Source organism: Pseudomonas typographi (assembly GCF_014694385.1).
Taxonomy (GTDB): domain Bacteria; phylum Pseudomonadota; class Gammaproteobacteria; order Pseudomonadales; family Pseudomonadaceae; genus Aquipseudomonas; species Aquipseudomonas typographi.
On the sequence record NZ_JAAOCA010000030.1, the window covers coordinates 1 to 55193 of the forward strand.

56 protein-coding genes and 2 pseudogenes are annotated in these 55193 nt (G+C 58.8%); 33 read left to right on the forward strand and 25 right to left on the reverse strand.

Annotated features, from left to right (window positions below; genetic code table 11):
* Positions 1-139: 139 nt before the first annotated feature.
* Together HAQ05_RS20710 and HAQ05_RS20715 are read left to right on the forward strand one after the other, a co-directional pair.
* Entirely contained in the window at positions 140-1486 is a 1347-nt protein-coding gene (locus tag HAQ05_RS20710; protein ID WP_190424052.1) for a PepSY-associated TM helix domain-containing protein, read from the forward strand.
* Between the two features lie 82 nt (positions 1487-1568).
* Positions 1569-2273 carry an SDR family oxidoreductase gene (locus HAQ05_RS20715; protein WP_190424054.1) on the forward strand — a complete coding sequence of 235 codons (705 nt, stop codon included), beginning with the start codon at positions 1569-1571 and terminating at the stop codon, positions 2271-2273.
* 306 nt (positions 2274-2579) lie between these two features.
* Here the strand turns inward: HAQ05_RS20715 and HAQ05_RS20720 are convergent, their stop codons facing one another.
* Complete coding sequence (locus HAQ05_RS20720) at positions 2580-3329, reverse strand: SDR family oxidoreductase (protein WP_190424056.1); 750 nt, start codon at positions 3327-3329, stop codon at positions 2580-2582.
* Between the two features lie 102 nt (positions 3330-3431).
* Here HAQ05_RS20720 and HAQ05_RS20725 point away from each other — a divergent pair, with 102 nt between their 5' ends.
* Positions 3432-3857 carry a winged helix-turn-helix transcriptional regulator gene (locus HAQ05_RS20725; RefSeq protein ID WP_190424058.1) on the forward strand — a complete coding sequence of 142 codons (426 nt, stop codon included), beginning with the start codon at positions 3432-3434 and terminating at the stop codon, positions 3855-3857.
* 100 nt (positions 3858-3957) lie between these two features.
* Here the strand turns inward: HAQ05_RS20725 and HAQ05_RS20730 are convergent, their stop codons facing one another.
* Complete coding sequence (locus HAQ05_RS20730) at positions 3958-4209, reverse strand: Fic family protein (protein WP_238936556.1); 252 nt, start codon at positions 4207-4209, stop codon at positions 3958-3960.
* 662 nt (positions 4210-4871) lie between these two features.
* Between HAQ05_RS20730 and HAQ05_RS20735 the strand changes: the two genes are divergently transcribed.
* Positions 4872-5747, forward strand: a complete 876-nt coding sequence (locus HAQ05_RS20735; RefSeq protein ID WP_190424061.1) for a LysR substrate-binding domain-containing protein — start codon at positions 4872-4874, stop codon at positions 5745-5747.
* Positions 5744-6892, forward strand: coding sequence for a YbfB/YjiJ family MFS transporter (locus tag HAQ05_RS20740; protein ID WP_190424063.1), 1149 nt, complete (start codon positions 5744-5746; stop codon positions 6890-6892). The genes HAQ05_RS20735 and HAQ05_RS20740 overlap by 4 nt, the downstream gene beginning before the upstream one ends.
* Before the next feature lie 123 nt (positions 6893-7015).
* On the opposite strand, the gene HAQ05_RS20745 is transcribed toward HAQ05_RS20740, so the two are convergent.
* The gene (locus HAQ05_RS20745) at positions 7016-7987 is read right to left on the reverse strand and encodes an AraC family transcriptional regulator (protein WP_190424065.1); all 972 of its coding nucleotides are present in this window, start codon (positions 7985-7987) and stop codon (positions 7016-7018) included.
* Between the two features lie 100 nt (positions 7988-8087).
* Here HAQ05_RS20745 and HAQ05_RS20750 point away from each other — a divergent pair, with 100 nt between their 5' ends.
* Together HAQ05_RS20750 and HAQ05_RS20755 are read left to right on the forward strand one after the other, a co-directional pair.
* Positions 8088-9338, forward strand: a complete 1251-nt coding sequence (locus HAQ05_RS20750; RefSeq protein ID WP_190424067.1) for an MFS transporter — start codon at positions 8088-8090, stop codon at positions 9336-9338.
* 234 nt (positions 9339-9572) lie between these two features.
* The gene (locus tag HAQ05_RS20755) at positions 9573-10013 is read left to right on the forward strand and encodes a GNAT family N-acetyltransferase (RefSeq protein ID WP_190424069.1); all 441 of its coding nucleotides are present in this window, start codon (positions 9573-9575) and stop codon (positions 10011-10013) included.
* A gap of 57 nt (positions 10014-10070) precedes the next feature.
* On the opposite strand, the gene HAQ05_RS20760 is transcribed toward HAQ05_RS20755, so the two are convergent.
* Positions 10071-10823, reverse strand: a complete 753-nt coding sequence (locus tag HAQ05_RS20760) for an SDR family oxidoreductase (protein WP_190424071.1) — start codon at positions 10821-10823, stop codon at positions 10071-10073.
* A 79-nt stretch (positions 10824-10902) separates the two neighbouring features.
* Between HAQ05_RS20760 and HAQ05_RS20765 the strand changes: the two genes are divergently transcribed.
* The 5 genes and pseudogenes from HAQ05_RS20765 to HAQ05_RS20785 all read left to right on the forward strand — a co-directional run bounded on the left by HAQ05_RS20765 (position 10903) and on the right by HAQ05_RS20785 (position 15082).
* Entirely contained in the window at positions 10903-11850 is a 948-nt protein-coding gene (locus HAQ05_RS20765) for an AraC family transcriptional regulator (protein WP_202988102.1), read from the forward strand.
* Between the two features lie 170 nt (positions 11851-12020).
* Positions 12021-12452: a LexA family protein gene (locus tag HAQ05_RS20770; RefSeq protein WP_190424073.1), complete on the forward strand. Its 432-nt coding sequence runs from the start codon at positions 12021-12023 to the stop codon at positions 12450-12452.
* Positions 12436-13713 (forward strand): Y-family DNA polymerase, encoded by a 1278-nt coding sequence (locus tag HAQ05_RS20775; protein ID WP_190424075.1) that lies wholly within the window; start codon positions 12436-12438, stop codon positions 13711-13713. Before HAQ05_RS20770 ends, HAQ05_RS20775 begins: the two co-directional genes overlap by 17 nt.
* Positions 13712-14152: pseudogene (locus HAQ05_RS20780) on the forward strand (methyl-accepting chemotaxis protein); the annotation flags it as partial. The gene HAQ05_RS20775 and the pseudogene HAQ05_RS20780, both read left to right, overlap by 2 nt.
* Before the next feature lie 168 nt (positions 14153-14320).
* Positions 14321-15082 carry an aspartyl/asparaginyl beta-hydroxylase domain-containing protein gene (locus tag HAQ05_RS20785; RefSeq protein ID WP_190424079.1) on the forward strand — a complete coding sequence of 254 codons (762 nt, stop codon included), beginning with the start codon at positions 14321-14323 and terminating at the stop codon, positions 15080-15082.
* A 161-nt stretch (positions 15083-15243) separates the two neighbouring features.
* Here HAQ05_RS20785 and HAQ05_RS20790 read toward each other — a convergent pair whose 3' ends face one another.
* Complete coding sequence (locus HAQ05_RS20790) at positions 15244-15846, reverse strand: glutathione S-transferase (RefSeq protein ID WP_190424081.1); 603 nt, start codon at positions 15844-15846, stop codon at positions 15244-15246.
* Positions 15847-16397: 551 nt separating this feature from the next.
* On the opposite strand from HAQ05_RS20790, the gene HAQ05_RS20795 reads away from it, so the two are divergent.
* On the forward strand, positions 16398-17297 hold the full coding sequence (locus tag HAQ05_RS20795) for a LysR substrate-binding domain-containing protein (RefSeq protein ID WP_190424084.1): 900 nt from the start codon (positions 16398-16400) through the stop codon (positions 17295-17297).
* Between the two features lie 16 nt (positions 17298-17313).
* Positions 17314-18108, forward strand: a complete 795-nt coding sequence (locus HAQ05_RS20800) for an SDR family oxidoreductase (RefSeq protein WP_190424085.1) — start codon at positions 17314-17316, stop codon at positions 18106-18108.
* Here HAQ05_RS20800 and HAQ05_RS20805 read toward each other — a convergent pair.
* Positions 18093-19058 carry a LysR family transcriptional regulator gene (locus HAQ05_RS20805; RefSeq protein WP_190424087.1) on the reverse strand — a complete coding sequence of 322 codons (966 nt, stop codon included), beginning with the start codon at positions 19056-19058 and terminating at the stop codon, positions 18093-18095. The genes HAQ05_RS20800 and HAQ05_RS20805 overlap by 16 nt on opposite strands.
* A 95-nt stretch (positions 19059-19153) precedes the next feature.
* On the opposite strand from HAQ05_RS20805, the gene HAQ05_RS20810 reads away from it, so the two are divergent.
* The 4 genes from HAQ05_RS20810 to HAQ05_RS20825 all read left to right on the forward strand — a co-directional run bounded on the left by HAQ05_RS20810 (position 19154) and on the right by HAQ05_RS20825 (position 24415).
* Positions 19154-20092, forward strand: a complete 939-nt coding sequence (locus HAQ05_RS20810) for a DMT family transporter (RefSeq protein WP_190424089.1) — start codon at positions 19154-19156, stop codon at positions 20090-20092.
* 34 nt (positions 20093-20126) lie between these two features.
* Positions 20127-20351, forward strand: coding sequence for a hypothetical protein (locus HAQ05_RS20815; RefSeq protein ID WP_190424091.1), 225 nt, complete (start codon positions 20127-20129; stop codon positions 20349-20351).
* Positions 20352-21480: 1129 nt separating this feature from the next.
* A complete protein-coding gene (locus HAQ05_RS20820) occupies positions 21481-22659 on the forward strand; it encodes a hypothetical protein (RefSeq protein WP_190424093.1) in 1179 nt (392 codons plus the stop codon).
* Complete coding sequence (locus HAQ05_RS20825) at positions 22649-24415, forward strand: ATP-binding protein (protein WP_190424095.1); 1767 nt, start codon at positions 22649-22651, stop codon at positions 24413-24415. The genes HAQ05_RS20820 and HAQ05_RS20825 overlap by 11 nt, the downstream gene beginning before the upstream one ends.
* A 144-nt stretch (positions 24416-24559) precedes the next feature.
* On the opposite strand, the gene HAQ05_RS20830 is transcribed toward HAQ05_RS20825, so the two are convergent.
* The 6 genes and pseudogenes from HAQ05_RS20830 to HAQ05_RS28785 all read right to left on the reverse strand — a co-directional run.
* The gene (locus tag HAQ05_RS20830; RefSeq protein WP_190424096.1) at positions 24560-25510 is read right to left on the reverse strand and encodes an endonuclease domain-containing protein; all 951 of its coding nucleotides are present in this window, start codon (positions 25508-25510) and stop codon (positions 24560-24562) included.
* Between the two features lie 275 nt (positions 25511-25785).
* A complete protein-coding gene (locus HAQ05_RS20835; RefSeq protein WP_190424098.1) occupies positions 25786-26061 on the reverse strand; it encodes a hypothetical protein in 276 nt (91 codons plus the stop codon).
* A complete protein-coding gene (locus HAQ05_RS20840) occupies positions 26058-27038 on the reverse strand; it encodes an integrase domain-containing protein (RefSeq protein ID WP_190424100.1) in 981 nt (326 codons plus the stop codon). The genes HAQ05_RS20835 and HAQ05_RS20840 overlap by 4 nt, the downstream gene beginning before the upstream one ends.
* The gene (locus HAQ05_RS20845) at positions 27025-27375 is read right to left on the reverse strand and encodes a hypothetical protein (RefSeq protein WP_190424102.1); all 351 of its coding nucleotides are present in this window, start codon (positions 27373-27375) and stop codon (positions 27025-27027) included. Before HAQ05_RS20845 ends, HAQ05_RS20840 begins: the two co-directional genes overlap by 14 nt.
* Complete coding sequence (locus HAQ05_RS20850; protein WP_190424104.1) at positions 27359-28759, reverse strand: YfjI family protein; 1401 nt, start codon at positions 28757-28759, stop codon at positions 27359-27361. The genes HAQ05_RS20845 and HAQ05_RS20850 overlap by 17 nt, the downstream gene beginning before the upstream one ends.
* A gap of 1030 nt (positions 28760-29789) precedes the next feature.
* Positions 29790-29965: pseudogene (locus HAQ05_RS28785) on the reverse strand (integrase); the annotation flags it as partial.
* Positions 29966-30483: 518 nt separating this feature from the next.
* Between HAQ05_RS28785 and HAQ05_RS20855 the strand changes: the two are divergent.
* The 4 genes from HAQ05_RS20855 to HAQ05_RS20870 all read left to right on the forward strand — a co-directional run bounded on the left by HAQ05_RS20855 (position 30484) and on the right by HAQ05_RS20870 (position 38640).
* Positions 30484-31968, forward strand: a complete 1485-nt coding sequence (locus HAQ05_RS20855) for an N-6 DNA methylase (RefSeq protein WP_190424106.1) — start codon at positions 30484-30486, stop codon at positions 31966-31968.
* Between the two features lie 8 nt (positions 31969-31976).
* On the forward strand, positions 31977-33131 hold the full coding sequence (locus HAQ05_RS20860; protein ID WP_190424108.1) for a restriction endonuclease subunit S: 1155 nt from the start codon (positions 31977-31979) through the stop codon (positions 33129-33131).
* Positions 33132-33265: 134 nt separating this feature from the next.
* Entirely contained in the window at positions 33266-35113 is a 1848-nt protein-coding gene (locus tag HAQ05_RS20865) for a DEAD/DEAH box helicase (RefSeq protein WP_190424111.1), read from the forward strand.
* A 50-nt stretch (positions 35114-35163) separates the two neighbouring features.
* Complete coding sequence (locus tag HAQ05_RS20870) at positions 35164-38640, forward strand: DEAD/DEAH box helicase family protein (RefSeq protein ID WP_190424113.1); 3477 nt, start codon at positions 35164-35166, stop codon at positions 38638-38640.
* 164 nt (positions 38641-38804) lie between these two features.
* Here HAQ05_RS20870 and HAQ05_RS20875 read toward each other — a convergent pair whose 3' ends face one another.
* The 13 genes from HAQ05_RS20875 to HAQ05_RS20935 form a co-directional block, all read right to left on the reverse strand.
* Positions 38805-40061 (reverse strand): integrase domain-containing protein, encoded by a 1257-nt coding sequence (locus HAQ05_RS20875; RefSeq protein WP_190424115.1) that lies wholly within the window; start codon positions 40059-40061, stop codon positions 38805-38807.
* 286 nt (positions 40062-40347) lie between these two features.
* Positions 40348-41895 (reverse strand): P-loop NTPase family protein, encoded by a 1548-nt coding sequence (locus tag HAQ05_RS20880; RefSeq protein WP_190424117.1) that lies wholly within the window; start codon positions 41893-41895, stop codon positions 40348-40350.
* Between the two features lie 101 nt (positions 41896-41996).
* On the reverse strand, positions 41997-43187 hold the full coding sequence (locus HAQ05_RS20885) for a tyrosine-type recombinase/integrase (protein WP_190424119.1): 1191 nt from the start codon (positions 43185-43187) through the stop codon (positions 41997-41999).
* Between the two features lie 158 nt (positions 43188-43345).
* A complete protein-coding gene (locus tag HAQ05_RS20890; protein WP_190424121.1) occupies positions 43346-44098 on the reverse strand; it encodes a hypothetical protein in 753 nt (250 codons plus the stop codon).
* Complete coding sequence (locus HAQ05_RS20895) at positions 44082-44327, reverse strand: hypothetical protein (protein ID WP_190419139.1); 246 nt, start codon at positions 44325-44327, stop codon at positions 44082-44084. The genes HAQ05_RS20890 and HAQ05_RS20895 overlap by 17 nt, the downstream gene beginning before the upstream one ends.
* The gene (locus tag HAQ05_RS20900) at positions 44324-44749 is read right to left on the reverse strand and encodes a hypothetical protein (protein WP_190424123.1); all 426 of its coding nucleotides are present in this window, start codon (positions 44747-44749) and stop codon (positions 44324-44326) included. Before HAQ05_RS20900 ends, HAQ05_RS20895 begins: the two co-directional genes overlap by 4 nt.
* Positions 44746-44991: a hypothetical protein gene (locus HAQ05_RS20905; protein ID WP_190424125.1), complete on the reverse strand. Its 246-nt coding sequence runs from the start codon at positions 44989-44991 to the stop codon at positions 44746-44748. Before HAQ05_RS20905 ends, HAQ05_RS20900 begins: the two co-directional genes overlap by 4 nt.
* Positions 44981-45535: an HNH endonuclease signature motif containing protein gene (locus HAQ05_RS20910; protein WP_190424127.1), complete on the reverse strand. Its 555-nt coding sequence runs from the start codon at positions 45533-45535 to the stop codon at positions 44981-44983. The genes HAQ05_RS20905 and HAQ05_RS20910 overlap by 11 nt, the downstream gene beginning before the upstream one ends.
* Before the next feature lie 3 nt (positions 45536-45538).
* A complete protein-coding gene (locus HAQ05_RS20915) occupies positions 45539-45709 on the reverse strand; it encodes a hypothetical protein (RefSeq protein ID WP_190424129.1) in 171 nt (56 codons plus the stop codon).
* The gene (locus tag HAQ05_RS20920) at positions 45706-46422 is read right to left on the reverse strand and encodes a hypothetical protein (protein WP_190424131.1); all 717 of its coding nucleotides are present in this window, start codon (positions 46420-46422) and stop codon (positions 45706-45708) included. Before HAQ05_RS20920 ends, HAQ05_RS20915 begins: the two co-directional genes overlap by 4 nt.
* Positions 46419-46643: an Arc family DNA-binding protein gene (locus HAQ05_RS20925; protein WP_190424134.1), complete on the reverse strand. Its 225-nt coding sequence runs from the start codon at positions 46641-46643 to the stop codon at positions 46419-46421. The genes HAQ05_RS20920 and HAQ05_RS20925 overlap by 4 nt, the downstream gene beginning before the upstream one ends.
* 114 nt (positions 46644-46757) lie before the next feature.
* Positions 46758-47069, reverse strand: a complete 312-nt coding sequence (locus tag HAQ05_RS20930; protein ID WP_190424136.1) for a helix-turn-helix transcriptional regulator — start codon at positions 47067-47069, stop codon at positions 46758-46760.
* A gap of 123 nt (positions 47070-47192) precedes the next feature.
* Positions 47193-47813: a S24 family peptidase gene (locus HAQ05_RS20935; protein WP_420825786.1), complete on the reverse strand. Its 621-nt coding sequence runs from the start codon at positions 47811-47813 to the stop codon at positions 47193-47195.
* Between the two features lie 873 nt (positions 47814-48686).
* On the opposite strand from HAQ05_RS20935, the gene HAQ05_RS20940 reads away from it, so the two are divergent.
* The 11 genes from HAQ05_RS20940 to HAQ05_RS20990 all read left to right on the forward strand — a co-directional run bounded on the left by HAQ05_RS20940 (position 48687) and on the right by HAQ05_RS20990 (position 55076).
* Entirely contained in the window at positions 48687-48995 is a 309-nt protein-coding gene (locus HAQ05_RS20940; RefSeq protein WP_190424138.1) for a hypothetical protein, read from the forward strand.
* A gap of 91 nt (positions 48996-49086) precedes the next feature.
* Positions 49087-49326 carry a hypothetical protein gene (locus tag HAQ05_RS20945; RefSeq protein ID WP_190424140.1) on the forward strand — a complete coding sequence of 80 codons (240 nt, stop codon included), beginning with the start codon at positions 49087-49089 and terminating at the stop codon, positions 49324-49326.
* Entirely contained in the window at positions 49323-50048 is a 726-nt protein-coding gene (locus HAQ05_RS20950; RefSeq protein ID WP_190424142.1) for a Rha family transcriptional regulator, read from the forward strand. The genes HAQ05_RS20945 and HAQ05_RS20950 overlap by 4 nt, the downstream gene beginning before the upstream one ends.
* Positions 50045-50461 carry a hypothetical protein gene (locus HAQ05_RS20955; RefSeq protein WP_190424144.1) on the forward strand — a complete coding sequence of 139 codons (417 nt, stop codon included), beginning with the start codon at positions 50045-50047 and terminating at the stop codon, positions 50459-50461. Before HAQ05_RS20950 ends, HAQ05_RS20955 begins: the two co-directional genes overlap by 4 nt.
* Complete coding sequence (locus HAQ05_RS20960) at positions 50458-50679, forward strand: hypothetical protein (RefSeq protein WP_190424146.1); 222 nt, start codon at positions 50458-50460, stop codon at positions 50677-50679. The genes HAQ05_RS20955 and HAQ05_RS20960 overlap by 4 nt, the downstream gene beginning before the upstream one ends.
* Entirely contained in the window at positions 50676-50864 is a 189-nt protein-coding gene (locus HAQ05_RS20965; protein WP_190424147.1) for a hypothetical protein, read from the forward strand. The genes HAQ05_RS20960 and HAQ05_RS20965 overlap by 4 nt, the downstream gene beginning before the upstream one ends.
* Positions 50864-51967, forward strand: coding sequence for a hypothetical protein (locus HAQ05_RS20970; RefSeq protein ID WP_190424149.1), 1104 nt, complete (start codon positions 50864-50866; stop codon positions 51965-51967). The genes HAQ05_RS20965 and HAQ05_RS20970 overlap by 1 nt, the downstream gene beginning before the upstream one ends.
* On the forward strand, positions 51951-53765 hold the full coding sequence (locus HAQ05_RS20975) for a bifunctional DNA primase/helicase (protein WP_190424151.1): 1815 nt from the start codon (positions 51951-51953) through the stop codon (positions 53763-53765). The genes HAQ05_RS20970 and HAQ05_RS20975 overlap by 17 nt, the downstream gene beginning before the upstream one ends.
* Positions 53762-54241, forward strand: a complete 480-nt coding sequence (locus HAQ05_RS20980) for a hypothetical protein (RefSeq protein ID WP_190424155.1) — start codon at positions 53762-53764, stop codon at positions 54239-54241. The genes HAQ05_RS20975 and HAQ05_RS20980 overlap by 4 nt, the downstream gene beginning before the upstream one ends.
* A 32-nt stretch (positions 54242-54273) precedes the next feature.
* Entirely contained in the window at positions 54274-54537 is a 264-nt protein-coding gene (locus tag HAQ05_RS20985; RefSeq protein WP_238935082.1) for a hypothetical protein, read from the forward strand.
* On the forward strand, positions 54534-55076 hold the full coding sequence (locus HAQ05_RS20990; protein ID WP_190424157.1) for a hypothetical protein: 543 nt from the start codon (positions 54534-54536) through the stop codon (positions 55074-55076). The genes HAQ05_RS20985 and HAQ05_RS20990 overlap by 4 nt, the downstream gene beginning before the upstream one ends.
* Positions 55077-55193: the final 117 nt, after the last annotated feature.

The window sequence follows — 55193 nt, forward strand, 5'->3', positions numbered from 1 at the left end:
GCAATGCCCACCCCATGCCCCGGATCAGCCCCTGCGCCCGCCGCGCCAGGCGTTACCGGCGCTCAATCCACAAGCTCCCTGACCTCCCTCGGTTGGCCGTTCATTTACCTGACCTGTCACTTGTGAGGAAGGCCCCACCATGCCTGCTATTTCTGCGCAGCGTACCGCTTGGGCGGCGCTGCTTAAACGTTTGCATTTTTATATTGGCCTGTTCGTTGGGCCGTTTTTGTTGGTTGCCGCCCTGAGTGGGGTGCTGTACGCGCTCACCCCGCAGCTAGAGAACTGGCTGTATGCCAGCGCGCTGCACACCGACGCCCGTGGCCCGGCGCTTACCCTGGCGCGGCAGGTGCGGCTGGCCCAGGCCCGGGTCGGTGACAACCTGGCGGTGGCCGCCGTGCGCCCGGCCGTGGACGAGGGTAGCACCACCCGGGTGATGTTTAGCGCCCCCGGCTACGGCGCCTCGGAGCACCGCGCGGTATTTATCGACCCGGTGAACGGTGAAGTGCGCGGCGACATGGCCGTATACGGCACAAGCGGCGTGTTGCCGTTACGCACCTGGCTGGACCAATTCCACCGTGGTTTGCTGCTCGGTGACGTTGGCCGCTTGTACAGCGAACTGGCGGCGTCGTGGCTGTGGGTGGCGGCGTTGGGCGGTGTGTGGCTGTGGTGGCAACGGCCGGGCGCTGGCCGCCAGGGTGGGCTGCGCGGCCTGCATGCCAGCAGTGGCCTGTGGCTGCTGTTGGGCTTTTTGTTCTTCTCGGCCACAGGGCTTACGTGGTCCCAATACGCGGGGGGTAACATCGGCGTGCTGCGCGCGCAATTCGGCTGGGCGACCCCCAGTGTGAATACCCAACTCGGCCACGCCCACGGCGGCACGGCCATGGGCGGTGAACACGCCGAGCACCACATGGCCATGGATGGCGCCCCGATGGCGCTCGACCCTCAGGTGTTCGACCAGGTATTGGCTGCCGCCCGCGCGGCTGGTATCGACGCCAGCAAGGTCGAGATCCGCCCGGCCTTGGCGGCGAACACGGCCTGGGTGGTCAATGAGATAGACCGTAGCTGGCCGACCCAGGTCGATGCGGTGGCGCTCGACCCTTCCACCCTTGAAATCGTGGGCCACACTGAGTTTGCGCGGTTTCCACTGGCGGCCAAACTCACCCGCTGGGGCATCGATGCGCACATGGGCACGTTGTTCGGTCTGGCCAATCAACTGCTGTTGGTGACCACCGGCTTGGGGCTCTCGGTGATGGTGGTACTGGGCTACCTGATGTGGTGGCGCCGGCGCCCGGCACTCGGCCATGGCCCCACGCTGCTGGCCAGTTGGCGGCAACTGCCCGGGCGGGGCCGCCTGGCTGTGGTGGCGGCCGCCGGGTTGTTCGGCCTGTGCCTGCCGGTGATGGGGGCCAGCCTTGTGTTGCTGCTGGCTTTTGATGCAGGGTTGAGCCTGCGCCAGCGCGGTGTACCGGCGGCGCTGGCGCCATAGCCCGCCAGTCCCCCGTGCGAACGTCTGAACACTACACCGGGCCTGCGGGCCTGTTCATAATCTGCCCTGGGAACTCACGAGTATGGCCATCGAAAAAGTCGCAATCATCACCGCCGGTGGCAGTGGCATGGGCGCCGCTGCCGCGCAACGCCTGGCCGCCGACGGGTACCGGGTGGGCGTGCTGTCGTCATCCGGCAAGGGCCAGGTGCTGGCTGAACAGTTAGGGGGCGTTGGCGTGACCGGCTCCAACCAATCCACCGAAGACCTGGGCCAATTGGTAGAAAAGGTCATGGCCCGCTGGGGCCGCATCGATGTGTTGGTCAACAGCGCGGGGCATGGCCCACGGGCGCCACTGCTTGAGATCAGCGACGAGGACTGGCACCGAGGCATGGACACCTACCTGCTGAACGTCATCCGCCCCAGCCGGCTGGTGGCGCCGATCATGCAGGCGCAGCAAGGTGGGGCGATCATCAATATCTCCAGCGCCTGGGCGTTCGAACCCATCGATTTGTTTCCGACCTCGGCAGTGTTTCGCGCGGGGCTCGCCGCCTTTACCAAGTTGTTCGCCGACGGCTACGCCGAACACAACATTCGCATGAACAACATCCTGCCCGGCTGGATCGACAGCCTTCCAGCCACCGATGCGCGCCGTGCCAGCGTGCCGCTCAAGCGCTACGGCACTCGCGAGGAAATCGCTGCCACGGTGGCGTTTTTGGCAAGCGACGGTGCTGCCTACATCACCGGGCAGAACCTGCGGGTGGATGGCGGTTTGACGCGCTCGGTCTAGCGCGGTGGGCCAGGCGGGGGAGAGTAGCGTTTGGCTTTTCGTTCATCCCGCTGCGCTGCGCGGATGTGGTGTTTCAGGCGTTCGCACACGCATTGACGGTTGTGTTTTGTGGCGAGGCATCGCGGGCTATGGCCAGTAGCGGCAACCCAACCCGGCTGCAAAAGGTACTCTCAAAATTGCGCAGCCAACGGCTGAAGCACTACCCAGCAAGGGCGCACAAGTTGCCGGGGCGGCGGCTGGCAAACCCGGCCGAAAGGTAGCAGTTGTGCAAGCCATCGGCCTGCCACGCATAGCGTGCCTACGGGGTTACAAGCTGGCGACGCCACCATCGACCAGCAGCTCCGTTCCAACGACGAAGCGCGATTCGTCGGATGCCAAAAAAACCGCGGCCTTGGCCAGTTCCCAGGGCGTGCCCATACGGCCAATGGGCACCAGTGCACGGACCTGCGCCCGCAGGGCCTGCTGTTGCTCGGGTGTAGGTGCCAGCTTGGCCAACGCGGGGGTTTCAGTCGGGCCGGGGCTCAAACCGTTGACCCGGATGCCGCGTGCCAGCAGTTCAGCCGACAAGGTGCGGGCCAACGACAGCAAGCCGGCCTTGCTGGCCGCGTAAGCGCTGCTTTGCGCCAGCCCGATATGGGCGCTGGCCGAGCCGCAGAGTATTACCGATGCGGGGTCGGCCAGCAGCGACGACATCGCTTGGATCAGGAAAAACGGCCCTTTGAGGTTGGTCGCCATAAGCCGATCCCAGCGAGCCTCGTCCCATGCTTGCAATGGCAAGTGAGTGACGTCGCCCGCATTGATGTACAGCACGTCCAGCCGGGGCCACTGGCGGGCCAGTGCTTGCGCCAGCGCGTGTTGCTCATCGATGGCCCCCGCATCGCAGCGGATCGCCAGCGCCGCCTTGCCCAGTGCCTGCCGCGCACATTCCAAGGCGGTTTCATCGCGGCCGGTGACGGCCACGGTGGCGCCTTCGGCCATGAATTGGCGCGCGGTTTCCAGGCCGATACCGCTGGTGCCGCCGGTGATGAGGGCAAACTTATCGCGTAGCCGGTTCATGGTGTGCTTTCCGTGATTATTCATCGAAAAGCCAGTATTCCTCCCAGTAGTATCCTTTGTATAGTAGGCACCTGTTGGATACTAACTAGGCTAATGGAGCTTATGGCACCGCCACTGTCCCCCTCGCACACACCACCTCCCGTACCCGCCGATACGGGCGAACGCTGCCCGATGGTGAGCTTCGTTAACCTGGTGTCGGGTAAGTGGGCCATTCCCATCCTGTACCGCTTGATCGTCATTGGCGCGCCTGTGCGTTTCAGCGAACTGCAACGGGCGGTGGCCCCTATCACGCAGAAAGAGCTGACGCGGCAGTTGCGCTTGTTCGAGCGGCGAGGGTTGGTTCGGCGCAAGGTATACGCTGAGGTACCGCCGCGGGTGGAATACCAAGTGACCGAATTGGGCCGCTCGTTACGGCCGACCCTCGATTCACTGGCCGGCTGGATGCGCAGCCATGGCCAGGGGCTGGCCCAGGGTTACCCCGGTGCCGATCTGGCCGGTGAACGCAGTGCCCCAAAGGGCGGCGACTAGTGGAGCGCCCCGGCGGTAGGCAGCGCTATTTTGACGACGCTGCCGGCTTCGGCTTTTAGCCCGCGCAAAAGCACAACCGAAACCAGCAACCGGATTAACTTCACCGGCCCAGCACCCCCCAGGTTTCGGCGCCGGTGCGGTATAGCCCACGATAAATGCCTACACCGCCACGGCGAAACTCACCTGCGTCATCCAGCCACCCAGACATGAGCATGCCGTGGGCTTGCAATAGATGCACGCGGGAACCGGGCCGCCACCCTGCCATCGTTTCGTAGGCAGCAAAGGCATTACGTACTTCCTGAATCTCGCGGGGCAGTCCGAGGGCACGCTTGCCACCAAGCACGGCGGTCACTTGCTCAAGGCTCAGGGTGTTGTTTTCGATGGCCAGCGAGGCCTGGATGGTGCAAATGCGATTGCCACGGTGCAGGTGGGGGTGAGCTCCGATTCTCGAAGCGCTAGAGCCGCCCCACCTGCTCGCTGACTTCCGAGACCAACGAGAGTATGTGGGGTGTAGGGTTCACGGGGGCTGATAACGACTCAAGGGCTTCTCTGTCTGGATCGGCAAATCCGGGCGGTAGTGCGGGCGAGCACGTACTGAGGCTCCGGCGCTGGGTGATGGTACACCGATCTACTTGTACGGTTACCGGTTCAGGGAACCCTTGCCGGCCCGTAATTAGGGGCAATGAGCAGGGACGCATGATTTAGGTTGGCCCACCGTCGCTGAGTCCGTGAGCAATGCCAGCTACCGCAATGCCGGGCGCCCCGACAGCGGCCTGCATCCCTATTAAGGCGCCCTTATATGCCCCGACGGATGGATCACCCATGGGGGATGTTCCGCCGAAAAGCGTTCTCACTTGCGAGGTATGGGGCGCCGCCGGTAGTGCTCGCGCCCGCACTGGGTCAGGCGCGGCTGGAAGGCATTCACGGCGTTTGGTTTTCCGACGTCCTTGACGAGTCATTTGTATTCTGTTTTAAGTAATATAAATATCAGTACATTCCTTATTTGAGAATATAATGGACTCGGAATCGCTCAAGATCTTCTGCTCGGTGGCGGCCGAGTTGAGCATTACCCATGCGGCAACGCGGCTCGGGCGGGCGCCCTCCAACGTCACCACCCGCATCCAGCAACTGGAAGCCGATATCGGCACCGAGCTGTTCGTGCGCACAGGCAAACGCATGGCGTTGTCCACGGCGGGTGAGCGCTTCCTTGATTACGCGCGCCGGCTGCTGGCGCTGGAGAGCGAGGCCAGGCACGTGGTGACGGGAGGGCGCGAGGGCGGCACGCTACGCGTCGGCAGCATGGAAAGCACCGCCGCCAGCCGCTTGCCATCGCTGCTGGCCGGTTACCACGCGCGCTATCCAACGACGCGGCTGGAACTCATCACCGGCCCATCGCGGCCACTGCTTGAGCAAGTTCGAACCGGCAGGCTGGACTGTGCCTTCGTCGCACTGCCGCCGTCATTCGCAGGGGCCAGCGCGCTGGGTGAACTAGGGCTGGCGGCGGCGCCGGCCTGGCGCGAAGACCTGCGGCTGTTGCTGCCTGCCAGCGAATCGGCTGTGTGCCGTGCCGCCGACGTGCGTACGCGCTCCTTGGCCGCGTTTCCCCTGGGGTGCGTCTATCGCAGTATCGCCGAGGATGTGTTGGGGGTTGCCGGCTCGACCGAATGGAAGGTGCAGGAAATGGCGTCCTACCATGCCATGATCGCCTGTGTCGCGGCGGGCAGTTGCGTGACGTTGCTGCCCGCGAGCGTACTCAAGCTGCAGAGCGTGCCCACTGCCATGAAGGCGCTGCCCGCAGGGCGTGCCGATACCCTGCTGGTGTGGCGTGAAGGATACGACGTGCCTGCGTTTCGCCACTTGCTGGATCAACTGGGCGAGGCCGGCAAATGACCGCCTTTATTCGATCAGCGGATTTGCGGAATCTGCGCTCTGCTGCTGAAGCTGCATTGGTCATGGCCGTGGGCATGGGTTTCGGCCGCTTTGCCTTCACCGCCGTGTTTCCACATATGCTGCAAGACGGTGTGCTCAGCTTACGCGCAGGCAGCTTTGCCGCCTCGGCCAACTACGCCGGCTATCTTCTCGGTGCGCTCCTCGCGGTTCGGGCGCAGGCGCGCAATGCGCATCGCCTGTGCCTATGGTCGGTCATCGGCACGGCCATCTGCCTGGCGGTGTTGGCACTGCCGGTGCCTATTTGGGCCATCGTCGCGGTGCGCGGCTTGGCCGGGGCGTTCAGCGCGCTGTCGATGGTGGCCGCATCGCTGTGGCTGTTGCAGCACCGAGGGCATTTGCGGGGCGCACCGCTGTTGTATGCCGGCGTTGGCATCGGCATCGCCTTGTCGGCCGAACTGCTGGTGCTGGGGGCGCATGCCGGCTTGCGCAGCGCCGGCATGTGGTTAATGTTGGGCCTGGTGGCCCTGGCCATCGGCCTGGCGGCAGCACCTGGCCTGATCGCCAGCGCCAGCGAAACCCAGGGCGTTGCCACCCCGCCCGGGCCTTCGACGGCGCCATCGGTGTCGGCGTGGCCACTGGTCACGATCTACGGGTTGGCGGGCCTGGGATACATTGTGACGGCAACCTACCTGCCGCTGCTGGTTCACGCCGTGTTGCCCGATCTGAACCCAGCCCACGTCTGGGCGCTGTTCGGCCTGGGCGCCGTGCCTTCTTGCTTCTTATGGCACCGCATCCACGAACGGTTGGGCACCCGCAGTGCGCTGCAGTTGAACCTCGTTCTTCAAGCCCTGGGGGTGGCACTGCCTGCCTTAACCCCGTCGGCTGCCAGCTATGTGCTGAGCGCTTTGCTCGTTGGCGGGACGTTCATGGGCACTGTCACCATCGCCATGCCCGCCGCACAGCGCATCGCACGCCAGGCGGGAACGAACTTGCTGGCGACGATGACCCTTGTCTACGGCGTCGGCCAAATCGCAGGCCCCGTGCTGGCCGAGACGCTGCGGGGGCACAGCCACACCTTCGCCAGTTCCCTGCTGGCAGCCAGCGCCGCATTGTTGCTGGCTGCGCTGGTAAGCCTTCGCCTTTAGCGCTGATCGAAGCACCGTGTCGGCTGAAGAAAAACCGGAGCAACATCAAAGCCGTCGAGGCTCCGTACGCCGCTACATCACATTGGACGCGATCCAGCGAAGCGGTCGATGCGAGCAAGCGCCTCACCCACTGGCCAGCGGGGGCAGGTGCCTGCTAGCGCCGGGCGGCACCCCCATGATGCGCTTGAAGGCGCGGCTGAAGGCGGACTGGGAGGTGTAGCCGAGGCGCTGCGCCACGGCCTCGATAGGCTGCTTGTCCTGGGTCAGCCACTGGCTGGCGAGGCGCATCCGCAGCTCGGTGGCGTAGCGTAGTGGCGGCGTGCCGATGGTGGCTTGGAAGCGTTCGGCGAACACCGAGCGGGAGGTATGGCATTGCGCCGCCAACTCCGCCACGGTCCAGTCGCGGCCTGGATGGCGGTGCAGCGCCAGAATGGCGCGGGCGAGCCGAGGGTCGCGCAGCGCGGCCACCAGGCCAGATGCGTTATCACAGCCGCATTCGACCCAGCCACGCACGATCATCGACGCCACCACATCCGCGAGCCGTGCAAGGATGCCGGCGAAGCCGATGCGCCCGGAACAGATTTCGAGCTTCATGGCGGCGAGGATCGGCAGAAGCCCTGGATAGCGCTCGCCTGTGGCATCCACCACCATCAGGCCAGGCATCAGCCGGCCAAGGCCCTGCATGCCGCCAAGGTCAAACGCCATGCACCCGTAAAAAAGGATAGTGCTCGGGGTGATGCCGCTGGTGGGGCATGCATTGACCGCGCACACGGTGTCGCCTAGCGGGGCCGCTTCGAAACTGCCGATGTCCTGGGCCGGGAGGTCCGGGCTGGACACAAGCTGGTGAGCTCCGCCCTGGGGTATGAACACAGCATTGCCAGCCGTGAGTGGGTGCAGGGTGCCGTCGTCGGTGCGCAGGATGGCAGCGCCGACGGCGAGAAAATGGAAGTAGGCATGCCCGGGCTTGGCCCCGAAACTCAGGCCGAAGGAGGGGCCGGTTTCAATGCGGCGGTACTGAACGCCACGCAGGCGCATGCCGGTCAGCAGTTCGCTGATGAGGTCGGACGATAGGGCGAATGGATCTGGGGCAGCCATTTTCGGGGTTTCAATCAAATATTGGAGATTTTCTATCATAGATCATCCCGTTTTTCACGCCTAGAATCCGGTTTTGATGGTTTTCTAAGGGTGTTTTGCGATGAGTGACTGTGTTTGTGATGCGGTAGGCGACCCCAGCCAGGGCAACGCACCCGCGATAGCGCCGGCGTCGCCGGCCTGGATGGCGGTGTTCTCGCTGGCGATGGGGGTGTTCGGGTTGTTAACGGCAGAGTACCTCCCGGCCAGCCTGCTGACGCCGATGGCTGCCGGATTGGGGGTATCGGAGGCGCTGGCGGGCCAAGCGGTGACCGTCACCGCAGTGGTGGCGCTGTTTGCCGGCTTATTGGTACCGAGCCTGACACGCGGGATCGACCGGCGGGTGGTATTACTGGGCTTTTCCCTGTTGATGATCGCCTCCAATGTACTGGTGGCCTTATCGTCCAACTTGGCGGTGCTGCTGGCGATGCGGGTACTGCTCGGCATCGCCCTGGGTGGCTTCTGGAGCATGGCGGCGGCGGTGGCGATGCGCCTTGTACCTGCAGCGCTGCTTCCTCGCGCGCTGTCGATTATCTTCAGCGGCATTGCGGTGGGCACCGTCGTCGCAGTGCCGTTGGGTAGTTACCTGGGCGGGTTGTATGGCTGGCGCAGTGCTTTCGTGGCCGCTGCCGCCGTAGGGGTGGTGACGCTGGCCTTCCAGTGGTTCACGCTGCCGCCTATGGCAGCACGCAGAACGGCACGGCTCAGAACAGTGCTGGACCTGCTGTTGCGCCCTGGCATTGCCGTGGGAATGCTAGGCTGCGTACTCGCACACACGGGCCACTTCGCGCTGTTCACCTATATCCGCCCGTTCCTGGAAAGCACCGCGGGCGTTGGGGCAGACGGGCTGGCGCTGATGTTGTTGGGGTTCGGGGTGGCGAACTTCGCCGGCACCCTGCTGGCCGGTTGGCTGATGGAACGCAGTTTGCGCGGGACACTGGCATTGATGCCTGGCTTGGTCGGCGTGGCGGCGTTTGCGTTGGTGCTGCTGCCTGCCTCTGTCACGGGGCAGGCGTTGTTGGTGGCGATCTGGGGGATGGCTTTCGGCGGCGTGCCGGTGGCCTGGTCGAACTGGGTAGCGCGTTCGGTGCCCGATCAGGCGGAAAGCGCAGGCGGTATGGTCGTAGCCTCGGTGCAATCGTCCATCGCCGCCGGGGCCGCTGCGGGGGGCGCGATGTTCGCCTTCAGCGGCATAGCAGGTGTGTTTATCGTTGGTGGAACGCTGATGCTGCTCGCGGCGCTGCTGATCGCGCTGCGGGTCAAGGTCGAAGCCCCGCGGCACGGCGCAGGGGCTAGTCCTACGCTACATCTTTAACAGTGGACCATAAGGCAGCACCCACCGCTTCCACCCTTTTGAAAAAACGGGCATTGGGCACCGCGAGCCACACCATGGCCAGTTGGCGTTATGTAGGGATCGCTGGGCGAAGGCACAGGTAAGCGGTAGCAGCCCTATAATCAAAGCCGGCTGACGATGCAGGTTCCTCTCTCGGCGCCGTATCAACGGGGATTTACCGTAAACGAGATAACCGGGTACTCAAGCAGAGGCATTATGGACAGCAATAGCAGTGCCGGCGCTATCGCGTTATCGTTGGAAAAAGGGCGCTTGGATATTACCTTCATTCACACGTTCCTGAGCACCTCGAGTTGGGCGGCTGGCATTTCCCGGGGCCGTGTCGAGACCAGTATTGCCAACAGCCTGTGCGCGGGCGCCTACGATGGGCAGCAACAGGTTGGCTTCGCTCGATTAGTGACTGATTTTGCCACCTTTGGTTATCTCTGCGATGTATTCGTCGGCGCTCGGTACCGTGGGTTGGGGCTGGGGCGCCGGCTGTCCGAAACGTTATTGGGCGTACCGGAGGCCCAGTCACTGAGGCGCATATTACTGGCGACCACAACCGCCCCTTGGCTGTACGAAAAGCTTGGCTTCACGCCTGTTAACCAACCCAATTACCTGTGGCAAGTGCACCGCCCCGATATCTATTCACGCTAAGGCGGCGAGAGTGCCCGTGCGGTGGGAGCCAGCGCACGGGCCACTCAATGAGCCCGGTTATGCCTCGCTGAGTGCCACGGCATCGGCGCCTGCGGGAATGCGCATCGGCGCCAGGGGGTCTGTGACTGCCCGCCACACCGCTTCGGCGACATCCTGCGCCTGGGTGATCGGTGTCGAGGTGCTGCGCACGGCCTCGAAAACACGCTGGGTGAACTGCGCATAAGCCTCCGGCAGGCTGTCGCCCGTCAGCAGGTGGGCGTTTTCGCCAAAGCGCGTGGAGGGCGCGCGCCCCGGCAGCACCACCCGCACGCGGATGCCAAAGGGGGCCAATTCCAGCGCGAGTGACTCGGTGAACGCATTCACCGCGGCTTTGCTTCCCGTGTACACCGCCAGCAGCGGCAGGGATTTAAGCGTCACGCTCGACGTTACATTCACCACTACGCCCGCGCGCCGTTGGCGGAATTGCGGCAGTACGGCCTGCGTCATGGCAATAGTGCCAAGGGTGTTCGTCTCGAATACCTTGCGCACCTCAGTTAATTCGACCCCTTCCAGGGGCGCCAGCATGCCAACGCCGGCATTGTTGACCAGCGCATCGATGGGCCCTGCGGCATCGATGCAGCGGCGGATGCTCTCGGCGTCTGTCACGTCCAGCGGCAGCAGCCGCAGGCGCTCCGAGCGGGGTAGCAGGCTCTCGTCAGGCGTGCGCATGGTAGCGACGACGCGCCAGCCTTTGTCCAGAAAATATCGAGCAGTCTCAAGCCCGAAGCCGGACGAACAGCCGGTAATCAGGGCAGTGGGGGTGGTCGCCATCGGCAACCTCCAGTGGATGATTGACGCCCTCACGATAGAACGCGCCAGCCGGACTTGATACGTTTGAACGTCTGTTTTCTTGTCGAGATCGTCCAGCATGGTCGACCCACTGGCGGAGGTGGTGGCGCTGCTACAGCCCACGGCGCCTTTCTCCAAACTTGTGATCGCGTCGGCCCCTTGGGCAGTGCGCCGGGCCGAGACGGGCCGGCCGTATTACTTCGTGGTGCTCGAAGGCCGTTGCCATTTGATGATCGACGGTGCTTGCGCTCACCACACCCTCACCCTGAAGCCGGGAGACTTCGTGTTGATCCCGGCTGCGCGCGGCTTCGCCACCTCGAGCTTGGACCGGCAGCCACCTTACGAAGAAGAAACCCTCACCACGGCCATCACCCCGATGCCTGGCGGTGCGCGCATCGGCGACCCAGACGGCGCCGTGGATGTACGCATGCTCGTTGGCCATTGCGTATTCGGCTCGCCAGACGCAGCGCTGTTGGTGTCGTTGCTGCCGCAGTGGGTGCATGTCAGCAACGAGCCGCGCCTGGCCACGCTGGTGCAACTGGTGGGCGATGAATCGCGCAGCGATCGGCCAGCACGGGAGATGGTGATGGCGCGCCTGCTTGAAGTGCTGCTGATCGAGGCCCTGCGCTCGACGAGCAACACGGCGGGCTCCCCAGGGCTGGTGCGCGGCTTGGCCGACCCCAAGCTGTCATTGGCGCTGCGGCGCATGCACGAGCAGCCGGCAAAGGCCTGGTCGGTCGCCCAACTGGCTGGCGAGGCAGCCATGTCACGCTCGACGTTCTTCGAGCGGTTCGGCGGCACGGTCGGTATGGCGCCGATGGAGTACTTGCTCGCGTGGCGCATGGCGATTGCCAAACAACTGCTGCGCACCGGTGAGCTTGCCATCGCCGAAATCGCCTCGCGCGTCGGCTACAGCTCGGTGAGCACCTTCGGCGTCGCCTTCACCCGGCACGTTGGCGTTGCGCCGGGGCGATACGCTACGGCCAAGGCCCATGGAGAGTTGCCCTGAAGTGTGTGTTCGGGCGGCGACCTCAGCCGTAACGTTATACTGGCGACCGGCACCCTTGTACAAACCCTATACGCACCTATGCCATCTATCGTTTTTGTCCCCCCGGCCCGTTGACCCCACGCGGGCACAACAGGTTAACTGTATATCAATACAGTTATGCAGTTGCCTTCATGATCACCATCCTTGGCCCCCTTTCACTTAGCTCGGCGCGCTTGCCGGTCTATTCGTTCCGCGTGCCGGCAGGTTTTCCGTCACCGGCCACCGATCACTTGGAGCACGCCATCTCCCTGGATGAGCTACTGAACCTGCGGGCGCCGCATATCTACCTGGTGCGCATCGAGGGCGAAAGCATGGTCGGCGCCGGCATCTTCGACGGCGACTTGGTGGTGGTGGACAGGGCGATCGAGCCGGCCCACGGCCACATTGTGATCGCTGCTATCAACGGCGAACCGCTGTGCAAGCGCCTGCACCGGCGTGGCCAGGAAGTAGCACTGCTTTCGGAGAACCGTCGCTTCCCGCCGAGGTACATCCTCGATGGCGACGAATTGCAGATTTGGGGCGTAGTGACGTTCAGCGTGCGCAGCCATGACCCAAAAGCCTGAGGCTGTTTTCGCCTTGATCGACTGCAACAGCTTCTACGCCAGTTGCGAGCGTGTATTCCGGCCGGACCTCGCACGCACGCCCATCGTGGTGCTGAGCAACAACGACGGTTGCGTGATCGCCCGCTCGGCCGAGGCCAAACCCTTTGTGAAGATGGCCCAGCCGTACTTCCAGGTGCGCGATACATTGCGCCGGCACGGCATCTTGGCGTTCTCGTCGAACTATGCGCTGTACGGTGAGATGAGCGAGCGGGTGATGACCGTGATCGAGGGCATGGTGCCGCGTTTGGAGGTGTACAGCATCGATGAAGCCTTCGCCGAACTGACAGGCATGGCGGGCAGCCTCGATCAGCTCGGCCGCGCCATCCGCGCCCGGGTCAGGCAATGGACCGGCATACCGGTGGGGGTCGGCATCGCCGGCACCAAAACGTTGGCCAAGCTGGCCAACCACGCTGCGAAAACCTGGCAAACGCAAACCGGTGGCGTGGTCGACTTGCGGGCCCAGGCTTCCCGCGAGTGGGTGCTCAAGCACTGCGACGTGGGTGAGGTGTGGGGCATCGGCCGGCGCATGAAGGCGCACCTTGAGCCGCTGGGCATCAAAACCGCTTGGGACCTGGCCAATGCCGACGCGCGCAACCTGGGCCTGCAGTTCAGCGTGGTGTTGGAGAAAACCATCCGCGAACTGATGGGTACATCATGCCTGGCATTAGAAGAGGTGGACCCGCCGCGCCAGGAGATTTGCTGCAGCCGCATGTTCGGCGACCGCCTCAGCGAGCTGGCGCCCCTCCGTGAGGCGGTGGCCAGCTACACCTTTCGCGCCGCCGAGAAGCTGCGCAGCCAGCGTTCGCTGTGCAAGAAAATGCGCGTGGCCATCCGCACCGGCCTGTTCAACCCCGACGAGGCCCAATATGCCAAGGGCGTCATGGTGAACCTACCGTACCCAACCGACGACACCCGGCTGATGACCCGGGCGGCCTGCGACGCGCTGGAGCGCTTGTACCGCCCGGGTTATCGCTACAGCAAGGCCGAGGTGATGCTGTTGGACCTGTGCCAGCGCGGCGAGTACACCGACGACCTGTTCGCGGTATCGCAGCCCGCGGCGGCTGAGCGGGTCATGGGGGTGTTGGATGCGATCAACGAGAGATGGGGAAGGGGAACGCTGCGCTCGGCGGCGGTGCCAGCAGCCCCAGCGTGGGCAATGCGGCGGGGGTTGATGAGCCAGAGCTATACGACACGGTTAGACCAATTGATGCGGGTACGGTGAAGCCGCACGGGCCGCAGAGCAGGGCCGGGGTTTCGCGGTGGTCGCCGATGAGGTGCGCAGTTTGGCGATTCGCTCCCACGCGTTGACGGCCGATATCCACCGCATGCTCAGCCGGTTGCAGGCGCAGGTCAGTAATGCCGTCGACACCATCCGTGGCAGCCACGCCAGCGCCAGTACCGCGGTGGAAGAGGTCACGCGTACCGCGGATATATTTTCAATGATCACCCGCAGCATGGATCAGATCATTGAGCACAACATCCAAATAGCCTCTGCCGCCGAGCAGCAATCCCGTGTGGAAGGTGTGGAGCGCAACACGCGGGAGATTAAATCCCTCAGTGGACACAATGCGACCGAGGCAACGAGCACCGTTCGGGTCAGTGATGACCCGGTGCAGATGGCCGAAGCCCTGCATCGTTTGCTTGCCCGCTTCAAGGTGTAGCGCGGGCAGGCCCCCGAAGGTAAAGGCTAACCGGCGGTAACCCGGTAGCTCTTTCTTTTCATATTGTTACACTTTCAGTAACTGCTTGTTGCGCGGACCTGGGGCTTTCACCCCTATTCACATCCTGTAGTGTGCTCCAGGCTCTTGCTACTGCCCCGGACAGGTTAAATGGATAAATGCTCTGCTGCGCCACCTAAACCCAAGCGTAAACATCGCCCTAGCGTAGCGGCGGGTTTGTGGGTGATCAAACGGCTGGAAAACTTCATCCGCCGCCATTCGACGGTTGGCACCACGCCTTTTTTCGATCCACAAAAAATCCCGGGGATTCAGGTACTGCAAGAGCAATGGCCTACCCTGCTGCAGGAGCTAAATGCGGTTCTGAAACGTTCGAGCAGCATCCCCAACTTCCAGGATATTTCCAAAGACCAGCAGCGCCTTACCCAGGACGATCGCTGGAAAACGTACTTTCTTTATGGCTACGGTTACAAGATGGACGGCAACTGTGCGGCCTGCCCCGAAACCACGCGTATCGTGGAGTCGATCCCAGGCATGACCACAGCGTTTTTCTCCATTCTCAGCCCTGGCAAGCATATTCCGCCCCACCGCGGGCCCTACAACGGGTTACTCAGGGTGCACCTGGGGTTGATCATTCCTGAACCCCAGGAACAGTGCCGTATTCAAGTCGGGGAAGAAACCAGGCATTGGCAACTGGGCGAGTGTTTGGTGTTCGACGATACCTACCGCCATCAGGTATGGAACGATACCGATGGGATGCGGGTGGTGCTGTTTCTGGATATCGAGCGCCCGCTGGACCGGCCAGGCAGGTTACTGAATCGGGTGGTGCTGAAGCTTATTCAACTGTCGCCGTTTATCCAGGATGCACGCAAAAACCACCGCGCCTGGGAACAAAGGGCCTTTGACGACCAGTAACCCCCGTTGCTGGCGCAACCGCCCGTAAAACAACCGGTAAGGCCAGTTAAGCCCCGCGCGCCTTCGGCAGCAGGGCGCCCCAAGGCACCTACGTCGTCAGTGGCCCAACAGCGATGGCGGTTGCCTGACGCTGAAAAGCAACGTGGCGCTCAATGGTTGCGTCACTCGATAGGGTATCGCTTGAAGGCTGGGTGCTCTTCGAGGCGCTTGGTGTGGTGTTGCAGCTGGGGAAACGCATCGGCATTAACCACTGACGCGACCGTGAACTGGCTGAAGGACCAGGCCACTGCGGCCGTCACGGCCCCCTGGGTCAAGGCTTCGCGGGGGGAGTGGGCCAAGCGCTGTTCCAAGACCGAGTAGGCCGCCAGCAGTTGCCCAGTCACCCGGTCGAGCCAAGGTTCGTGGAGCTTCTGCGCAGGGCGCAGGTTGTGCTCGTAGACGATCTGTACGGTTTTGTCACAGGCCGCCAGGGCCAGCCCAATCAGTTGCAGGTCCTGGGCGCGCGCGGTGGCCTGCTGTGGCAGCAATTTTTTGTCGGCTGGCGCCAACGCTTCGAAGTAATCGAGGATCAGGCTTGAGTCCATCAACACGGTCGAATCGTCCAGCACCAGGCTTGGCGCCTTGACCACCGGGTTGATCCTGGCAAATTGCTCGTAGGTGCTGAACACCGAGAGCGGTTGATGCTCAAAACCGACGCCGTACAGATCCAGGGAAATTGCTACTCGGCGCACGTAGGGCGAGTCCAGCATGCCTACCAGTTTCATGAAGCCTCCATTTACGTCAGGGTAAATTTCAACATGCAGTGCGGTTGCTTGAGGTACTTGCACAAATAAACAGCAGCTTAGGGGCAGTGGCGCCGGCCTTTGTTTTGGGGGCCACGAACAGCTCTATTTCTCCCTCGCCCGCCAACAGGATCAGGCTCGGTGCAAGTTGAGTGAAATACCCATGTTCGGGGCAAACATCGGCACCTCGGCACATAATCCAGTGGCGTCCCTCAACCCCTCAACGCGACGACATAGGGCTGCTATTCCAGCCAAAAAGAGAGTAGTGATTCTTGGTCACCAACCCTTTCCGCGAATCTCGATCTAGGGCCGTTTGCGCAGCAATGCCTGGGGGACCTGGGCGATGCAGCGGGTCCAGCCACTGTGTTCCATGATCGGGTTTTCATCGAGACAGCTCCGCGGTTCGTTGGGCGGCGGCGGTGGAACGAAAACACGGCGGCGGCTCGCAGGATTGTTAAATTGAGGTTAATTTATAACGAGTTAAATCTTTAAGATATTGATAATTTTTACCATGACAGGTTAGCGTAACTTACATGAGCGCATTCCCTCCGTTGGCTTGCCAACGCAGTTTCGAAGCCACCTCCAGGTTGGGAAGTGTCACTTTGGCTGCCAAGGAACTGCACGTCACACATTCGGCCATCAGCCAGCAGATCAAGGCACTGGAGGATATTGTCGGCTTGACCCTTTTCGTGCGTGAAGGCCGTGGCTTGCGGGTGAGTGAGGATGGGCGGCTGTACGCGCTGCAGATCCGCAAAGCCCTGGGGGATATTGCCGAGGCCACGCGATTGATCCAGGCACAACCCAAGATGGGTGAGTTGGTGGTGGCGGTATTGCCCTCGTTCGGCCGTTCCTGGCTGTTACCACGGCTACCGGGTTTTCAACAGCTTTACCCAGGTACCAGTATTCGCCTGCAAGCCAGCCTGAATATTTCTAACCTGCACCAGGAGTCGGTGGATATCGGCATCCGCATGGGCAAAGGCGATTGGGAAGGGGTAGAGCAGAAGCTGTTGTTCCATGATGAAGTGGTGGTGGTCGCCGCCCCTCATTTCAATGGCGGGCGCCTGCCGCAAACCCCCCGGCAGATCGTCGAAAGCAAGATCATCTACAACACCGAGTCCTGGCTGCCCTGGTGCCAGGCGGCCGGCATTGAGATGGGTAGCGAGCGCAAGGGCTTGTGTAGCAATGACTCGAACCTGGTATTGGAAGCGGTGCGCCTGGGGCAGGGCATCACGCTGGAACGCCGCAGCCTGGTGCACGACGCCATCGCGCGCGCAGAGCTGGTCCAGTTGAGCGACGTCAGCGCACCCTATGCCTATCCCTATTGGCTGGTGTGGCCACCACGGGAAAGCTCGGAAACCAAGCAGCGCGAGTTCTCTCATTGGCTGCACGGGGAGGTGGAACGCTACCTTGGGCAACTGGAAAAAAACGCCTGAAGGAGGTATAGCCATCATGGATTTGGCGCTTCAACAACGCCTGGTGGTGGTCGCAGGGGGTAGCTCGGGTATTGGCCTGGCCTGCGCCAAGGCATTCGCCGCTGAAGGTGCGCGGGTGGCGATCATTTCGAGGTCGCAGGGGCGCCTGCAGCAGGCGCGTCTGGAATGTGAAGCGGCGGGGCTCACGTTGCATTGCTTCGCCAGCGACCTGGCACAGGCCGACCAGGCGCAGTCGACCATCGAAGCGATCATCGCGCAGCATGGCGCCATCAACGTATTGGTCAACACCGCAGGGGCCGCCGCGAGGCATCCAGTGAACCAGCTCACACCGGCGCATTATCTGGAAGCGCTCAACGCCAAGTTCTGCCCCTATATCAACACCCAGCATGCGGTGCTCGCTCACTTTCTCGGCCAGGCGCATCCGACATTGCGGGCGGTGGTCAATATCGTCGGCATCGGCGGCAAGGTCGCAATGCCGGAACATATCACCGGCGGCGCGGCCAATGCAGCGTTGATTCTGGCGTCACTCGGCCTGGCACAGGCCTATGGCCGAGAAGGCATCCGCATCAATGTGATCAACCCCGGATTTACCCTGACGCCCCGCACCCAGGCCACTCTGGCGCGGATGGCCCAGCGCAGCGGGCAAAGCCTCGAACAGGTAATGGCCCAGCAGCAGGCGCTGATACCGATAGGCAGGTTCGCCCGCGCCGAAGAGGTGGCCGACCTGGCGCTGTTTCTCGCCAGCGACAAAGCCTCCTACCTGTCGGGGGCGGTCATTGATATGGACGGTGGCGCCTACCCCGGTGTGTGAGTCGCAGTGGGGAAAACCGGCGGCTGTCCGGCCGCCCATAACAAACCGTTGATCAATTGTTGCTGGGCACGTGACTGATGCGCCGATTGTGTCCAGACAAGCCGGTATTCGTAGGGCGAGGTGAGCCGACGGCGGCTGCCGAAGACCGGCACTAGGCGCCCGTCCGCCAATTCGTCATGCAGCAGTGCAGAGCTGCCGATGATCACCCCGCCATTGTGCGTCACTTCATGCATGGCGTAGCCCACCCCGCTGAACGACAACGCTGGCGTTGTATGCGTGTGACACCCGGCCACCGCGGCGAACCAGTCGTCCCACGTTGCATTGCCCAAGCGGTCCTGGTGATACCAAGGTGATTGGACCAACCGCGCGCCCACCAGCTCCAGCGGTTCGCGAACAGTGCCCAGGCTGCTCAGGTAGGCTGGGCTGCAGACCGGAAAAAACATGTCCTCCAACAGCAGCGCCGAGTGGGCTAAGGGGCGCTCGCGAGGGTTGTAGCGAATCGCCAGGTCGGCATCGCCATGGTCAAGGTCGCGCACTTCTGAGCTAGGGTCGATCGTCAGCGCGATGGCGCCGGCGGCACTGGCGGTGATTCCCGGCAGGCGCTTGCTCAGCCAGTGGCTGGTGATGGAAATCGTACAGGTTAGTACGATGCTGGCGCCCGCCTGCGGGCGCACGGCCTGGGTGGCCATAAGTAACATCGAGAAGGCTTTCGACACGTCCCGCGCCAGGCGTTGCCCCGTTTCATTGAGTGTTACGCCGTTGGCGGTGCGATGAAACAGGCTCACGCCCAAGTCGTCTTCCAACTGGCGGATCTGCCGGCTCACCGCCCCTACGGTCACGCACAATGCTTGCGCGGCTTCGGTGAGCGTGCGGCAACGAGAGGCTGCCTCAAACGCACGCAAGGCGCTCAGAGACGGCAGCCGACGGGGGTTTTCCAGGTTGAGTTTCATGCAAGCACCTTAGCAAAACATCGATTACTTGCCAGAGGCGATGCGCATAGCCTTGGCCCCACGCTCTTCAACGTTGTGGTTCAAGGTCAATGGCGATGCTCGACGAACGCAAATCCCTCGATGTCTTTTCCGTGTCCACGATGATGGTCTTGTGCCTGTTGTGGGGAGGGCAGCAAGTCTTGATCAAGCTCGCGGCACCGCGGCTCGACCCACTGATGCAACTGACCATTCGATACGCTATTTCCGCGCTGATACTGGGCGGCTACCTGTGGTACCGCCAGGGCGCCGCGCTGTTCGGCGACAAGACTGCCGGTGCGGGTGTGTTGGTGGGCATCCTGGTGGCGCTGGAGTCGATTTTCATTGCCGAAGGCCTGCGCTATAGCAGCGCCAGCCATATCACTTTATTCCTGTATACCGGCCCCCTGTTTGCCAGTTTCGGCCTGCACTTTCTGCGTGAAGAAGAGCGCCTGAGCGCCAGCCAATGGTGTTTTGTGGTGCTGGCCTTTCTGGGCATTGTCATCACCTTCATAGGCCGCGGCGAGGGCGGCCAGGGCAATACCTTGCTGGGGGATGGGCTTGGGCTGCTGTCCGGGGCGGCATGGGGCGCAACCACCATCGCGGTGCGTACATCGGCGCTGGCCAATGCACGGCCGGAAAAAACCCTGTTCTACCAGGTAAGCATCGCGACACTGCTGATTTTCCCGGTGACCTTTATCATGGGCCACTCGACGTTTGAAATGGATCGCGCGGTGGTTGCGAACCTGACGTTCCAAACCCTGGTCCTGGTTCTGGGAACGTTCCTGGGCTGGTACTGGCTGCTGACCCGATACCTGGCGTCACGCCTGTCTGTGCTGCAACTGTTGACCCCAGTGGCCGGCGTGGCTCTTAGCGTGGTGGTGCTCAATGACGTGATGGACCGGTGGTTTGTAGGCGGGGCCGTGCTGGTACTGATCGGGATCCTCGGCGTGAGCGTGCTGGAGGTGCTGACCCTGCGCCGCGCCGGGGGGGCGTCCCGGCCGGTGTCCGGGAGGTGATGCTGCTGTTTACTACTCCGATGGTCAAGTCGCTATGGATAGAACTGGCTGCAAGGCGCTTTCTCAAGTGCTGCCCACCCGCATCGGCATTGTCGGCTTTGGCCACTTGGGCGTGGCCATTGCCCAGCGGGGGCTTACCGCCAGGGTGTCCAGGCGCAACCTATTGCTCAGCCACCGGGACTCCGGCGCTGCGCAGGCTAGGGTCACGCAGGCTGGGCTGCAAGACCGGCATAGCAGGTCGTCGATGAGTTCCAACTGATCGTGCTCACCGTAAATGCCCCTGGGTTACCGGGCGCTGGGCGGGTTGTCGCTCAAAACGCCACCCTCCTGGTTTCGTTTATTGCCGGTTTACCGCTCAAATACATCCGGGCGTTGTTCGAACCGCCGCCTCAAGTTATACGCGTGGTGGTCAGCGCACCCGATAGGATCGCCGGTGCATGCACCTAGATGCCCGTTACGAAGCACCGTCGGTGTTGGTTGACGCGTTGCTGCGCCAACTGGGAGAGCAACAATGAAACGTACGGTAGAGAAAAGTGAATTGGTGACCGCATCGCACCGGCGCGACGGTGAGAAGGAAGAACTGCGGGTCTTTTACGATGGGGGGCAGAGCGCTATGTGGGCACTGCGTTCGGCGAGGAATACGCCGGCCATTGGGGGCTGCGCAAAGTAACTGGATGTGGTTGCCCATATGATGGTCACGCCAAGCCGGCCGCATAGGGCGCGGATTCTCGATGCCGGGTGCGTACCGGATTGGTGGGCGAGCAACTGGTATCGGCTACGGCGATATTGATGGGGTTGAACTATCCTACGTGTCGGGCGCCTGTCGGTGGACGGCGAGGTGCGCGTAGTAAGGCGTATTGAGCGAGGCAACTACACCAATGTCGACACTGCGGATTACTGGGTGATTGAAAAACTTCCTGAAGGGGCAGGTAGCTCTGGTATTCAGCGAGCGGTTTCCCTGGGGGCGGCCGGCTTGCTCACGGGCATGACCGCCTAACCCTAGGGGATTAGCCAGCGCGTGGTAATGCTGGGTTTTTTGCGCGCGCCGGGGTAAGTTGAATTAACTCATTAAGCTATTGATTTATAACATTAATGACGGATTAATTTTTTATTTAGAATGCCAGTTGGAATACCGTGCGAAATTGCAGTCCACTTGACCACTCGTTTGCGTTCTATCTGCCTAATGGTTGCATCAGAGTTGACCTAAACGCGTCCTAACCACGATTGGTAGAGAGCTGCTTATAGTCACCGGAGGCGACATCCAGAAATGTGCCATTCCGATTGCGACCAGCCATCCGTGATCTGGTACCGGGGTGGCGTATCTGGTGCGGAGTGACACGTAATGTGAATGCTGATAGCTTCGTGATCTAAAATCAGTAGAGGTCAACATGGGACGTTCGGCAGATTATACTATTCAGGGATTTTTATATCAGTTTAATCATACGCTGTCTGAGCTGCTGAAGGCAGCGGACGACGCTGTTATCACTGTCGAGGGAATTGTTGAGGATATTGAAGTAGCGACTTATGATGGCCTCAAGGCGATACAGTGTAAGTATCATGAGACTAAAAAAAACTACACGCCAAGTATACTCTATGATCCACTTCTTCAGATGATGAAGCACTTCAAATCCAACCCGATGGCGAAAATAGAATATCACTTATTTGTTCATTTTCCCGGTGATCAGGTGGTTGAAGTAACTTCTGTTCACCTGAATGGTGCGCTTGGCTCTCAAAACAAGGACTTGCAAGTCTTAATTGCTGATGTTGCTGGCGTCGATGTTGATGGTTTTTTAAAAGCCTTCTCTGTTACTGTTACGCCTAAATATGAAGATCTTGCGAAGGAAAACTCTGATCAACTCGAGGCTCTTGGCTTCAGTAAAGCTGAGGTCGAAACTTTGTTTTATCCGAATGCTATTCAGATTATCGCGGATTTAAGTATAAAACATGACGCGAATTTAAGAAAAATAGCCAGAAGAGACTTTTTGGATACGTTGCGAAGGATTAGAACTACAGCCGTGTCTCAATGGACTCTTGCACTGAAAACACGGCACAAAATCCTAGATACACGACGTAAGCAGCTTAAACAGAATTTAGGTGCAAATGTTCGATTGCGACATCTGTTGGTATTTCCTAAGTTTCTGCAATGCTTTGATGATCAAATTGTTTTATTTATTAAGTCGTATGTAGACAAGTTTCACTTTAAGTTGGTGCATACGCAAACTCCCCTTTTTGCACTGGATGTATCCGAAGATCAACTGGATGATATCGCAGAGCGCCTGATGGGCAAAGATGTCGTACCAAATCTAGGGCGGCCTGTTAGGGCGTTCTCTGAAGTCAATTTCTTTCGTGAACCGATAGTTCAAAGGGATAAGAAAGAGTTTGTCCTCAGGCTTATTTGTTTGAGGGGTTATCAAGGTCTTGCTCTTAAAACAAAACCAGATGATTTGTTTGTGCTCGGAGATGGTGAGCTCATGGATCTAGATGTGAAGGACGTAAACGTTGAAGTTTTAGGTGCTGAACATTTTGAAGAGATGAAATACATCATGGGGATCAGTAATGCCTATTAAGATCGGAGCTGTTCTGTCGTGTGCACCTGAAGCCGTAATAGTTGCGGTGGATGGCCTGGAAATATTCGAGAAACATAAAGAAGGACTTCAGGTTGGGCGTTTTTTGAAAATTGCCCAAGGTAATCATGATTTCACAATTGCAACTATCCGCAATATTAAGGGCTCTAATAATGTTGGCTTAGATGGAAAGCCGATATGGAGCTTTCAGATTGAGTGTCAAGCAATTGGGACTTTGATTGATGATAAGACATTTGATCGCAGTAGCCTCCTTCTGCCAGTTCCTACTGAACACGCATTTATTGCGGAAGAAGATACATTAGACAAGATATTCACTGCGGACGGTGAGCATGACTTTCCGCTGGGGAAGTTGTCGATGAATAAGTCCATTGATTTCATGATTAATGGAAACAGATTTTTTAGCAAGCATATTGCCGTTGTTGGTTCAACTGGCTCTGGTAAGTCATGCGCTGTGGCGAGTATATTGCAGAGTGTTGTGGGGATATCTCAGCGTGGCAATAAAAATAAAGGGGCTCAAAATAACTCGCACGTCGTTATATTTGATATACATGACGAGTATGCTGCGGCGTTTACTCTAGATAAGGATGAGTCTTTTAATTTGAGTAGGCTTGATATTGATTCGTTGCAGCTTCCGTATTGGCTAATGAATTCGGAAGAGTTGGAGAGTATGTTTATCGAGAGTAATGAGTCCAACTCTCACAATCAGGTTAGTCAGTTTAAATATGCTGTGGTGTTGAATAAGGAGAAGTATAATCCTGATCTTCCAGAAGTTACATATGATACGCCGGTTTATTTTTCGATAAGGGAGGTGTACTTTTTTATTGAGAATCTTAATAGAGAGGTTATAGGGCGACTGCCCGGGGAAGATAAGCCCAAGCTATCGACCGGAGAGTTGGTTCTTGATCGAAAGATTTACTTTGACAAAGTCCAAGACTTTATTGTCAATTCTACTGCGGTTGCGACCAAAGCAACCAGTGGACCCTTTAATGGAGAATTCAATAGGTTCGCTTCCCGGCTGGAGGCGAAACTTTCCGATAAACGTCTTAGATTCCTTCTAAATGCGAAGAGGGCAGGCGGCGAGGCACATGTAACTGAAGATTTTGAAGTGCTGATGAAGCAGTTTGTCGGCTACCTTGACAAGTCAAATGTTACTATTGTTGATTTAAGCGGAGTTCCCTTCGAGGTCCTGAGCATAACGGTAAGCCTTATTTCTCGCTTGATCTTCGATTTTTGCTTCCATTATTCGAAGTTACAGCATGCAGAAGGTAAGTTGAATGATATTCCTGTAATGCTAGTTTGTGAGGAGGCGCATAATTACGTTCCGCGCGATAATCATGCCGCTTATCGTGCCTCTCGCAAATCAATTGAACGAATCGCAAAGGAAGGGAGGAAATACGGTCTTAGTCTTATGGTCGTTAGTCAAAGGCCTTCCGAAGTCTCTGAGACGATATTCGCTCAATGCAATAATTTTGTGTCCTTACGGTTGACTAACGACGCGGATCAGAACTACGTCCGTCGCCTCTTTCCTGATAATACCAATGCTATTACTGAGATTCTACCTAACCTAGCGCCAGGTGAGTGCGTGGTAGTGGGGGACGCCGTGTTACTACCGGCTGTAATTAAGATGCCACTACCTGTCCCTGAGCCGCACTCGCAAAGCGTAAAAGTTCATAACGAGTGGAGAACGCAATGGCGTGATGTAGTCTTCGCGCAAGTCATCGAGCGCTGGAGAAAGTAGAAGGGTAAGCGGCGGGCCAAGTCACTTAGCCATTCCCCCTATGGGGGCGATGGTGTCCACTCAAATTTGGTGGACACCATCGTTCTTACCGTCAGGATCATCATCCGATAGAGCCTTGCGAGGATTAGCCTCTACGAATAGCGCCTAAAGCTCGTAGAGCTCTAGCCCCAATGCTGATCCAATGGCATACCAGATGTCCTGCCATAGGACGTAAACCAACTCGCTGCCAATGAATGAGGTCTCATTATTTCCCAGACGCAGAAGCTTGCCATTGGCGAGATACTTGTGGTTGGACGAGCCTATCGCCCTGTCACTGAGTTCTTTCGGCAGAACGGCACGAAGGGGGGCGACGTAAACTGGATCGTCAGCGACCAACATGAATTCATCGAAAAGGTGCGCATAGGCTTCCATGTGCTCGCCCAGGTCAAGCGTGTACCATTCACTAGCGACGGTATTGAACCTGACCTCCCCTGATTCGTATTCCATCACCAACGCGTTCAAGCGATCGATTTCCTCGCCCATGCCCTCTGGGCAAAATACAAACACGGTAATGAACGACTTTTCGTGCAGCCAAGCAATCGCGTGAGGAATGATCATTTCGAGCGACTTAGGCATCAGAGACTTTTCGGGGTAAAGGTCCCGATAAAATCGTAGCGCCAGGTGCATTTGATGCATCAGAAATGAATAGTCGACGTACATGACTCGATATTTTGCAGGAGCTAGCTGCATGCGTTCCCGATATATCTGTCTGACCTCCGCGACGCACGTTTGAACATCTCGATTGATTTCACGCCCGGTGTAACGGATGACTGTATAACCGGCGCGGGACAGGTACCGTTGCCGGATCGCATCCTTTTCGAGTTGCTCCTTTGTCGAATGGTAATCGTGGCCATCAAGCTCAATGATTAGTCGAGCATCCGCCAGCATGAAATCTACCCTAAACCGATGGTGTTTCTCAGCATCCCCGAACCAATGCTCACTCTCGATGGCATCTGCTAGATCACCGATCGCTTTCTCGAATTCGAGCTCGATGAAAGACTGCTTCCGGTCGTGATACCACGATGGCGCTGAAGTAGGATGACCTGGGTGCTTCATGCGTTTGCTCCGTTCACGCGCATCATTTGGCGGCCCGCGGCTGTATGTCACCTGAGGTGTGTTTGGGTTAACTCTGTACCACCGGCCGGGATCATTGAGTCGGCCCATGCGTTCAGACGGGCATACTATAGTGGGGCGGCTGTGAGCCCAAACTCACCATTTGACCTTGCCGGGCGTACAAGACAATCTCTGATGGCCTTGTACCATTTAAAGCGCGCTTACGCTAAGAAAGCGCGTGCTGGATAATTGACGTACTGGCTACGACTACTCGAGCGTCAGATCAACAATTCTCGGTCGTTCCCTAATCGTTTCCAGACCAATAGGGCGGTGAGCCGATAGTAATACCGTGTGGCGTCGGAGTGACTCTTCAGGTGCTGTGAGAAAAACCAGCGCACATGCTTGAGCTGCCAGGTCCAGGGGTTGTCTCGCTGCCATCGCTGTTGGATGGCCTCTTGCATGATCCGGGCTTGGCGTAGGTGTCGTTGCTGCGTGACCTTTGAGCCATTCAGTTCGCCGCACAGGAACAGCGTCATATCGAACGGCTTGCTCACGCCCGACCTCCAATGTAGGCCGAAACCACATCGATCCGGTTATGCCCGAGCTCAAGGCTGATCTGTTGCCGCGCCTGTTGATCAAGGTCGCGGTCAATGTGATAGCAGTGACCACCATTGACCGGCGCGGCGTGGCCCGTGAGCTGTTCGTAACGCTCGCAGGCGTAGGCTGCTCGCAGTTCATGAAAACCCTTCAGCCCTTGTTCATGCATCACTTCGCGGGCGGGGAGCACGGTCTGCTGCAGGAACGCGGCGTAGCTTTCGTCTCGGGCCAGCAAGTTGCGGCTGCGGGGCGGCGACGCATGACGAGCCAACTGCAGCGCGGCCTTCACCTCTTCATTGGCCACAACCCATCGCGGCGCTGATGCCCCTGAGCGGCCGCCTTTGGTGCCGTCCTGGATGTTGATGCGGCCGAAGTGTTCGGCTTCGCGGTGCAAGCGTGGCAGGTCAGCCAGGATCGCTTCGCGCAGGCGCATGCCGGTTGCCCGGGTCAACAGAACAATCGCGGCCACCCGTTGGTGTTGTTGTTCGCCCAGCGCCTCGAGTACTCGCCGCACCTGTTGGTGGTCTTGGCCATCCGGGGCGCGGGTGCGTACGGTCGAGCGCTTCTGTCCCAACGCCTGGCTCGGGCTGGCGATCCTCACGTCCTGATCACCGCGCAGCGCAGCGAGGGTGCGGTTGACGCTGCTCAGGCGGTTCTGCGCGGTAGCGATGCAGAGTTCACCTTGCTGGATCTGCTGGCGCAGATACGCGGCGTAGTCTTGTAGCGTCCGTCGATCGATCTGGCGCGCATCGTTGTAACCGGGGCCGTCCTCTGATCGACACCAACGCACGAACGCATGCCAGCGATCGCTATGCGCTTTGACCGTGGCGAAGTGGCCGCCGGCAAACAAATCCTTGAGCGCTTGTCGGCCGGCATAGCTCAGCTGGCGGCCATAGCCAAAGTTGCGACCCTCACGCCGACTAATCAAGGTCATCGTCATCACCGTTTTCGTTGGTTTGCAGAAAAAGCAGCAAGGCTTTCCAGTGAGGGCTGAGCCTGTCCACCTGCCGCCAGTGCGTCGGGCGGATCAGGAGGGTGTTCTCGTGGTGTTGCAGCACTGCCCCTTCCTCACGCAGTTGCTCGATCAGCAGGGCGAGGTGGGTAGGCTCCAGGGGTGGTGTGGCGACAGCGGCGACAGCGGCGACAACCCGCGTCGTTTCTGGCCTGGCGCGTGGCGACAGGGTGGCGACAGAAGCGGCGACACGTCGCGATTCTGGCGGCGATTGATGTTGCGCCTGGTAGTGGCGCACGGCGTCATTGAGGCGAAACATGGCGCACCTCGAAAGTTTTTCCGTCGCGGCTGCTCAGCCAGCGATGAGTGATCAGCACGACCAATAAAGAGGCGGTATGGTCAGCGCTCTTGCGGGCAAAACGAGGACCGTTGCGATTAACGTCGCGGATGGTGAAGTGGGTCCAGCCTTTCTGCACCAGCCAGCGCAGCAGCCGATCGGCTTCCCCGCGTCGGCTATTGACCGGCTCCTGTTCGGTCAGGCGCTGAATCTCGGCCAGGTAGTAATCCATCAGCGTGGAGGCGCGCTGGATATGTGCTTCGTCCAACGCACTGGCCTCTTCAACCATGGCCAACACGCCCGCGATACGCAGTACATTCGCCGCGGCCTTGCTCGCGACAGGCTGGACGCCAGCCAGCTCGCCGAACTCGCCAGACTGGCACTCGATGGTGTCGTGAATATCGATCCAGGCACGACGGGCGCGGGGAGTCAGCTCCAGCGTGGCGGGATTGAGTGATCTATCCTTGTGAAGCGACCAGGGCTTTTGCAGCAGGGCGGTGATCCGCTGTTGGTAGCGCTGGATTTTGGCATCTCGGGTCAGGTCGATCGCCTTGTAGAGCCGTTGGCCGGCCAGGCGCTCGGGCCAGCTGATCAGGCAACGGCCGAGGATGCCTTGGCCATTGATCACCGGGTCTTTGAAAAGCTGGTTGGCCAGGTAGGGCTGCAGCATCAGATGCAGACTGAGGCGGCGATCATAGGCACGCAGGCTTTCTCCGGCCATGGAGCGGGCCCGGTCGATCGGGCTGCCATCCCACAGCAGCGACAAGGTGGTGATTGCCTTGAGCAGATTCTCTTTGCTCATGGTGCTGCTACCCAAGAATTGGCCACCTTCATCATTGAACAAACCCATGCTGGGCAAACCATGGCACAGGCTTTTGACCAGGGCCTCAATGGTGGGCTCGGCAATGATCAGTCTCGGTGGTACCGGCTCGGACATCTCGCTGCCTTCCGCCCCGGAGGTTGTTTTTGAGGTTTTGGGTTTGGCCATGATGCTGGTAGCGGCGCGATAGGCTTTGAGCTTTTCCTCATACAGGGTCCACTGCTGTCGTTCCCATTCGCGCGCCGCCTTCAGTGCCAGGTGATCCACCGCGCTTTTGCGATCGCCCGAGGACGCCACCGTCAGTAGGTAGAGGGACAGCGGATAGGTTCGACCGTCGAGTTGGGCATTGGCATGACCCTGGCTCACCAGGGCAGCGCTGGCCAGCACCGATTGAGCGGCCATGGCGCAGGGCACGCCGATCACCTCGGCCAGTCGTTCGACCGCAGGGCCCAACAGATCCCCGAGTGCTTCGACCGGGTAGGGCAGTGGCGCCTGCTGGTATTCCAGCAAGGGTTGTGGTGGCTCGAATGCTTCGCACAGTTGCATCGCACTTCTCCTGAAATTATCGACTTCCTCCTCACTCATCCCGCCACGGTTGTTGAGTGTTACCAGGGATCAAGGCCCCTGCGACCTGTGAGGTTTGTCCACTAACGCGGGACTGACGGCTCTTTACGGCCGGGAGCTTGGGCATCTCATGATCTGGCCTCCTGAACACCGATAGCGGTGGGCGGGTGGAGGCTGCACTGGCTGACGAGACCGGTGCCGCGAGATCCTGAGTCAGGTGAAGGCAGTGATGTGATGACCGGGGCATGCCTGACTGTCAGTCAGGTGCAGTCCATTTCATGGGCTGCGGCACCATCATCGGCATCGCTGTGGTGAGTGAGCATTCGGTGTTTGTCACGCCGATTGTCACGAGGGGGAAAGCCGCAAAGGCCCGTGCGAGCAGGGCTGCAGCAGTGTGATAGGCGCCCGTCTCTTTAGGGGGCAAAGAGACGGGCAACAGGTTGGCGCAAGAATTGGCCAAGCGGATAAGTTGCTGCAGGGCAGCTGGGTAGGGGGATGAGTTGCCGCAGTGGGCACTCTGGTCGAAGTAGGCATCCATCACATGGGTAGTGACCGTGCGAGCCGCCGGACGCTAATCGCACTTGGGGTGAACCACCACGATGTGGCGTAGCCTCAAAGGTTCTGGCTACCTGGGTGCTGTCGAGGACAGCGCTTGTAAGGCTCTGGTGTAACGCTCGTTCTGCTCGCGGTCAACAGCATTTTGGGGGCTACTCTTGCGCCAATCGGTGGTGCTGGAAGACCTTGGAACCCGGTGGTTCTCCATGGCCGGGTGGTCGTTCGTCGGGTTTTAATGTGAGCCCACGCGAGCGGGAATGCGGAGCCTTCCCGCTCGCGTGGGCTTGGCCGAAAAAGCCCCAAGAGCGAGACTTGTAACGGCGACAGTCGCCATCTCTGTCGCCATGCTGCAGGCCAGGTATTACGCGGGTTGTCGCCGGTGTCGCCGCTGTCGCCAAATCAACCATCACTCCATCTGTGAAGTCATTTTCGATTACCGGCGGCGCCCGGTGAGCGCTCACCGTATCGGCACGACATTGCAGTTCCTGGTGCCGTTGATGGCAGCTATCGACAGGCTGCCAGTGGCCGCTTTCTGGATGTGCTCACTCCACCAATCCATCATCTGATGCCGGCGTCGATGTAGTCCGCTCTGTTGTAGGCTCTTCGGGCTACGTCTTTGTCGACATGCGCCATGTCTGATCAAGACCCGCGCCCCAGGTTGGGCTAGCATGGCCAGTATCCTGAAGCGGGCCGGCATGCCTGAATCGTCGACACGTCCATAGAGCTTGATGGGCAGTCAGTCGATGGGTTCAGGGTGGTATCCCGTGAAAGGCTTGAGGTCATTCTGCGTGATGTTAAGCATCTTCTCCGGCTGATAGCCCAGGCGGACGAGGATAATCAGGGCCCATTGTTCGCAGATGTGTTTTCTGCCGAACGCTTCGTAGCAGTTGGCGAGTCCGAGGAGCTTTGGCAAAGCATCTGTTAGCCGCAGCACACGGCTATGGCCCAGCTGTGCTCAGCCACCTTGAGCCACTAGCAAATATCTAGCGCACATGTTGCTGGCCAAAGTGCAGCATACCTGACGGCCTCACCCGCTAACCGTTACACTGCGTACACCTTGCCAGGCCGGCGCTTTCCCGGTTTGGTCTATTGCCCGAAGCATCGCTTGCGCCGGGCAGTAATCCATTATTCAATTCAGGCAGTTATAGACAGTGATCACAGGCGCTATCAAATCCCAAGTTGACCAGATCTGGAATGCGTTCTGGAGCGGCGGTATTTCCAATCCCATGGAAGTCATCGAACAGATGACCTACCTACTGTTTATCAAACGCCTCGACGAGCTGCAGACGGTTAAAGAGCGTAAGGCCGCGCGCACCGGGCAGCCAATCGATAAGCCGATTTTCAGCCCCTACCAGGCGCACTTGCGCTGGGCAGCATTCAAGGCGCTGGGTGATCCGGCCAGTCTGTACACGTTGATTGCCGACGAGGTGTTCCCTTTTATCAAGTCGTTGGGCGGTGAGGGCGGGGAGTCCACCTACGCCGGGCACATGAAGGATGCGCGCTTCACCATTCCCAACCCGGCGCTGCTGGTCAAGGTGGTGGATATGCTCGACGCCATCCCTATGGAAGACCGCGACACCAAGGGCGATCTCTACGAATATATGCTCGGAAAAATCGCCAGTGCTGGGCAGAACGGTCAGTTCCGCACGCCCCGGCACATCATTAAATTGATGGTCGAGATGATGGCCCCCAAGCCGTCAGACACCATTTGTGACCCGGCCTGCGGCACTGCTGGTTTTCTGGTGACGGCTGCCGAATACCTCAACACCCACCATAGCCACGAGCTATACCAGGACGCGGCCAGCGCCAAACGCTTTAACCACGACACCTTCCACGGCTTCGACTTCGACAGCACCATGCTCCGCGTCGGGTCGATGAACATGCTGCTGCACGGCGTGGAAAACCCGGCGATTGAAAACCGCGACTCGCTCAGCGAGGGCCATGCTGGCGTCGAAGGCCAGTTCAGTCTGATTTTGGCCAACCCGCCGTTTGCCGGCAGCTTGGATTACGAGGCCTGCGCCAAAGACTTACAGCAAGTCGTTAAAACCAAAAAGACCGAGCTGTTGTTTCTCGCCCTGTTCCTGCGCCTGATGAAGGCCGGTGGCCGTGCGGCGGTGATCGTCCCGGACGGCGTATTGTTCGGCTCCAGCAAGGCACACAAGGCGCTACGGCAGATGCTGGTGGAAGACCACAAGCTGGACGGCATCGTCTCTATGCCCTCCGGCGTGTTCCGCCCCTATGCCGGGGTGTCCACCGCCATTCTGCTATTCACCAAAACCAACTCCGGCGGCACCAACCACGTCTGGTTCTACAACATGCAGGCTGACGGCTTCTCGCTGGACGACAAGCGCAACGAGCTGGATGCGAGCAAGCACGAACTTAACAACCTGCCCGACATCCTTGACCGCTGGCAAAAGCGTAATACCACCGTAGGCCTCGACCGCACTGCGCAAAGCTTTTTGGTGCCCAAGGCGGAGATCGTCGGCAACGACTATGACTTGTCGATCAACCGCTACAAGGAAGTGGTCTACGAGGAAGTTCAGCACGAAGCGCCGCAGAAAATTCTGGCCGAGTTGAAGGTGCTTGAGGCGGAAATTATGCGGGGGATGGATGAGCTGGAGGGGATGCTGAAGTGACGACTGAAATGGTCGAACTCGACGAACTAATGGTCAGACGAAATGGCTCTGTCAATCCAGCAAAATTCGTTGATGAAGAGTTTGAACTGCACAGCATTCCGGCCTTTGATGCTGGGCGGCCGGATTTTGTAAATGGAAGCCAGATAGGTTCCTCCAAGCAAGTTGTGCAGCCGAACGACGTTATGATCTCGAAGATTATTCCGCATATCAGGCGAGCATCGGTTGTCGGGGCATCATCGGGAAGAAGGCAGATTGCCTCCGGTGAGTGGATCGTTTTTCGTAGCGAGCGCGTCTTCCCGAATTATCTTCGTCAAGTGCTTGTGTCGGACGACTTCAACGCCAAATTTATGAACACTGTAGCGGGTGTTGGTGGCTCTTTGTTGCGAGCGCGTCCCGCAGAAGTCGCGAAGATCAAAATTCCGCTCCCGCCACTCCCCGAACAGCGCCGTATCGCGGCGATTTTGGACAAGGCCGACGCGCTGCGCGCCAAGCGCCGCGAAGCCATCGCTAAGCTCGATCAACTGCTGCAATCCGTATTTCTGGAAATGTTCGGTGACCCGGTGACGAATCCGAATAAATTTATTGTTAAGCCGCTCGGCGATGTCGCGACTCAAGTTACCGATGGTGCACATCACACCCCTGAAAGAACGACGCATGGAATCCCACTGCTTTCAGCTCGTAATGTGCTGATGGGGTCTTTGAAGTTTACTAATACGGACTTTGTAGGTCAGGAGGAGTACGAGCGATTGCGTAAGCGTTGCGAGCCAAAAAAGGGCGATATTCTGATTTCTTGCTCCGGCTCGATTGGGCGTGTTTCAGTAGTCAGAACTGATCTTCCATTTGTGCTTGTACGTAGCGCAGCATTGGTCAAACTGGATCCTGCATTGGTAACACCGACTTTTATGGAGCATCAACTCAGGACGCCTTACTTGCAGGGCCAAATGCTGATGAGTGCCAAATCATCCAGCCAGGCCAATTTGTTTCAAGCGCCAATTCGTGCATTGAGGGTATTGGTTCCGCCAATAGCTCTCCAAAATCAGTTCGAGAAAGTCGCCAACAATGTAGCGAAACGCCATGCTGAATTACTAGAAGCGGAAAAACTAACGGATTCATTGTTTTTTTCCATACAAGGTCAGGCGTTCAGCGGAAAATTATTCCCTTGAGCAACTATTAGTCCGGGTGGATCACGTGTTATCGATCCACCGGGCGTCGTCATGGTGAATGAACAGAGTGTCAGCCACCCTGCGAACTAAGTCATAACCAGCGCACCAGCACGCCAAGGAACAGGCAACCTCATATGGCTCAATTCTTCCCCGCCCGCACCACCTGCCGCTTCGACACCTCTGGCGAACGCCGCTTGGCCGAGCGCTTGGAGAAGAAGCTCGAAGACGACTATCTGTGCTGGTTCAATATCCCGGTGGGGCCAAAAGCCTTGCAACCGGATTTTGTGCTGATGCATCCGCTGCGTGGGGTGCTGGTGCTGGAGGTCAAGGATTGGAAGCTGGACACCATCCAGAGCATGGATCGCGGCCAGGCGAAGATCTTTGCCGATGGCCTGCTGAAAGCCCAGAAGAACCCGATGATGCAAGCGCGGGCCTACGCCATGGAAGTGGTCATGATGTTGCAGAAGGACCCTGCGCTAAAGCAGCCCGCCGGTTCGCCACGTGCCGGCAACTTGATCATGCCCTATGGCTGGGGCGTGGTAATGACCGCGATTACCCGCAAACAGTTCGAGGGCACCGATCTGGCCGAGGTGCTCAACCCGCAACAGGTGCTGTTCCAGGATGAAATGACCGAGACGTTGGACGCCGAAGCCTTCCAGCAACGGCTGTGGGATATGTTCCACCATGTCTTCCCCTGCCAGTTGAGCCTGCCGCAGATCGACCGCGTGCGTTATCACCTGTACCCCGTGGTGCGGGTCAATGCGCTGCCGGGGCAGTTCGGGTTGTTCGCCGAACAGGACGCTCCATTGCCAAGCCTGATCAAAGTCATGGACTTGCAGCAGGAGCAACTGGCGCGTTCGCTGGGCGAGGGCCATAGGGTCATTCACTGCGCGGCTGGCAGCGGCAAGACCATGATTCTGGGCTATCGCTGTGCGCACCTGGCGCAGGTGTCGAGCAAGCCCGTGCTGGTGCTGTGCTACAACAAATCCTTGGCCGGCCGCCTGCAACAAGTGCTGGCCGAGCGTGGCCTGAGCGAAAAGGTGGTGGTGCGCAATTTCCACGCCTGGTGCTCGGACATGCTCACGGCCTTTAACGTCGACCTCCCGGACCAAAAGCTGTCGATCAACGCCAAGATGGCGCAGATGGTGGAGAACACCATTGATGGCGTCGACCGTGGGCAAATCCCCCGTGCGCAATACGCGGCGGTGCTGATCGACGAGGGCCATGACTTCCAGCCTGCGTGGTTCAAACTGGTGGTGCAGATGATCGACCCGGAGAGCAATTCGCTGCTGGTGCTGTACGACGATGCGCAGTCGATCTATCGCGGCAAGGGCGGTAAAAGCTCGCTGGATTTCAGCTTCGCCAGCGTCGGCGTACAGGCCCAGGGCCGTACCACCATTCTGCGTTTGAATTACCGCAATACCGTGGAGGTGCTTTCGGTGGCGCGGGCCTTTGCCATCGAGCTGCTGACCGCCCGCGATGCCGCCGAGGATGGCGTGCCCATCGTTGCGCCGCAAAGCGCTGGTCGCCGTGGCGCGTTCCCAGAGCTGCTGCGTTGTGAGTCGGATTGGCAGGAACACAACTGCATCGTTGAGCGCATCCGCGACGAGCAAGGCCAGGGCCGCGCGCTGGACGACATGGCGGTGATCTATCGCAGTACCGCCCAAGCCCAGCGCATTGAGCGGGCTTTGAGCGAGGCCGGCATCGCCTTCGCCTCTGGCCAATCAGCCAAGGGCAGAAGCACGTTGTATGGCAGCGAGGATGCAGTCAAGATCGTCAGCATGCACTCGAGCAAGGGCTTGGAATTCGGCTTGGTGCTGATCCCCAACCTGGGGGAAATGCCGAAGAAGGGCGAAGACGAAGCCGACGAGGCTCGCTTGCTGTACGTGGCCATGACCCGCGCGATTGATCGGCTGGTAATGACCTATCGCGAGCCCTCCAGCTTTACCCGCAGGATTCAGGATTCAGGATTCAATCGGTAACGTGCGTCAGCACCTGGATGAAATGGACTCTCAGAAGGCAGTCGGTTGATATGAGCAACTTTGAATTTCTTATCCCCGAATTCAAAACCCTGTTTGAGCCGGCCAAGGGCGCGGAACAACTGGTGTATTCCGACCCGCGTGCCTGCTGCATGCGTACTCGGCATGCGCTGGAGCAGGCGGTGCATTGGCTGTACGAGCATGACCGCGACCTGCGCATGCCTTACGACAACGGCCTGAATCTGCTGCTGACTCAGGTGGAATTTGTACGCCTGCTGCCGCCACAGATCCATCAGAAGGCGCGCTTGATTCAGAAGTTTGGCAATCAGGCGGTGCATGCCAATCAGCCGATTGGCTACAGCGATGCGATGAAGCTTGTTCGCGAGCTGTTTCATTTGCTGTTCTGGGTGGCGCGTACTTACACCCGCGCCAGTGACCCGAAAAGCATTGATGCCGCGTTCGACGAAAAACGTGTGCCGCAGTTGGTCAGCGTTAGCGAGGCAGCAGCCTTTACTCGTGCGGAACTGAAAAAGCAGGAAGTCACATTCCAGCAACAGATTGCAGTTCAGCACGGCACCCTTGAAGCCCGCGAAGCGGCGATTGCCGAGCAAGCCGCAAGCCTAAGTGAGCGCGAATCGCTGTTGGCGCGACTGGATGCTGAATTGGTTGCCACCCGTGCGGCGCTGGCCCAAGCCAAAGAGACCAATATCGCAGTACCGGATAACCATGATTACGACGAGGCCGACACTCGCCGTTTGTTTATCGATGTGCTGCTGCGCGAGGCCGGTTGGGAATTGGGCAAAAACGCTGACGCCGAAGTACCGGTAAGTGGCATGCCCAACGGGCAAGGCGAGGGTTTTGTCGATTATGTGCTGTGGGGCGCCAACGGCAAACCGTTGGCGGTGGTAGAAGCCAAGCGCAGCCTGAAAGACCCGGACGTGGGACAGCAGCAAGCCAAGTTGTACGCCGATTGCCTGGAAATCGAGAAGGGCGGGCGTCCGCTGATTTTTTACAGCAACGGTAACCACACCTGGCTGTGGGACGACCGCCGTGCGCCGCCACGCGAAGTTCAGGGTTTTTACACCCGCGATGAGCTGGAGTTGGCGATTCAGCGGCGTAGCCTGCAAACCGACTTGCGCGAACTGCCGATCAATAGCGAGATTGTTGAGCGGGCGTATCAACACCGGGCGATTCGAGCGATGACCGAATCACTGAGTCAGGGCCGCCGCGCCGGTTTGCTAACCATGGCCACCGGCACTGGCAAGACGCGGATGTCGATTGCCCTGATCGAGCTGTTGATGCGCGGCAACTGGGTCAAACGTGTGCTGTTTCTGGCTGACCGGGTAGCCCTAGTAAAACAAGCCGCAAATGCCTTCAAGGAGTTCCTGCCGGACTCCAGTCCTGTCAATCTTGTTACCGACAAAAATGGCCAAGGTCGGGTGTATCTGTGCACCTATCCGACCATGATGGGGTTGATCGACCAGATGGAGGGCGACCGTCGCAAGTACGGCGTTGGCCATTTCGACCTGATCGTGATCGACGAGGCGCACCGCAGTGTTTACCAGAAGTACGGCGCGATTTTCCGTTACTTCGACAGTTATCTAGTGGGCCTGACCGCTACCCCGCGTGACGAAGTGGATCGCGATACCTATCACCTGTTCGGTCTGGAAACCGGTGTGCCGACCGATGCCTACGGCCTGAGTGAAGCGGTGGATGATGGTTATCTGGTGCCGCCTAAGGCTTATTCGGTGCCGATCAAGTTTGTTCGCGAAGGCATCCGTTACGACCAGCTCAGCGATGATGAGAAAGAGCACTGGGAGTCGCTGGATTGGGGCGATTACAGTGCCGAAGGTGATGCACCTACTGAGGTGCTAGCGTCTGAGGTCAACAAGCAGCTATTCAACGAGCCAACCGTTGACCTGATGCTAAAGCACTTGATGCAAAATGGCCTGACAGTGGAGGGTGGCGACAAGCTCGGCAAGACCATTATTTTTGCAGTGAACCAAAAGCACGCCGATTTTATCGCCCGGCGCTTCAATCATCATTACCCGCACTTTAAGGGTGAGTTTGCCCGGGTTATCACCCATGCGGTGAGTTATGCGCAGACCCTGATCGATGACTTCAGCAGCAAGCTGAACAAGCAGCCGCAGATCGCCATTTCTGTGGATATGCTCGATACCGGCATCGACGTGCCACAGGTGCTGAATTTAGTGTTCTTCAAGGCCGTTCGCTCAAAGGTGAAGTTCTTGCAGATGATCGGCCGCGGCACGCGCCTATGCCCGGACCTGTTTGCGCCGGGTGTGCACAAGCGCGAGTTCGCCATCTTCGATTTCTGCGCCAACTTCGAATACTTCAACGAAAACCCTAAAGGCGCTTTGGGCGGTACGGCCGAACCGCTAGGCAAGCGGTTGTTCAAAGCGCGGCTGGATCTGCTGTCGTTGTTAGCGCCGAAGGACGTTCGCGAGCCTGGTGATCTGGCGGAAACCAGAGGCCGGTACGATGCCTTTGTCGAGCTGCGCACGGAGTTGACCGACGAGCTGCACGACGAAGTCGCGGCGATGAATAAGGACAACTTCATCGTGCGTACCGAACTTGAGCACGTAACCCGCTTTGCCGAGCGTGAAGTTTGGAATGCGCTGGATGATGCGGCGCTGGGTGATCTGCGCAGTCACGTCGCCGGCTTGCCGAGTGAGCGCGCTCCTGAGCACATCACCGCCAAGTTGTTCGATCTCCTGTGCCTGAATTTACAGCTGGCGTTAGTGCGCTCGACCAGCGACTTCGTGACGTATCGCGATAAGGTGGTCGAGCTGGCCAGCCAGCTAGAAGTGATGGACAGCATTCCGGCAGTGCATGCTGAGCTGGCGTTGCTTCAGGACGTGCAAACCGACGAGTACTGGCAGGACATCCGCTTGCCGATGCTTGAGCAACTGCGGCGCAAGATGCGCGAGCTGATCAAGTTTATCGAACGCCGCCCGAGCAACCCCGTTTATAGCGTGCTGAGCGACGAAATTGGCGAAGCGACGGTGGTCAACCTGAAGGATTTCAACACTGGCATCAATCTGGAGCAGTACAAGAAAAAGGTCGAAGCCTATATCCGTGGCAACGAGAATCACGTGGCAATCGCCAAGCTCAAATTCAACCGGCCGCTGACACCGAGCGACCTGAGCGAGCTGGAGCATTTTGTCTACGAGTCGGAACCGGTTCAGAGTCGCGAGCAATTCGAACAGTGCTATGGCGCTGACCAGCCGCTGACTCTGTTGATCCGCTCATTGGTAGGCTTGGACCGTAACGCCGCAAAAGAGGCTTTCGGTCAATTCCTCGACGAGAACCGCTACAGCAGTCAGCAGATTCGTTTTGTTGAAATGATTATTGAGCGTCTCACTCGGCAGGGCGTAATGGAGCCGGGCCAACTCTACGAGCCGCCGTTTACCGCACTGCATCATGAGGGATTAGACGGTGCGTTTGGCGACGCTGATGCCAACGCGATCATTTCGGTGATCACCGCAATCAAACGCAGTGCGGCCGCTTGATGGCGACTGACTCAATAATGGGCACTGCCTGGTTTGCACTGGCGTCGGGGCCTGTAGCATTTGACTAAGCGAGTGGCGACAGTCGCCATTTCTGTCGCCATGCTGCACGCCACGGATCACGCAGGTTGTCGCCGGTGTCGCCGCTGTCGCCAACAGGTGAGCGCTCACCGTATCGGCACGACGTTGTGCTCCCTGGTTTGATTGATCGCAGATGCCGACAGGTCGCCAGTGGCCGCTTTCTGGATGTGCTCACTCCACCAAGCCATCATCGGACGTCGGCGCTCGATGTAGTCAGCTCGGTTGTAAGCGCTTCGGACTTCGTCCTTGTCGACATGCGCCAGCGCGACTTCGATCAGCTCCGGATCCCACCCATGCTCGTTCAGGATGGTGCTGGCCATGGAGCGCATGCCGTGGCTGACCAAGCGGTCCTGGAAGCCCATGCGTTTCAACGCCATGTTGGCAGTCTGACTGTTGGCGTGGGTGCGCGGGTTTCTATCTGCCGGGAACACGTATTCCCTGTGGCCGCTGAGGGGCTTGAGCGCCTCCAGTAACGCGAGTGCCTGTTCGGTCAGCGGGATGGTGTGGGGACGACGCTTTTTCATGCGCTCCGGCGGGATGGTCCAGATGCGTTTGTCAAAGTCGATGTCTACCCATCGGGTGGTAGCCGCCTCGGCAGGACGGGTCATCGTGTGCAGTTGCCATTCGATCAGACAGCGAGTGATCCGCTTGATGCTGGCATTCGCGATTTCCAGAATGAGCTCCGGAAGCTCATCAGGTGCAAGCGCAGCCATGTTCTCTTTCTTCGGCTTCTTGAATACCGCCCGGATACCGCTGAGGGGATTCGCGAAGATCATTCCGGAGTTGACCCCGTAGGTCATGATCTCGTTGAGCCGTTGGCTCAGCCGTTTCACTGTTTCCAGGCTGCCTTTGGCTTCGATTGGGCGAAGGAGCTTGATCACCATCGGTGCGCTGACTTCCGAGATCGGTGTCGATTTCATGCTCGGAAAAACGTGCAGTGTGAGTGAGCGCCAGATGTCTTCAGCATACGCCGGCGTGACCGAGTCCTTCTTCAGCTCGAACCAGGCGGTGGCCACATTCTCGAACGTGTGTTCGGTCTCCGCTCGTTTGGCCGCCTCCAGCTCATTGCGCTGAGCTTTGGGGTCGATGCCCTGCGCGAGTAGCTCTCTGGCCTCAACCGCTTTCTTCCGGGCTTGCGCCAGAGAAACCTCGGGATAGGAGCCGAGCGCCATGTTGATTCGATTCTTGGTAACGGGATGCCGGTAGTTGAAGTTCCACTGCATCGAGCGATTGACCCGGACGCGGAGCTGAAGCCCGTCACCATCGGTGAGGACGTAGTCCTTGTCTTTGGGTTTGACAGCCTTGAGCTGACGGTCCGAGAGGCGGGCGGTTTGAGCGCACATGAGAAGTACTCCATGTCAACTTTTGGTATTCCCAAGATTAGCGCTGGGTAGCCGGGAATACCAATGGGAATACCAATGTGGCTGGAACTCAAAAACCCTCTGCGGAGCCCAGTAGCTCTTAAACCCTTGATTTCACTGGATTTCAGGCACAAAAAAAGACGTCCGTGGACGTCTTTTGATGTTGAAGTGGTGGAGCCGGGGGGATTTGAACCCCCGTCTTATGCCCAGCTTACGCGGCTTGTGGCGCGAAGGCTGTCATAAAGCTGTCATTTTTGGTTGCGCCTCATTATTGATCTTCAAACTCTTCCCCGTCCTCTTCCAGTAGGGACTGTTCTAGATTGGCAGGTAGACTTCCCAAAAGACCATCGAGCTTGATAGGTTCCAAAATAGGTGCTGACCGCATTCTCTCTTTAGCTCCTGGATCTGAGACGTCTATTTCATTAAATCTTTTTTCTAGCTTTCTGAAGTGCGCGTATGATCCGATGTCTACTGCAAATGCTTGATACGTCCCTGGGACTGACTTGTGTGTCAGCGCCGTACCGCAGTTGTGAATTATTCTGTAATCCAACAGGCGATATATCAAGGCGCGCCAAGTGTCATTTTGCTGTAAGATGCGCTCTTCAATTACGAAAATATTGCTTTTTTTATCAAGGCAGAATGTGCGTATTAAATAGATGCCTTTAATTAGGTCGTCTTGCTCGTCTGCTTTAGAATCCTGCTTCAGTTCTTCAATTTTTCGTTCGAAGTTGTTTCTCGATAAAAGCCTTACTTCGTCTTTCCCGATTTTTTTTGTGCCGTCAACATCTACGTCGTTTAATAACTCAAGGAATAAAGAGAGAACATCACGAGGTACACCTCCGCCGGCCATAACCAACCGGGCAAACCCTTCGCCCTTAAATAACCCCTCTATATCTTGAGGTTTCAATCCAGCTTGCTCGCCAAATTGTACGAGAATTGCCCTGTTTTGGTCTTCGGTTTTTTTAAAGTTACTAAATGTATAATCAATATCGATAGGCTGATAGTCGTGCCGCTCTTGTGCACCGATTGGCTGACCCTCTCTGTCTACGTACAGAGTGGATGAGTGTCGCAAAGTGGCTATTTTGAAGTAAATAGGAAGATCTTTGCACAGCCTATGGACATAATCTACCACAAACGCTTGATCTGTCCTCTTGAGGTGATACAGGTCATCAATTTGTAGTAGTAGTCCCTTCACAACCCTAGACTGTTTGAAGATATCTCGAAGATACTCTTTTAGTCGTGGCAGCCATCGGTCTAGCTCTTGAAGTTTTTCAGTGTGAATGCTGAAAGATCGCTCTGTCTCTTCCCGTTCCTTCGCCTCGTTCTTGCCACCTAGTTTAACATGGTCGATATCAAAGCCAGCCTCTAAGGTAGCAGTGCCTTCTGAGCTATTTTTCCTCTTTATTTGTTCGTCTTGAATGTCGGCGGAAACTTGAAGTTCGCGCAGTTTTTCAAGTATTTCGGAAACGATTTTCTTGAGTTCTCTCTTTTTTCCGAACCATCCCGTAAGGTTTCGATCTAGTTCTCGGAATATAGATGCAAGAATTTCGATAAGGACATTTGGAAATGAATGTCTTTTAAAATCTTCACAATTAAGATATACGCTTTTAAGATCAGGTTTCAGCGTCCGGGACGAATGATGCAGAAGAAGCGTCTTACCGCATCCTCGACGAGCAAATATCGCATGGTTCTGCCTCGATTTAGCATCTTGCAGTGCAGTACCCACACTGACGTAGTCAAGAGGTGCATTGCCCAATTGAACGCGGAGATTTTCTGAAATCACCTCACGAAGTCCATCCATGTCTGCTCGTTTCATGCGTAAATCCTTCCTTGTTTGAGAGGGCAATCTACCTCTCTCTACCATTGGGTTCCACAGTTTTTTGAGAAGGTCCGTCAAGATCAGGCTGGAGAAGACTTTCATCGTGAAGCCTCAGATTTAGACGGTCGAGCATCGATGCAGCTGCCGGAAGCAAAGGCACCTTCGGCTTTACTACCTGCATCTACGTTCGAAAGGGGCATCCACCTACCATACACACGAGCAATCATGGTCCAGTCGGTATGCCCCATTTGCTTCGCAACCCACATCGGATGCTCGCCAGCAGAGAGCATCATCGATGCATAGGTGTGCCTAGTCTGGTATGGCCTGCGATATCGAACACCGGCCTTCTTCATTGCAGGCATCCACATCGTCTTCCTGATCGGCTGATCGCCAGCCCAACGCACCAGGGTGCGCGGGTTCTGGAATATCTCGCCACCGGCCAAGAACGTGTGCCCCTTCTGGGCTTTCAATGCCTCAAGGGCAGGGCGCAACAGTTTGACGCTCCGTCGGCCGGCGGACGTCTTGGGCACCTCGGCGATGCCACCTGCTGCCTGGGTCATCGCTTTCGTGATCATCACCTCGCCGCGGAGCCAGTCCACGTCGCCCCAATCCAGCGCTACTAGCTCGCTTGTGCGCAGTCCCGTCCACAACGCGAACTGCACCAAATTGCGAGCCTGGCCCTGCAGCGAAGCGAGGATCGCGGTCTGTTCTTCCGGCGCGAACGGGTCGACGTCGTCATCCTTTGGCGGCGCCTCCTTACGGGAGTAGGTCCAGCCAGCCAGCGGATTGAGCTCGATCAGCTCCTCATCACATGCGTCGTTCAGCGCCGAGCGCAGGCAGCTCTGGATATTGCTCAAGGTCTTGTTGCCGACCTGCAGCGCATCCAGCCAGTCGCGGATGATCTTTCGCTTGAGATCGACCAGCATGTGATGGCCGAGGGCAGGGATCAGGCGCAGCTCGACGATCTTGCGGTACCCATCAAAGCTGCTGCTCGCGAGGTGTTTCTTCTTGGCCGCGAGCCACCTGGTCAGGAAGCCGTTCACCGTTTCGCGGCTCGCTTCGGGCGCAAACTTCGCCGCCCTGGGCGAGCCCGGGAAGGTCACTGCGTAGTCGAATGTGCCGATCGAGATCGCGTGCTCAATCGCAGCCTTGTGCTGTTCGGCCTTCTTCAGATTAGTGGCGGTGGGCTTGAGTGTGATGCGCTCGCGGCACCGGACGCCCCGATACATGAACGTGATTTCGATGCTCGAATCGGAGACCGCCCGAACTCCCCGCCCATCTCTACCCATCTCTCATACCCCTGCACATCAATGATCGTCCGGCCATCCGGCGCCCTGTTCCATACTTCGCCGAGCCGCCAGATTCCGTCGCGGATCTTGGAGCGGATAGCATCTTCCGAGTAGCCAGATTCGGCTGCGAACTTCTTCACGGTCATGTAGCGCATGGCCTACTCCTGACGGGTCAGGTTTGGGTGAATGCTCGAAACCGTCACACCGGTGCGAGATGGCGCGCTGTGCCGCCGCCCCTGCCGGCTGGCCACCACCTTAGCTTCGGCGCCGTCATGCACGGTCAACGCCGGGGTGGCGCGTACCATGGTGCCGTCCGGGTGCTGGTGATAGGTCGGCACGCCGTAGAACGGCCCGCCGGGCGCGAATGGGTCGGGGAGCGCGTTGGGCTCATCCAGCATCAGTTGCTGGAATTTGCGCATGAAGAGGTTGAACAGTGGGCCATCCTTCCAATCAGCGGGATGACGGCCCGACTGCCTGCTGGCGCTTTCCTCAAGGCCGGAAACGAAGGCAATCGCCGATATCGCCCTGGATTTGTCCTCGGCGTACTCGAGCACTTCCGCCCGGTGTACAGGGTTCACCTCCAATAGGTCGCATATCCCATCGAAACCATAAAGGGCTGTGATGTCGCGGTCGACCGAATACAGCCAGTCGGCCAGGTCGACCATGCTGCTGCCATAGTCGTCACGCAGCTCTTCGCGCATTTCTTTGAGGTGCGCCACTCGCTTCTCGGTGAATGGCAACCCAGCTTTTGCCTTCCTCAGGGCGGCGTTAAGCAGGCTGCTGCCCCACTCTGTTTCGGCCACGTACACCCTGGCCATCCGCCGAGCAATGATCAGTTGGCTTCGTGGGCTCAAGTGGGGAAGCGCAGCGATCTCTTGCAACCGTTCGGCATGCTTAGGCTTCATCTGCATGTGGGCGTGCCTCCAGAGAATGGTCCACGATCACCTCGATCTTCCAGAAGTGCTTGTAGCCAGTCGAGGTATCTTCCGAGCTGTGATAGCCACGGATACGCACGCCTGGCTCGTCCAAGTTCAACCCGTGCAGTTGGGCCAGCAGGCCGCACAAGGCGCGCGTGACATCCGCTTCGGACACCGTGGCGGTGTAGGTCGTGATGTTGGTGTGGGCAGTGTGCGTTTTCATGGCGTCACCCCTGGCGCCGCCGGATGCGGCACGATGTCGTAAATCACCTGCTTTACGTGCGCCAAGTATTCGCGGGCCACATCATCGGCGTAGCCGGTGGCTTCATCGACCATGCGCTCGATATCGCTGCGCGCCAGGCGGTGCCCGGTCAAGCGCAGCCATTCCTGAATGAGCCCGGCCTCGATGGACTCGCGCACGCAGATCCAAAACCAGGGGTCGGCAAAGTGGGCTTTGTCGTCGCTCATGGCCGTACGCTCGAGCTCGACGTTCAGGTCGGCCATGAGGGGCAGCGGAGCAAGCGGATCATCAATTGCTTTGCCGATCACGGCGCTGTCGGTTGCCGTGAGCTGGCCAGCACGCCAGCGCACGATCAAGCTAAGCGGCAGCACGACCATGCCGCTGGGTTGCGTGTCACGGGTCATGGTCGCGCACCCTTCTTCTCGATCGCCGGCTTCGATTCGATGAAGGCGCTACCCTCAGATAGGCCGCCTACGTGGCGCATGTATTCGACCTCAACACGCGCACTATCGACGATAACCTTGGCCACGTTGCTTACCGCATCGGCCTTTTTGACGGCCTTTTCGAGATCTTCACCTTCGGCGTCAGCCAGGTTTTCCAACGCCACGAACAGGTGGTCGCGCAGATCCGACAGCTTATTTTTCATTGCCGCGTTTCCTCTTGATAGTTTTGCGGATCTCGTTCTGCAGGTGCAGCACGTCCAGGACTTCCTCGGGCAGGCCCCGGTATCTGGAATGGGTACGTAGGTGAATTTCGCCCAGAGTTCGTAGGCAGAGGTTGTCAGGCGATACGTTTCGAGGATTCCCATCTCTGGCGGAAACCTGCATGCCTTCCGGGACCGGTCCGTGGGCTATCTCCCACGTGTGGATGTGCAACGGTTTCCAAACGTCTGGCTGAGCAATCTTGATCAGCGTGTACCTGCCTTTTCGATGAGTAGCGCCAATAGGGCGGTCGCATCTGCCGGGCATCCGACCTAGACGCGCACACGTATCAGCGAACGCAGCCCGAGATTGCTCGGATCGAACGGCGGGATCCTTTTTCAACCCGAAAGCGCAGGCCCTGCAGCCAATTGCCGCGTCAGAACGGCCGGGCAATAGGGCGAGGATTTCCAGCTTGGTGCTGCTCGAATAATGCTCACGGAGCACTTTGTCCTCGACTTCCGTCCATTTCTTCACAATCCGCTTGGCCATGATCTAGGCCTCAAGGCTGGCCAGCGCGATGTCACGCTGGATTTGAAAGTGATTGCGCAGCACCACCCCGGGGTTGAGGTCGCAGGCCTGGGCCAGGGCCACCACGTCGGCGAAGGTGGTTTCGGGGCGCTGTAAGGCTTGCCACAGCAGCAACAGGCGCTGAGCGAGGGTCATGACCGCACCTCAGCCAGTGCCGCCACCAACTCATCGGTGCGCCCGTAAAACCGGCCTGAATCTTCGTTCACGAACCGCTCGACGACCTGGGCCACCTTGTCGCTGTCGGTCAGTCCGGTGAAGGTGCGCGCCACGATTTGCAAATCGTCAAAATGTGGCGCGTGAATGAAGGCCTCCGGCTTGATGACCAGCGACTTCACCGGCCGGATGCCCTTGCTGCCCGATACCCAGTTCGAATCCGGCACGCACCAGGGCATCATCGTCATGCACCAGGCGGTGGCGGCGTGGTTCTTCTGGGTACTGGACCAGTAGTCGTGCGAACACTGGAACCCCTGGGGCTTGCGCGCGGGCCCTTCGAACCAATCCGGCAGTTGCAGCAGGTTCGTGCGCATCAGCTGCAGTTCTTCAATCGACGGGATGTACCATCCCCAGGTGCCGCGGACGTTCATGCTCAACACCTTCTTGGCGATGGTGCTGCCTTCGTTGGCCATGGCCAGGGTGTTGGCCAGCCCGTCGTAACGGCAGGTGGCGCCATGGATGCGCGGGCGTGGGCCGTCGTGGTCCCACCAGCGCGCCTCGCATTCGAAGTCCTGGCCAGCGTCGATCAGCGCATGTTCGGCACCATTGAAGTACAGCCGGCCGGCAAAGAACCCACCAGCGAGCGGATGGCCGATGGCAGGCAGGGCAGCGGGGGAGATTTCGCGGCGCTTCATGGCTGGCCAGCCTTGGCGCTTTCCAGCGCCGCCTCCAGAGCATCCAGCAACGCAGCCTTGCGCTGACGGCCGTTCAGGTACTCCTTGATCGCTTCGACCATGACGGAATTCATCGAGCGCCCCGAATCCAAGGCTTGTTGTTCCACCATCTGGCGGACGTTGTCAGGAAACCGCACGACAAATTTGTCAGCTAAACGGCTGTTGTATCCGCTGTTCTGCATGGCTTTCTCCAGGCAAGCCGATCCCCGGCCGCGATTTATGGCTTTCGCAAAATGGTTGTGGGTGTCACTGGGCTGGGCACCACCAGATGCCCACCGCACTGACGCCCTGGCGCGTCAGGCGATCAAGATGCCTTGAGTGGTTTTGGTTTCGTCGTGAGGTTCTGGGGTGGGGAACGTGCCGGTGGAGAAACCGATCAGGCCCAACCGAATAGCTTCTGCGACCAGAGCAGAGCGCTTGAACACGCCCAGTTTGAACATGGCCGACTCAATGCGGCCCTTGATGGATCGAGGTGATAGGCCATCCATTTTTGCAATCTCCTTGTCGGTATGACCAGACGCCACAGCAAGCACACAGGAGAGCTCACGTTCGGCAAGTCCCTTACCGAGGAAGCCAACCCAGGGGCCTGAGATAATCATCTGGTTCATTTTGCGTACCATTGGTTCGTGGTTTTCGCAAAGAATGGACCGGGGGATCTTTCGTGTCAAGTACCAATGGTACGCTTTTTGGGCGAAAAAAAACGCCCGTGGGCGCTTTTCGTAGAATCCATCTCAGTGAAAAGTGGCAGACCAGAAGACCCGGCCCAGTATCACTATCTCAGAATCACGCATCTGCTCGGCGCTGTATTCCTCGTCAGGATGCTCTTCTCGATTGAAGCTTCTAAGCCTAATCCCGCCTCCAGGCAATCGATAAAGGGTCTTCACGCGTAGCTGTCCTGCGTGAGCTAAAGCGTAAATTTTCCCATCGATCACGGTCGTCGCCCCCTTGTTGATAGCAACTGTGCTTCCGTCCGGTAGGACTGGCTCCATTGAATTTCCGTGCACAGGTACGCAAACGGCCTGGTCAAATTGAACCGAATGCTTTCTGAGAGTCATTTTCCCAAAACGAAGCTTAGCCCGACTGCTCTCTCTGATCACTGTCCTTCCACTCCCTGCTGACAGCTCTACTTCGCGCAGGAATGGAATCTCCACCTCATCATCATCAACAGGCGTGTCATCGTCCCACTCGCTTATCGGGATGATATCAGGTTGGAAAGGTACTAATGGCAATTCAGTATCATTATCTGAAGCAGGTTTTCGACGACGCATTATCCTGGGTCTTGCCCCTCTGTCGACCGGATCACTTAGCTCAGAATCACTTCTAGGCGCATCAACACCACTCACGCGCTCCAGATCTCGGTCACCTGCACCATTGAAGCCGGCGTCGTCTAAATCTCCTCCAAGCCCGTAATCGCTAGCAATCACCTCCCTATCAATCGGGGTGCGATCGGCATAAAAAGCATCATTGAATTTATCATCCTCAATCTCCCACAGAAGCCACGACGCTTTGACCTTGAGGAGCTTGGCCAGGCTGAGAAGCCTCTGATTTGTGGGATGAGCAGTGCCGTCAAGCCACTTTGCGACGGCTTTGGGGGTGACGTCCATATCGCGAGCTAATTTCGCAACTGCGCCGTATCCGTCGTAACCAGAGGTCTGCATTAACGCGCGTAGACGATCTGAGAACGAAGCGTATGAAGTCTTCTTGGTAACCATGAGTCCATTTTGCCTTCACTTGACGGTACTGTCAGTTCCTTCTTAAAGTGTACCTATGGTCCTTACTGGTACTGATTATGAACCCTATCAAAAGGGCTGTCTCAGCCGTTGGCGGCGTCGCAGCTGCGGCCCGCTTGTGTGGTGTCTCAAGCCGCGCGATCAATAAGTGGGTAGCGGCCGGGCGATTACCGCGCACAGAACATACTGGTGAAACCTGTTACGCCGAACAACTGGCCGCCGGTAGCTCTGGCTCAATTTCCGCTGAGTGGATTCGCAACCAATCAGCTCGCGCTTATCACGCTCTGAATGAAGGCCATCTTACAGCGATGCGCACCATCGGTTCAGCGCCGGAAAGCCGTGTGGATATGTACAGTGGTTAGTCCGCACAATGGTGCTGAATAGCCATTAGCTTTTTTGGATATCCAGAAAAGCAAAACCCGCCTGGCAGCGGGTTCTAGGTCCTCCACCTGGCAGTGGAGTTTGCTACATCATCTTTCGAAATGAGGTGACGCTATGTCACGCCCTGAAAATACCAAAACGCAGCCCTCGCTGCAACTACCAACGCTTGGACGTCTTGAGTTCGGCGGCATCAGTACGGAGAGCCTTTACATTGAAGCGGGCCTTGATCTCAGGGTTGGCCTTTACTTGGCAGCCGATATCTCTGATGGGGTTGAGCAACTGTGCGACCGCTTGGGTGATGCGATCAACAACGGCGAAGTCGCGTATTTGGCTGAGGTCCGCGCACTCGGCCTGCTTAGCTCGATGTCTTCTGCGCTTTCCCGTGGCGCTTGGTTCGCTCTGCGTGGGGAGGACGAAGAATGACGCTGGAATCTCTCAAGGCTGCCGATGCGCTTCGTTCAGTCCCGAAGCCCCGCGAACCACAGCCGACAATCGTCGGCCTGGGGGAATAGCGATGGCTCTTCAAACCATTTTCGCAGACCGCCTCGAAGATTCCGTCCTAACCATAAACGGGTTGGCTGAAGTGCTGCGAGACCAGATCGCCCAGCGGGGTAGCGACCCAGCCCCGCAGTTGAGCGACGTGGGCATCGACGCCATTCTCGGCGCCATCGTGATCATCAGCCGAGCCGCCCACGACGATCTTTGCGAATTGATGAACGATCACTTCCCGGGCGCGACTGGAGGTGATCAATGAACCTGATCGCCAATACCGCCACTATGACCTCGCTCGAAATCGCCGATCTGGTGGGCAAGCGGCACGACAACGTGAAGCGCACCATCGAAACACTGATTCAGCGCCGTGTGATTACTTCTCCTCAAATTGAGGAAAAGCCCACCGGTGGGCGCCCTACGGCGGAATACGTGTTCACCGGCGACACCGGCAAGCGCGACAGCCTTGTGGTAGTCGCGCAGCTCAGCCCCGAGTTCACCGGCGCGCTGGTGGATCGCTGGCAGACACTCGAATCCCGAGTCGGCCGCCCTCAATCCATGGCCGAGCAATTGCTGGCCAGCGCCCAGGTGCTGGTGGGCATTGAGCAGGAGCAGCTCCGGCAGCAGCTGGCGCTCGAGCGCGTGGAGAGCCGGATGGAGGTGGTCGAGGAACTGCGCTTCCTCTCCGCCAGGCCGTCTGGCTTCGAATCCATCACCCACGTCCGCGAGCGCATCAACAAGCGCCACGGCCTGCCTGGCTGGCTTATCGACCTGGTTATGCGCGATCTGCCGCGCAGCCCGTTGCCGTTCGCCATGGTGAAGTCCGACCACGCCGAAGAGCGCGCCCAGCCATATGCCATCTGGCCCACGGCCGGTGTGACCCGCCTGTTCGATGAATTTGTGCGCGAGTGCACGCGGGTGACGGCCGAGCGCGCTACCCACCCCGAGATAGCCCAACGATTCAAGATCCGCCCGGAGGCTGTATGAGCCGCAAACCAACCAAAAAACAACTCGAGGCCCTGATCATCGACCTGTCGATTCAGCACGCCCAGGCCAATCTGGTCGTGAAGCGCCGGCGTAACGAGCTGAACGATGAATACCAGCGTTACTTCCGCGTCCATGGCGACCCCGAAGCCGGCTTTCGGGGCATCCGGCCGGATGATCCACTTTATGCCGGCGTCATTGAGTACACCAACGATGCCCATGAACGGCTCTGCAAGGCCAAGCAACGGCGCTACAGCGCCAAGCGCCGGCTGGATTTGGCAATACGCCGGTTGATGATCCTCACCGGCGCCAGCTTCGCCGTGCCTGGCTTCGAGCCATCCAAGCCTGTGCCGCCCAGACCAGCGCGTATCCGGCTGGTCCCGCGCGTCAATGCCCTTGGGAGGACGTTGCAATGACCGACCAAAAAGACAAAAAGCCAACACTGCGCAAGCTCACCTGCCTGCCGTACTCGCTTGCCGAAGTAGATGGCCTTATCGCCATCAGCCAGCCAGGGGCCAACGGCGAAGAAGACGACGTGATCTTCATCAGCCTCGATCAGGTGGATGTGTTCGAAGCGCACCTGAGCATCTTCGCTGGCGAGATGCGGGCGGCCGCGCAGGGAGTTCAGTCATGAAGATCCAGGCCACTTACGAAACCGAGGTGTACGTCGGTGGGGAAGGTCACATCGTCATAAAGCAGCAGGACCCCTGCGCCGCTTATGGCGTAGACGATCAAGTAGTGCTGCTTTCCAGCGGACAGGCAAAGCTAATCGCCGCTGAATTGATCCGTCTGGCCGCAGAGTTGGAGGGTGATAATTAATGGCTCGTGCACGCAACATCAAGCCAGGCCTGTTCACCAATGAGCTGCTGGTCGAGCTGCCCGCGTTCGACCGACTGCTGTTCATCGGCCTTTGGTGCCTGGCAGATCGTGATGGCCGGCTTGAGGATCGCCCCAAGCGGATCAAGCTGGCTCTTTTCCCGTATGACACCTATGACGTGAGTGAGGGCCTTGGGCGCCTTGCCGCCGCTGGGTTCATCGACCGCTATGAGGCAGAAGGCTTCACGGTGGTCGAGATCGTGAATTTCCTCAAACACCAGAAGCCACATGGCTCAGAAAAGGACGGGTGCTTGCCCGATAAAGACGGCTATTTAAACGTTAACGACCGCAAAAAAGGCGTAGTGATACCAGGTACTCAACGCAAGATACACGTTAAATGCGGCAGAAATAACGTTAAATCGACCTCGGATAACGTTGACCCAACGTTAGATAACGGTCCGATAACGGTAGATCCACCGTTAGATAACGCCCTGATTCTCCGATTCTCTGATTCTCCGAATCCTGATTCTCCGAATAAAGATCAAGAGCAAAAAGCTCTCGTCGCTTCTGCCGAAGCAACGGACGGGGATGACGACGATGATTCCGGGGAAAACGATCCGTCCGAACAAGCGAGTGCCGGAAAGCCTGACCCGTACACCGCGGAGTTCGAATCGTTCTGGCAGGAGTACCCCAAGCGCAACACGAACAGCCCGAAGAAGGCGGCCTGGCGAGTGTGGAAAGCTCGCGTTCGGGAAGGTATCGATCCCTCGGACCTGATCACCGCAGCACGGAACTACCACACCGAGCAGCGCGCCCTGGGCAAGGTGGGCAGTTCCTACGTGAAGCACCCGGCGACATTCCTGGGGCCCGATGAGTGGTGGCGGGAATACCTGCGGCCTGCTGGCCAGGCTTCCACGCCTGATCAATCCGACCCTACCGTCGTGGATGGCGTGAAATACCCGCGGCAGGTGCCGAAAGGCTACCAGTGCACGGACCAAGAGTTCTGGGGTTTCGACGTGTTCGCGAACTACGTGTATCACCGCGCGACTCACGACCATGACTACACGCCGAAGAAGCGGGGAGGTAGCGATGCCAACTCCGTCTGAGATCGCGAAACGGTTGGCCGATCGTGCACCGGAGGTGGCTCACCACCTGCTGCCGGGCGGCAAGCGTGAAGGCCACGAGTGGCGTGCTGGTGATACGTCAGGCGAGAAGGGCAAGAGCCTGGGGGTGCGCCTCACGGGGGACAAGGCCGGGATGTGGTGCGATTTCAACACGGGCGAATCCGGCGACCTGCTGGACCTGTGGCGTGAAGCCCGCCGGTGCGACATGCGGACCGCGCTGGCCGAAGCCAAGTCGTATCTGGGCGTGACCGAGCCCGCGCTGAAGAGCCCGGGGGAAGGTCGCAAGCAGTACCAGCGCCCTGAGAAACCCAAGTGCGCGACGCCCAAACAGGACTCGCCGGTGATGGCCTACCTGAAGTCCCGCGGGCTCACCGAGTCGACGATCAAGGCGTTCAAGATCGCCGAGGACGGTCGAAACATCGTGTTCCCGTACCTGCGGGACGGGGCGCTGATCCACTGGAAGACCATGGGCGTCGATCGGCCAGGGGGCAAAAAGCAGATTCGCACAAGCGCCGATTCAGAACCGTCCCTGTTTGGCTGGCAGGCGATTTCGGAGGGGGACCGGGAGGTCACCATTACCGAGGGTGAGATCGACGCCATGACGGCGTTTCAGAGCGGCAGAGCGGCATTGTCGGTGCCCTTCGGTGGCGGATCTGGCGGAAAACAGCGTTGGATTGAGTATGAATTCGAAAATCTTCAGCGTTTCGACACGATATTCCTGTGCCTCGATTCTGACGAACCCGGACAGCAGGCCACCGAAGAAATCGTCAAGCGGCTGGGGCGGGAACGGTGCCGGTTGGTTGATCTGGGCTGCAAGGACTTCAACGAGGCGGTGAACGCCCTGTACTACAGCCGTGATGACATAGACGACTGCTACGCCAAGGCCAAGAACTTCGACCCCGAGCGGTTGAAGTCGGCGGCCCGGTACATAACCGAGGTGGAGGCCGAGTTCTTCGACCGCAACCCCGAGTTGATCGGCATGGAACTGCCGTGGGAATTCGCCCGCGACAAGATCCGCTTCCGACCGTCCGAGGTAAGCATCTGGACTGGTTGGTCTGGTCACGGCAAGAGCCAGTTGCTGAATTACCTGGCGTTCCACGGCGTGAACCGCAAGGGCAACGAGGACAAGTTCGTCATCGCCTCGATGGAGATGCCAGCCCGCCGGACGCTGCAACGGATGGTACGCCAGGCTTCGGGCATGAGTTCGCCATCCCGCGGCTACGTACGAGCGATCCTCGATCACCTGGACGGCAAGATTTGGATCTACGACCAGGTGGGCAGCGCGAGGACTGGCGAAATGCTGGAGGCCTTCAGGTACGCCGCGCGTCGGTATGGTGTGAACCACTTCATCGTCGACAGTCTGGCCAAGCTGGGCATGGCCGAAGACGACTACAACGGCCAGAAACAGGCCATGGAAGCCTTGACCGAGTTTGCCCACGAGATGGACGTGCATGTGCACCTGGTGGCCCACCCGCGCAAGGCCGAAGACGAGTCGAAACCCCCTGGAAAGCTGGACGTGCGCGGTGGTGCCGTGCTCACCGACTTGGCAGACAACGTGATCACCGTGTGGCGGAACAAGCGCAAGGAGAACACCCCAGGAGACCAGGTCTCCGACGACGACCCCGACGTGAAGATGGTCATCAGCAAGCAGCGCCTCAACGGCAATGAGGGCGTGATCAAACTCTGGTTCAACAAGGGTTGTTACCAATATTTTTCCAACAGCGCCCACCGGCCCCGTTGCTGGGTGGAGTACGAAGGTCAACGGGAGCAAGCGGCATGAAGATTTTCGACCGGATACGCCGGCGCGTACCAGCCACACCGCGCTACCCCGAGGCAGAGCGCATTGCGGCTTCCCTCCGCGATCACCCCGGCGATTGGGCCTGGGCTCATAAGGGGTACACGATCACGCATGTGCCCAGCGGCTTCAAGTTGTGGGTGGCCAATGGGCAAGGCCACCTGGCGGAATGCACCGAGGGCAAGGACATCAACTTCAGCAAGCCCGAGCAGGCCATCATCTGGCCGGCCGTCGAGGGCTGGCTGGCGCGGAGCAAGGTCGGGTTCAGCGGCCGGCCAGCGAAGCCACGAATCACTCGGTTCGAGGGCTGCTATTTCTGCGAGTCAGCGCAGCACCCTTGGCGCGGATTCGGGCATACCCCTGAAAACGCTTACTGGTCCTGGCTGGCTGCGATATCGGTGCAGGCCCGAAAGCGACTGCCCAAGGATTTAGTTTTGACGGTTTGGAGTGCGAAGCCATGAGCAAGGTTAGATCTGCTGTACCACGAAAGGACATGCTACCGCATGAGCGTCAATTCCTGAAGCGTGCGGGTGAGGGCTTGATCGGTGAGCCCGCCGGCGGCGCTCAGGCCATGGCCGCGTTGCTGGATATGGTCGCCAGTTGGCACGGCTTCCGCGGTGATATTGAGTTCGGTGAGTATTGCAAGCGCTGGGTCACAGAGGGCAATTGCAAGAACAGGGCGGCTGAGGAGCTGCTGCGTTCCATGCTCGGTCTTGACGACAACCCACCACCCCGGCGCATTCGGAGGGCCGCATGACCATCTACAAGGATGCAGGACACTGCATTGGGCGGATAATGTCGATCGAGATGCACGACGGTACCGCCAAGGCGCCTTGGCAGCGCAAGTACAAGGCCGGGTTCACGGAGCTTGATCGGGATGTCGTCGACGACGGTATGTCGCCCGAGGAACGCACCACCCAGGACGCGATGACCCGGGCGATGCTCAAGCGCCTGTTGCCCGAGGTACAATGGCAGGTGCTGGTGGCGAAGTTCAGCATCAACGACAACGAGGTTCGGGATGCTGCGGCCTACCTGACGCCCCGCGTTGTCACACCGGCGCATTTCCTGTTCCGAACGAAGTGTGTGATGGCGTGGATCGTTCCCGAGCGGCGGAATCGCTTGCCGCCAGCGTTCTACGAGATCCAAACCTGGGACGTAGACGGCACGCCCGACCGGACGCTGCGGCGCTGGCGCGCGATCACCAAGCGGTGGCTCGATGATCAAGTAAACGCGGCCCACCTGGCGGTGGAGGGGATTCTTACGGAGCATGGCCTACGTTTGAGCGAAGCGGCTTGACAGTGACCGAGTGACCGCGATAACTTCTAACCTGCGGTTCGGTGCGTGAGAAGGTACACGGCCGGACATAAGAGCCCAGCCATAGCGCTGGGCTTTTTGTTTTATTGCATGGTAGCG

Bases quoted from the DNA above. Each gene is read 5' to 3' on its own strand.
- HAQ05_RS20975 (WP_190424151.1), top strand. From the start codon at position 51,951: ATGCCAACTCCGTCTGAGATCGCGAAACGGTTGGCCGATCGTGCACCG.
- HAQ05_RS20885 (WP_190424119.1), bottom strand. From the start codon at position 43,187: ATGGGTAGAGATGGGCGGGGAGTTCGGGCGGTCTCCGATTCGAGCATC.
- HAQ05_RS20840 (WP_190424100.1), bottom strand. From the start codon at position 27,038: ATGACCTTGATTAGTCGGCGTGAGGGTCGCAACTTTGGCTATGGCCGC.
- HAQ05_RS20715 (WP_190424054.1), top strand. From the start codon at position 1,569: ATGGCCATCGAAAAAGTCGCAATCATCACCGCCGGTGGCAGTGGCATG.
- HAQ05_RS20915 (WP_190424129.1), bottom strand. From the start codon at position 45,709: ATGACCCTCGCTCAGCGCCTGTTGCTGCTGTGGCAAGCCTTACAGCGC.
- HAQ05_RS20805 (WP_190424087.1), bottom strand. From the start codon at position 19,058: ATGAAACTCAACCTGGAAAACCCCCGTCGGCTGCCGTCTCTGAGCGCC.
- HAQ05_RS20905 (WP_190424125.1), bottom strand. From the start codon at position 44,991: ATGAAAAATAAGCTGTCGGATCTGCGCGACCACCTGTTCGTGGCGTTG.
- HAQ05_RS20795 (WP_190424084.1), top strand. From the start codon at position 16,398: ATGAGCGCATTCCCTCCGTTGGCTTGCCAACGCAGTTTCGAAGCCACC.
- HAQ05_RS20725 (WP_190424058.1), top strand. From the start codon at position 3,432: ATGGCACCGCCACTGTCCCCCTCGCACACACCACCTCCCGTACCCGCC.
- HAQ05_RS20955 (WP_190424144.1), top strand. From the start codon at position 50,045: ATGAGCCGCAAACCAACCAAAAAACAACTCGAGGCCCTGATCATCGAC.
- HAQ05_RS20740 (WP_190424063.1), top strand. From the start codon at position 5,744: ATGACCGCCTTTATTCGATCAGCGGATTTGCGGAATCTGCGCTCTGCT.
- HAQ05_RS20720 (WP_190424056.1), bottom strand. From the start codon at position 3,329: ATGAACCGGCTACGCGATAAGTTTGCCCTCATCACCGGCGGCACCAGC.
- HAQ05_RS20750 (WP_190424067.1), top strand. From the start codon at position 8,088: ATGAGTGACTGTGTTTGTGATGCGGTAGGCGACCCCAGCCAGGGCAAC.
- HAQ05_RS20810 (WP_190424089.1), top strand. From the start codon at position 19,154: ATGCTCGACGAACGCAAATCCCTCGATGTCTTTTCCGTGTCCACGATG.
- HAQ05_RS20890 (WP_190424121.1), bottom strand. From the start codon at position 44,098: ATGCAGATGAAGCCTAAGCATGCCGAACGGTTGCAAGAGATCGCTGCG.
- HAQ05_RS20920 (WP_190424131.1), bottom strand. From the start codon at position 46,422: ATGAAGCGCCGCGAAATCTCCCCCGCTGCCCTGCCTGCCATCGGCCAT.
- HAQ05_RS20710 (WP_190424052.1), top strand. From the start codon at position 140: ATGCCTGCTATTTCTGCGCAGCGTACCGCTTGGGCGGCGCTGCTTAAA.
- HAQ05_RS20790 (WP_190424081.1), bottom strand. From the start codon at position 15,846: ATGAAACTGGTAGGCATGCTGGACTCGCCCTACGTGCGCCGAGTAGCA.
- HAQ05_RS20800 (WP_190424085.1), top strand. From the start codon at position 17,314: ATGGATTTGGCGCTTCAACAACGCCTGGTGGTGGTCGCAGGGGGTAGC.
- HAQ05_RS20900 (WP_190424123.1), bottom strand. From the start codon at position 44,749: ATGACCCGTGACACGCAACCCAGCGGCATGGTCGTGCTGCCGCTTAGC.
- HAQ05_RS20755 (WP_190424069.1), top strand. From the start codon at position 9,573: ATGGACAGCAATAGCAGTGCCGGCGCTATCGCGTTATCGTTGGAAAAA.
- HAQ05_RS20775 (WP_190424075.1), top strand. From the start codon at position 12,436: ATGACCCAAAAGCCTGAGGCTGTTTTCGCCTTGATCGACTGCAACAGC.
- HAQ05_RS20815 (WP_190424091.1), top strand. From the start codon at position 20,127: ATGGATAGAACTGGCTGCAAGGCGCTTTCTCAAGTGCTGCCCACCCGC.
- HAQ05_RS20925 (WP_190424134.1), bottom strand. From the start codon at position 46,643: ATGCAGAACAGCGGATACAACAGCCGTTTAGCTGACAAATTTGTCGTG.
- HAQ05_RS20850 (WP_190424104.1), bottom strand. From the start codon at position 28,759: ATGCAACTGTGCGAAGCATTCGAGCCACCACAACCCTTGCTGGAATAC.
- HAQ05_RS20825 (WP_190424095.1), top strand. From the start codon at position 22,649: ATGCCTATTAAGATCGGAGCTGTTCTGTCGTGTGCACCTGAAGCCGTA.
- HAQ05_RS20895 (WP_190419139.1), bottom strand. From the start codon at position 44,327: ATGAAAACGCACACTGCCCACACCAACATCACGACCTACACCGCCACG.
- HAQ05_RS20860 (WP_190424108.1), top strand. From the start codon at position 31,977: ATGGTCGAACTCGACGAACTAATGGTCAGACGAAATGGCTCTGTCAAT.
- HAQ05_RS20910 (WP_190424127.1), bottom strand. From the start codon at position 45,535: ATGGCCAAGCGGATTGTGAAGAAATGGACGGAAGTCGAGGACAAAGTG.
- HAQ05_RS20760 (WP_190424071.1), bottom strand. From the start codon at position 10,823: ATGGCGACCACCCCCACTGCCCTGATTACCGGCTGTTCGTCCGGCTTC.
- HAQ05_RS20930 (WP_190424136.1), bottom strand. From the start codon at position 47,069: ATGAACCAGATGATTATCTCAGGCCCCTGGGTTGGCTTCCTCGGTAAG.
- HAQ05_RS20985 (WP_238935082.1), top strand. From the start codon at position 54,274: ATGCTACCGCATGAGCGTCAATTCCTGAAGCGTGCGGGTGAGGGCTTG.
- HAQ05_RS20820 (WP_190424093.1), top strand. From the start codon at position 21,481: ATGGGACGTTCGGCAGATTATACTATTCAGGGATTTTTATATCAGTTT.
- HAQ05_RS20940 (WP_190424138.1), top strand. From the start codon at position 48,687: ATGTCACGCCCTGAAAATACCAAAACGCAGCCCTCGCTGCAACTACCA.
- HAQ05_RS20970 (WP_190424149.1), top strand. From the start codon at position 50,864: ATGGCTCGTGCACGCAACATCAAGCCAGGCCTGTTCACCAATGAGCTG.
- HAQ05_RS20745 (WP_190424065.1), bottom strand. From the start codon at position 7,987: ATGGCTGCCCCAGATCCATTCGCCCTATCGTCCGACCTCATCAGCGAA.
- HAQ05_RS20865 (WP_190424111.1), top strand. From the start codon at position 33,266: ATGGCTCAATTCTTCCCCGCCCGCACCACCTGCCGCTTCGACACCTCT.
- HAQ05_RS20845 (WP_190424102.1), bottom strand. From the start codon at position 27,375: ATGTTTCGCCTCAATGACGCCGTGCGCCACTACCAGGCGCAACATCAA.
- HAQ05_RS20980 (WP_190424155.1), top strand. From the start codon at position 53,762: ATGAAGATTTTCGACCGGATACGCCGGCGCGTACCAGCCACACCGCGC.
- HAQ05_RS20785 (WP_190424079.1), top strand. From the start codon at position 14,321: ATGGATAAATGCTCTGCTGCGCCACCTAAACCCAAGCGTAAACATCGC.
- HAQ05_RS20945 (WP_190424140.1), top strand. From the start codon at position 49,087: ATGGCTCTTCAAACCATTTTCGCAGACCGCCTCGAAGATTCCGTCCTA.
- HAQ05_RS20960 (WP_190424146.1), top strand. From the start codon at position 50,458: ATGACCGACCAAAAAGACAAAAAGCCAACACTGCGCAAGCTCACCTGC.
- HAQ05_RS20990 (WP_190424157.1), top strand. From the start codon at position 54,534: ATGACCATCTACAAGGATGCAGGACACTGCATTGGGCGGATAATGTCG.
- HAQ05_RS20830 (WP_190424096.1), bottom strand. From the start codon at position 25,510: ATGAAGCACCCAGGTCATCCTACTTCAGCGCCATCGTGGTATCACGAC.
- HAQ05_RS20880 (WP_190424117.1), bottom strand. From the start codon at position 41,895: ATGAAACGAGCAGACATGGATGGACTTCGTGAGGTGATTTCAGAAAAT.
- HAQ05_RS20875 (WP_190424115.1), bottom strand. From the start codon at position 40,061: ATGTGCGCTCAAACCGCCCGCCTCTCGGACCGTCAGCTCAAGGCTGTC.
- HAQ05_RS20950 (WP_190424142.1), top strand. From the start codon at position 49,323: ATGAACCTGATCGCCAATACCGCCACTATGACCTCGCTCGAAATCGCC.
- HAQ05_RS20965 (WP_190424147.1), top strand. From the start codon at position 50,676: ATGAAGATCCAGGCCACTTACGAAACCGAGGTGTACGTCGGTGGGGAA.
- HAQ05_RS20735 (WP_190424061.1), top strand. From the start codon at position 4,872: ATGGACTCGGAATCGCTCAAGATCTTCTGCTCGGTGGCGGCCGAGTTG.
- HAQ05_RS20770 (WP_190424073.1), top strand. From the start codon at position 12,021: ATGATCACCATCCTTGGCCCCCTTTCACTTAGCTCGGCGCGCTTGCCG.
- HAQ05_RS20870 (WP_190424113.1), top strand. From the start codon at position 35,164: ATGAGCAACTTTGAATTTCTTATCCCCGAATTCAAAACCCTGTTTGAG.